Genomic DNA, 57,367 nt, shown 5'->3' with positions numbered 1-57,367 from the left:
AATTCGAATACCAAGGCCGCACCTATGAAAACGTGCCTCGCGCGAATTTGCTGGGCGCTGCCCAGCTCTGGGGTTACACCGTGTTCGGCAAAGTCGTTGAAGGTATGGATGTGGTGGACAAAATCAAAGCCACGCCCACTGGCCCTGGTGGCCCTTTCCCGACAGACGCACCCAAAACCATCGTGACGATCAACAGCGCCACCTTGCTCAAATAATTTACTTCAATTCACTTCAAGGAATACACCATGGCTAACCCCCAAGTCGAACTGCAGATCGCCGGTCACGGCAACATCACCATCGAGCTTGATGCCGATAAAGCCCCCAAGAGCGCAGAAAACTTCCTCGCTTACGTGAAAAAAGGCCATTACGATGGCACGATTTTCCATCGCATCATCGATGGTTTCATGATCCAAGGCGGTGGCTTTGAAGTTGGCATGACACAAAAGCCGACGGATGCACCGATCAACAACGAAGCCAACAACGGTCTCAAAAACAACAAGTACACCCTGGCGATGGCACGCACCCAAGATCCGCACTCGGCCAGCGCGCAGTTTTTCATCAACACCGCAGACAACGGCTTTTTAAACCACACTGCGCCCAGCATTCAAGGCTGGGGTTATGCCGTTTTTGGCAAGGTGGTCTCTGGTACAGACGTGGTGGATAAGCTGGGCAAAGTGGCCACCACACGCAAGGGCTACCACGATGACGTGCCAGCTCAAGATGTTGTGATCACAAAGGCTGTGATCCTTTAAGCAGCCAGCCATGAGCTTTGATGAAATCAACGCACCCACAGCCTGGCGTTGCGTGGATTTCATCTCGGATATCCATTTACAAGAATCCGAGCCCGCCAATTTTTTGGCTTGGCGCAGCTATTTGGAGCATTCGCCTGCCGATGCCATCTTCATCCTCGGTGATTTGTTTGAAGTGTGGGTGGGCGATGACTGCCTAGGCTCAGCGCGTGATTCAAGCTTGATCGCCCGCCACGAAGGCCTGCATTTTGAAGACCGCTGCAGCCGCGTGTTGCATTTCAGTGCGCAGCAACACAATCTGTATTTCATGCATGGCAACCGCGATTTCCTCGTGGGGCAGGGCTTGGCCAAAGCCTGCGGCATGCAAATCCTCTCTGATCCCAGTGTGCTGGTGTTTGGTGGCATGCGTTATTTGCTCAGTCATGGCGACGCTCTGTGTCTCTCCGATGAAAAATACCAAGAATTTCGCCGCATGGTCAGAAGCTCAGACTGGCAAACACAGTTTCTAGCGACGCCCCTGCAAGAGCGCATGCAGCAAGCGCGCGTGATGCGTGCAGCGAGCGAGGCGCGCAAGAAAGACATGCAGACTGCAGGCGAGCCATGGATCGATATTGATCAAGCTTTCGCCAAGCAATGGATGGATGCCGCGCAAGCACAGCATTTCATCCACGGTCACACCCATGAAGGTCGAGATCACGCCATCAGCTCTAGCCAAGGGCGTGGTACGCGCTTTGTGCTCCCGGATTGGCAGGCCGTCAACTCGCGCACCGAACCCGCTCGCGGCTATGCCTTACGTCTGAGTCTGGATGACGATGGCCTGGTGAACACACACCACATTCCTGTGGTGTAGCGCGTTAGCTTCACAGGCCTATGATCATCGCTTGGTGGCAAAGCTGGCAGGAGCGCCGGCGCAAAGCGCGAACAGCCGCCACCATTCAACGCCATGCCATCGATGATCAGCTCTGGCGCAACTGTCTTACCGCCTTGCCCTTTCTTGAGCAACGCTCTGCGCTAGAGCTTGCCCGCCTGCGCGAGCTGTGCAGCTTCTTTTTGGGTTCCAAAGAATTCACAGGTGCGCAAGGCTTGGAGATCACGGATGCACACGCCACCATGGTGGCTGTGCAGGCCTGTGTGCCCATCTTGCATATCGCGCCAGTGGATCGCCCCGATCTTGCGCTCACCTGGTACGACAGCTTCGTTGGCATCGTGCTTCATCCAGGCGAGGTGAGGGCACGGCGCGAGTGGGTGGATGAAGATGGCATTGTCCACAGCGGTAGTGAACGACTCACCGGCGAAGTGATGGAGGGCGGCCCACTTATGCTCGCATGGAGCGATGTGCAGGCCGCAGGAGAACTCGCCAGTCAAGCCTACAACGTCGTGATTCATGAATTCATCCATGTGATGGATATGCGCGACGGTCAGGCCGATGGCTGCCCACCCATGCCCCGCGATAAGCGCCGTCTTTGGCTCACTGCTTTACAAGCCGAATACTTGCGCTTTAAAGAAGCCAGCGATGCTTGGCAGCGATTTGGTCGCATCACGGGGCAAGCCGAGCCCTTGCTCGACCCTTATGGCACAGAATCGCTCGATGAATTCTTCGCCGTTGCCGCAGAAGCTTATTTCGTGCAGCGCACTCGTTTTGCGCAGCTACATCCAGAATTACTCTCTTTATTTGATGGTTTTTTTTCTAAATCAGCAGAGAAATTGAACCAATCCAGCTCAGCTGATCAAAGCTAAAGCTCTATTTTCAGAGCGCCCCATTGCTCACGACATGATGAATTTTCTACTCCGTTTGGTTTTGATTCTGGCAGGCCTGATCTTCGCTGCCAGCTTGTTGGTCGTGATGAGCATTTTGTTGCTGGTATGGGCCGTGCGCGCAGTGTGGTTCAAACTCACAGGGCGTTCTGTCTTGCCTTTTGCGATGCGTATGAATCCGCGTGCGGGCTTTGAGCAAGTGTTTCGTCAGGCGCAGAAAAGCGGCCCGGCTGCAGCCAGAGCGCCGCGCCACAAACTCGATGACGTGACGGATGTAGAGCCCAAGCTGTAAGTCGCATCGCGTTACTTCTTGCCATATGGCTACGCCTTGCATCTGTCTTGGCCTAGGCATAAGATGCTTGCTGGTACTTCCTAGGAGCAGGTATGCCGCAATTGATCACGACAGTCGATGGGGTGGAAATTCACCGCACTTACCTCACACGCGTGCGCACCACGTTGGGTCGCCGGCCAGACAACCATATCGTGCTCACCGATTTAGCCGTGAGTGGTGAGCATTGCGTTTTTGAGCTCTCAGGTTTGAGCGATGTGGTGGTCATCGATTCGGGCAGCACCAATGGCACATATATCAGCGGCGCGATGGTGAAAATGCATTTGCTGAGCGATGAAGATGTGATTTCCATCGGGCGATTCAAAATCCAATACTTCAGCGCGAATGAGCTCACTGATGAAGGTAAAACCGTATCCATGACGCTCAGCGGTGGGCTCGCTCCTGCAGCCACCAGCGGTGCCATGCATGCGAGCTTGAAGATGCTCACGGGCTCTTCGGCTGGGCTAGAGATCCCGGTTTCCAAAGCCGTTTCTACCTTTGGCCAACCCGGTATCGCCTTGATCGCGATTGCGCATCGCAGGCAAGGCTATTTCATCTCTTGCCTAGAAGCCCAGCAAATTCCTAAGCTCAATGGCAAAGCTATCAGCGACGAGCCTGTGCAGCTGGTGGATCGCGATGTGATTGAGCTTGCGGGCAGTGCTTTGGAGTTTTTACTCAAAGCTTAGCCTTGAGCTAGCTGCCATCGTCCCTGCTTACGCTTTGCCAGCGCTGGATGAAGGCCGAGTAGCAGGCAATCATTGATTTGCTATTAATTAAGTAGCATGTCGCGCAGATTCTATGCCGGCGAGAGGGCGATTCGGCGTTATTTTCAGGCTGCTACACCAAACCATGCACCTACGCCAGCGGTGATGCCCATAGCAAGCAGGCCCCAGAAGGCGACGCGCATGACGGCTTTGAGCACGGGAGCGCCGCCCAGATGGGCTGATACCCAGCCGAGCAAGATCAGAAAAATCAGGGATGCGCCACCTATTGTTGGCACGAGCCAAGCGCTGGGGGCAAACAAGGCTGTGATCATGGGCAGCGCAGCGCCTGTGGCGAAGCTGGCTGCAGAGGCCAACGCAGCTTGCACGGGGCGCGAGCTGTTGCTTGAGGAGATGCCTAGCTCGTCTCGGGCATGCGCGCCTAAAGCATCGTGTTTCATGAGCTGCTGGGCGACTTGCGAGGCCAATTCAGGGCTCAGGCCGCGTGCTTGATAGATGCCGGCGAGCTCCCGCAGCTCATGCTCGGGCTGCTCAGCGAGCTCGGTGCGTTCGCGGGCGATATCAGCCGCTTCGGTGTCAGCTTGCGAGCTGACGGATACATATTCACCCGCTGCCATCGACATGGCGCCTGCAACCAAGGCGGCGATGCCCGTGAGGAGCAGGGTTTGCGTGGTCGCATTGGCGGCGGCGATGCCGACCATCAGGCTGGCCGTTGACACAATGCCGTCGTTTGCGCCCAGCACCGCGGCGCGCAGCCAGCCGATGCGATCTTGGCGATGCGATTCCGGGTGGGTGTTGCGGGGCATGCGCAGATGATAGCCGCTGCGCTGCTGTCTCCGTTAATATCGAGGCATGACAACTGCAAGTATGGATTCTGCTCCCGTGGTTCCCTTGGCCAAAGATGCCAAGGTGATGAGTTTGGTGGGGCTTGCGCATGCGAGCTCGCATTTTGGGCACATGCTTTTGCCGCCATTGTTTCCTGTCTTTATGCAGGAGTTTGGTTTGAGCTTTGCGCAGGTGGGACTGCTGATGAGCGTGTTTTTTGTGATCTCCGGCGTGGGGCAAGCACTCGCTGGCTTTGTGGTGGATAAGCTGGGGGCGCGGCCAGTGTTGTTTGCCGCGCTGGGCACATTTTTCTTGGCTTGCATCACGGCCAGCCATGCTCAGGGCTATACGTGGTTGATTGTGGCGGCAGCGCTGGCCGGCTTGGCCAACAGCCCATTCCACCCGATTGATTTTTCGATCTTGAATCAGCGTGTCTCGACGCCACGCTTGGGCTACGCCTTCAGCATGCACGGGCTCTCGGGCAGTTTGGGTTGGGCTTTGACGCCGATTCTTTTGGTCGGCCTGATGGGGAGCATCGGCTGGAGGAATGCCTATCTCGTCACTGCGGGTGTGTATGCCTTGGTGTTTGTCGTGCTGTTGATCAACCGCGATCAATTGGTAACGACGGTGGTGCGCAAGGCTGAGGCGCATGAGGCATCGTCTATCGCATTTCTCAAGCTGCCTGTGGTGTGGTGGTGCTTTGCTTTCTTTTTGCTCTCCACGATCACGCTGGCTGTGGTGCAGAGCTACAGCGCTTCAATTTTGAAGGCCATGCACGGCGTGACGCTGCAAGCTGCGACTGCAACTTTGACAGCTTATATGCTCAGCAGTGCTGTGGGTATCTTGGTTGGAGGCTTCGTGTCGGCTCGCTTGGGCGCTCAGCGCAGCGACAAGGTGGTGGCTGTGTGTATGAGTGTGGGCGCGGTGTGCATGATGCTGGCGGGCACGGGCTGGCTGGGCGCATTGGGCTCAATGGCTTTGCTTGCAGCCACTGGTTTTGCAGTCGGCATCGGTGGGCCAAGCCGTGACATGATGATCAAGCGCGCTACGCCGAAGGGCGCGACAGGGCGTGTTTATGGCACGGTGTATTCCGGCCTCGATGTGGGCTTTGCGATTGCGCCGCTGATCTTCGGTTTGTTGATGGATCGCGCGCTTTATTCGCTCACAATGATCACGAGCGCGTTTGCTTTGATTCTGGCCGTGTTTGCTGCTCTGGCTGTGGGGCGACGGACGCAGGCTTGACCAGCTCTTCGTATTTTGGGCGCGACATTTTTTCGCCATCCCACTTTTGGCCACACCAGCAGATTCCTTGCGCGTCAATGATGCACATGCCTGAGCCGCAGCATCGGTGATCTTCTTCCATGGGTTGATTCCTTCTTGCTACTAAAAATGTAGCGATGTATGTATATTTTACGCCGGGCAACAGCGTGTTTCGTTACGCATCTTGCAGCTGTTGCAGTGTTTGTAAGCGGTTTCTTTTATACCATCAAGGCTTCATTCTTTTACTCTGGAAATACATACCATGACACTACAAAGCCGCTTCTTTAACAGCCCCTCCCGCGATCTGGATCAAGCACTGAACGCGACCACGGCCAGTAATGCTGCACGTGCTACGAGTACCGTCAAACCTGTCGCCGTGAGCGCTTCACAACCATCCGCAGCCGATGCTGCGCCTACTTCTCCAACCGGCAAACCCGCCAGTACCAGCCGCCTCACCGTGGGCCCACATATCAAGCTCAAGGGCGTGGAGATCACGGATTGCGATACTTTGGTGGTGGAAGGCTCGGTGCAGGCCAGCATGGATTCGCGCGTGATGCAAATCGCAGAGGGCGGCGCATTTACCGGCTCGGCGCAGATTGATGAGGCCGAGATCCGCGGCGATTTCGATGGCCAGCTCACAGCGCGACATAAGCTGATGCTGTATGCGACGGCCAAGGTCAAAGGCCAAATTCGTTACGGCAAACTCGTGATGGAAGAGGGCGCTCAGCTCTCGGGCGATGTGGCTTACGGTACGGCAGCTACTTTGTCTCAGCCTGCGCCTATGCTCAAAGCTGCTTGATGGTTTAAGACCAATACCGAAATGCCGGACGCAAAGGACGCAAAAGTTGCGCAAAAGACGCAAAAAATACCTTTAAAAACAGAATGAATGGTTGATTCAATCATTGTTGTCAACAAAGCATCTTTTTTGTATTTTTCTTTTTTGCCTCTTTTGCGCAACTTTTGTGCCCTCTGCGACCGGATGTTTGTCTTCAATCGTCGAGCGCCAACCTATTCCCATAGCAAAATAGCTGAATGACCACCCCTCATTCAGCCCCTGCATCCTCCAAACTCGCCGGCCACTTGCTCGTTGAATGCTTGATCGAACAAGGCATCACGCATGCTTTTGGCGTGCCTGGTGAGAGCTATCTCGCTGTGCTGGACGGCTTTGCCGAGCACTCAGAAAAAATCCAATTCATCACTTGCCGCCACGAAGGTGGAGCGGCTTTCATGGCTGAGGCTGCGGGCAAGCTCACTGGTAGGCCGGGTGTGTGCCTCGTCACGCGCGGGCCGGGTGCGACGAATGCTGCGATTGGGCTGCACACGGCTTTCCAAGACTCCACACCAATGGTCTTGCTTGTTGGCGATGTGGGCAGCGATATGCGGGATCGCGAGGCCTTTCAAGAAATGGATTTTTTTGGGTTTTTCTCTTCCGTGGCCAAGCGCGTGGAGCGGATTGATGAAGCCAGCCGCATTCCTGAATACATCGCGCGTGCATTTGCCACAGCGATGAATGGGCGGCCGGGGCCTGTGGTGCTGGTGTTGCCGGAAGATATGCTTGTCGAGAAGGTGAGCGCGCAGCCATCGACTCAAGTTTTGCCAAGAGTCGAGCCCGTGCAAGCTTGGAGTGATCCGGGTGCTTTGCGCAGTTTGCGCTCTATGCTGTTGGAGAGCCAACGCCCCATCGTGATAGCGGGCGGTGGAGGCTGGACGGTGCAGGCAGCGCAAGCTCTGCAACGCTTTGCGGAAAACTGGCAATTGCCTGTAGCGAATGCGTTTCGCTTTCAAGACACGTTTGACAACCATCATCCGCTCTATGCGGGCGATGTGGGTATCGGCATCAATCCGGCTCTGGCCAAACGCGTGCAAGAGAGCGATCTCGTGATCGCCGTTGGCCCACGTTTAGGCGAGATGACGACAGGCGGCTATACCTTGCTGCAAGCGCCGCGATCTAAGCAAAAACTCGTTCATATCCACTCAAGTGCAGAGGAATTGAATCGCGTCTATCAAGCCGATCTCGCCATTTGCGCCACGATGAATGCTGCTGCGCGAAGCTTAGAAGTGCTCACCGCTCCTATTTCAGTCGCTTGGGAGGCCGATTCTAAGACGGCGAATGAGCAATATCGCCAATGGATCACGCCGCAGAGCTTGCCCGCTTTACCCTTTGATGATGAGAGCGGAAAGCCAGGCAGCATCAACATGCCGCGCATCGTGAAGCTCTTGCAAAAGCATTTGCCACAAGACGCTGTGCTCACCAACGGCGCTGGCAATTTCGCGAGCTGGATGCACCGCTATTTCCAATACCACGGCTTGACCAAAGGCTTCAAAACCCAAGTCGCCCCCACCAGTGGCAGCATGGGCGTGGGCGTGCCTGCAGGCGTGGCAGCCAACATACTCACAGGCCGAGTAGCCTTCACGATTGCCGGCGACGGCGATTTCCTGATGACCGGGCAAGAGCTCTCAACAGCCACAGCGCATGGCGCAGCGAGCATCGTGCTCGTGCTCAACAACGGCACCTACGGCACGATCCGCATGCACCAAGAGCGCGAGTATCCAGAGCGTGTGAGCGGCTCTTCAATAGCCGGCGCAGATTTCGCGAAGTTAGCAGTTGGCTATGGCTACCACGGCGTGCGTATCACGCACAGCGATCAGTTCGAAGCTGAATTGCTCGCTGCACTCAAGCGATTGGATACCAAACAAGGCACATTGATCGAGCTCATCATCAGCCCAGAAGTGATTACCACGCGTGGAACTTTGTCTGCAATTACTAAGCAATCGCTATCAAAGTAATAGCTGGCCGCGCAGATTCTATGCTGCTGATTGGCTGTTTTTCATTAGAATCTAGGTAATAGAATTTCTTTTAATAATGCAAATGAAGCTACATAATCTTAACCCCGTCTCTGTTTTCAATGCGGGTTTACGGGCTACGCTGTTGGTATGTACTTTCTAAGCGACTAGCGCGCATGCTTTCTTCGAGAACAAATTCACTGGAGAAGATGATTTTTCATATAGTTCAGTGCTGTCTGGTGTAAAAGCCACCAAGGCTGATTGCATCAAAGGAAAGACTGATGCTGTTTGGACAGACCCAAGTGATACGGGGAAAAATGCAGGCTGCCTGAAGTACTGGCACAGTGGTTTAAAAGAAGTGAATGATCGAGTGATCGTGTATTTGGAAGGCGATATACGAAACACCAACTTGAGTTACCAAAAACTATCGACTGAAGTATTGAATGAATTGGTCAATCAACGCTCACAGGCTTATAAAGCGCCCTATATTTTTTTGGGTCGTCCAGGGACACATGGTTCTTCAGGAAATCATGCTGTGAGACGTACTCTAGACGAGGTAGGGCTTGTGAATGCAGCAATTGATCAACTCAAGCAACGCTATGACATCAGAGAATTTGTTATTGCAGGATTAAGCGGCGGGGGGTTTCTTACCGCATCGTTGCTTAACTTTAGATCTGATATTTATTGTGCTGTACCGGCTTCCGCACCTTCGTCGCCAAAAATCAGATACACCCGATTGGGTTTGAGTAAGGATACGACCGGTCGTATCGATTCATATGAGCCTACTCATGACAAGATGAGTGTGAGGCCGCATGAAAAATTACGTGTCATCATTTTGGGTGATGAGAACGATAGCAACGTATTTTGGGAAGCACAGATTATTTTAAGTAATTACTTGGCTAAAAATGCAATTGACCATACTGTTATTAAAGGCGAAGCGGTTGGTAGCGATCGCCACGTTCTAACGCGTAGCGCCAATCTAGCAGCAAGCTGGTGCTTCAATGGACGCTCTTTGGAGCAGATCAATGAGCTGTTTTTGACAAGAAAGCCTAAGGGCTGAATTAAAGTTTGTTAGCCGCAAACAAGCCAGCATCCATCTCGCGATGGCGACGCAGTGTCGTATGGGTTTTGGCGAAATGCGTTGCCAGCTCTTCCGCAAGAAAAACGGAGCGATGCTGGCCACCCGTGCAGCCGATGGCTACCGTCACATAGCTGCGATGATCTTGCGTGAGGCTGGGCAGCCAATGCTCTAGAAACACCTGGATATGGCTGCGCATGGCGATCACATCAGGCTGCACCTTGAGGAAATCGGCGACAGGTGCATCACGCCCGGTGAGTGGGCGAAGCAGCGGCTCGTAATGCGGATTGGGCAACATGCGCACATCAAACACGTAATCAGCATCCAGCGGAATGCCGCGCTTGAAGCCGAAGGATTCAAATACCAGTGTGAGCTGCGTGGCTGGTGCAGTGATCAGCTGTTTGATATAGCCCTGCAATTGCGTGCTGCGGATCAGGCTCGAATCGATCACATGCGAATCTTCGCGCAGTTCGGCGAGCAGATCACGCTCCATTTCAATCGCATCGGTCAAGGCACGGCGCTGATCGTCAACTTGATTGGAGGAAAGCGGGTGCTTGCGCCGAGTCTCGGAAAAGCGGTGTACGAGCGTCTCCGTATTCGCATCAAGGAACACAGTTTTGACCGAGATGCCTTGATCGCGCAGCGCCTTGAGTTGCTTGGGCACGATGGGCAAAGAAGTGGCGCTGCGCACATCCATGGCAATCGCAATGCGGCTAACATTGTGCTGCCGCTCCACTTCAATAAATGAGGACAGTAGCTCAGGCGGCAGATTATCAACGCAGTAATAGCCTGCATCTTCCAATGCTCTGAGAGCAACTGACTTACCCGAGCCAGACATGCCGGTGATCAGTATGATTTGCAGCGCATCGGCCTTCACTGCGCTGCTCCTTGCAGCATTTCTTTGGCATGTGCGAGTGTGGTGCTCGATAGCTTTTCGCCGCCGAGCATGCGCGCAACTTCTGTGACGCGCTGCTCGCCTGTGATTGGCTTGACCGAGCTTTCGGTCAGTTTGCTCACAAGTTGCTTGGCAACGAGCAAATGCTGATCAGCGCATGCGGCGACTTGCGGAAGATGTGTGACGGCGAGCACTTGGCGATCTTTGCCCAGCTGCTTCATGAGGCGGCCAACGGTCTCTGCCACTGCACCGCCGATTCCGGAATCCACCTCGTCAAAAATCAAGGTGCCTGCATTGCCTAGCTCACTGGTGGTCACAGCAATGGCCAATGCAATACGCGAGAGTTCGCCGCCCGAGGCTACTTTGCCCACAGGGCGAGGCGTGCTGCCAGCGTGACCCGCGACCAAGAAATCCACCACCTCAGCGCCATCCGCAGTGGGCTCACCCGTTGTGAGCTGAACTTCAAAGCGACCGCCTTGCATACCGAGGCCCTGCATCGCGGAGGAGATGGCTTGGGAGAGCAGGGGGGCCGCTTTTTTGCGCTGTTTGCTCACAGTTTTGCATTCGTTGAGCAAATCCGCATGTGCTTTGTCAGCTCGGGACTGCAGCGAGGCTAAATCGCTCGCAGCTTCCAAATTCTTGAGATCAGCTTGCCATTGCGAGAGCAGGGCAGGCAGCTCCTCGGGTGGGCGGCGATGACGGCGAGCGAGTTGCAGCCATTGGCTCACCCGCTCATCGAGCTCGGCCAGGCGCGCGGGATCGGGCGCGGTGCGACGCGTGAAGGCTTGCAAGCTATGCGCAACGTCATCTATTTGGGCTAAATTTGAAGCCAAATCAGTGCCTAGCCGGCTAAATTCCTGCGCAAGATGCTCATTTTTTTGTAGCAACTCCAAAGCTTGTGAGATGCGCTGGCTTGCGCCATCGTCGCCACTCAAAAGCTCGGTGGCAGCATGCGCAGCAGCAAGCAAATCCTGCGCATGAGATTGCAAGCTGTGCTCAGCATTGAGCGCTTCCCATTCATCAGGCTGGGGAGAGAGCTTCGCCAGCTCGCCCAATTGCCAAGTGAGGCGCTCGCGCTCGCTCTCCAGGGTGGCTTGGCGCGCTTGGGCATCTTCCAAGGCTTTGGCTGCTTCACGCCAAGCAGCATGAGCTTGGCGCACAGCAGCGGTATTGACCTGACCATAAGCATCGAGCAAGCGGCGTACTTCAGAGGATTTGGTGAGCTGTGCCCAAGCATGCTGGCCATGAATGTCCACCAAGTGCTCTGCTGCTTCGCGCAATTGCGTGAGCGTGGCGGCGCTACCATTGATCCAAGCTCTGCTCTTGCCTTGCGCATCCATGCTTCGGCGTAAAAGTAGGCTACCTTCGCTCTCGAAACCAGCATCTTGCAGCCAAGCTTGTAAGCTCTGCGGCACATCAAATTCAGCTGAAATCTCGGCGCGAGTTGCACCCTCTCGCACCACGCCTGTTTCCGCGCGTGAGCCTAAAGCAAGCTGTAGCGCGTCGACAAGGATAGATTTACCTGCGCCCGTCTCACCAGTGAGCACAGAAAAGCCTGTATTCAGATCGAGCTGCAACTCGCGCACAATGACGAAATCTCGAAGATGGATGCTGCGCAGCATTACACAGAGCCCTCATTTAGCATCAGACAGTCCCTTCGTTCCAGTGCAACTTGCGGCGCAGTGTGTCGTAATAGCTCCAGCCCTTGGGGTGCAAAAACGTGGCGGCATACTCTGAGCGGCTGACTAAGATGCGGTCACCGATCAAGAGAGAAGCGAGATTTTGCATATCAAAATTCGCACTCGCTTCGCGCCCTGCTACCAACTCAATAGCTATTTGCGCAGTATCCGAAAGGGCTAGAGGCCGATTTGATAAGGTATGCGGTGCAATCGGCACCATCACCCAGCCTTTCAAATCAGGATGCATGATGGGGCCGCCTGCAGAAAGTGCATAGGCTGTTGAGCCAGTGGGCGAGGCGATGATCAGCCCATCGGCGCGCTGATTGGCCACAAAGCGGCCATCAATCTCCACACGAAGCTCCACCATGCCCGAACCTGCGCCGCGGTTGATCACCACATCGTTCAAAGCCAGCGCATCAAACACGCTCACGCCATCGCGCATCACCTGCGCTTGCATGAGCGCGCGTTGCTCCTGCTCATGCTCGCCGCGCAGTATGGGCGCGAGAGCGGTTTTGTAGGCATCCAATGCAATATCAGTGATAAAGCCCAGCCGCCCGTGATTGATTCCCACAAGAGGAATGCCATAGGGCGCGAGTTGGCGGCCAATACCCAGCATCGTGCCATCGCCGCCCACCACCAAGGCTAGATCGCATTGCTGGCCGATTTGCGTGAGTGAGAGTGTGGTGTGGCCTGTCAAATCCTTGGCGCCCAGATTACCTGCGCTCTCAGCATCCAGCGCCACATCTGCGCCAAGCCCGCTCAGATAATGCGAGAGATCCAGCAGCGTCTCGCGCATGCTGGCGCTGGCCACATGGTATTTACCGATCAGGGCGATATGCTTGTATTTGAGCGCTGAAGCTGCCATGCTTGAATTGCAACATTAAAATGTTTCGGTAGTATCTCATTTAATAGACCTTATGGACGACCGTGCCAAGCTGCTTCTGAAAGCGCTGATTGAGCGTTATATTGCCGATGGCCAGCCCGTGGGCTCGCGCACGCTATCCAAAGCCAGTGGTTTGGAGCTGTCTGCTGCCACCATTCGGAATGTGATGAGCGATTTGGAAGAGCTGGGACTGATTGCCTCGCCACACACCAGTGCTGGACGGATTCCTACTTCGCGTGGGTATCGGCTTTTTGTGGACACGATGCTCACTGTGGAGCAGGGGGGCTTTACTGCCCCGAGCCTGGCCGCCGATCAGCCGCAGCGTGTGATCAGCAATGCAGCGCAACTTTTATCCAATCTGTCTCAATTCGTCGGCGTGGTAATTGCGCCACGCAAGACTTCGGTTTTTCGACACATTGAATTCTTGCGGCTCTCGGAAAAACGCATCCTCGTGATCATCGTCGCGCCCGATGGCGATGTGCAAAATCGCGTGATCTTCACCGAGAGCGATTTCACGCAAAGCCAGCTCATTGAGGCTGCCAATTTCTTGAATGCGAATTACGCAGGGCTTGCGATGGAGCAAGTGCGCGAGCGTTTGAAGAATGAAATGCAAGCTCTACAGGGCGAAATCGCTCAGTTGATGCAGTCTGCGGTGCAGGTGAGCACGGAGGCGCTTAGCTCTGGCGATGGCGAAGTGGTGATTGCTGGAGAAAAGAATCTTCTTGAGGTGAGCGATTTTTCGCAAGATCTCGGGCACCTGCGTCGAGCCTTCAATTTGTTTGAGCAAAAGGCACAGCTGCTCCGCTTACTCGATGTGTCGAGCCAAGCGGAAGGCGTGCGGATTTATATCGGTGGCGAGAGTCAAGTGGTGCCCGTTGAAGAGCTCTCTGTCGTGAGTGCGCCTTACACAGTAGATGGGCAAGTGGTGGGCAAGCTCGCCGTGATTGGCCCCACGCGCATGCCCTATGAGCGCATGATTCAAATAGTGGACATCACATCGAAACTTGTAGGAAATGCATTGAGCCAAGGCAACATGCCAAGGATCACGTAATTCGCGTGCTATAATTTTGGTCTTGGGCGGCTGTAGCTCAGCTGGATAGAGTACTTGGCTACGAACCAAGGGGTCGTGGGTTCGATTCCTGCCAGCCGCACCATTTTTTTACTTGAGTTTGGTCTTTCATCGGCGTGTAGCGCAGCCTGGTAGCGCACTTGCATGGGGTGCAAGGGGTCGCGAGTTCGAATCCCGCCACGCCGACCAAAATCTTTTGACAAGCCTGAGTCTGTTGATACACACTCAGGCTTTTTCAATTTTGTCCTTGAATTGTTTTGCTGCCGTGAAGGCATGCCACAACCATGAACACTGCTATTGCCTCGATCCGCGTCACAGAAATCAAGCTGCCTCTGGATCACCAGCCAGAAGCGCTGCGAAAAGCTGTTTGCCACAAGCTGAATATCAAAGACGAAGAGCTGCTTGATCTGCACATCTTTCGCAGGGGCTACGATGCCCGCAAGAAAAGCGATATTCATTTCATCTACACGCTGGATGTGCGCACTTCAGACAATGCGGCGGTGCTCGCACGCGCGAAGAAAAATGCGAAGACCGCCACGCACGTTAACACCACGCCTGATACTGAATACAAGCAGGTTGCTCATGCACCTCAGCGCGATTTCCTTCGCCCTATCGTCGTTGGCACAGGGCCTTGCGGATTGTTTGCTGCGCTCAATCTCGCACAAATGGGCTTCAAGCCTTTGATCTTGGAGCGCGGCCGCATCGTGCGCGAGCGCACGAAGGATACATGGGGCTTTTGGCGCAAACGTGATCTCAAAGTCGAAAGCAATGTGCAATTCGGCGAAGGTGGCGCGGGCACATTTTCTGATGGCAAGCTCTGGAGCCAGGTGAAAGATCCGCTCTTTCATGGCCGCAAGGTGATGCAAGAGATGGTGCGCGGCGGAGCGCCCGATGAGATCATGTATGTGAGTAAGCCTCATGTGGGGACGTTTCGCTTGGTGAAGGTGGTTGAATTTCTGCGCGAAGAGATTGAGCGTTTGGGTGGCGAGTTTCGGTTTTCGACGAAGCTGGTGGATTTGAAAATTGAAGGCGGCTCGATTCGCGGGATCACAACGGAGCATCCTGAGCGCGGTATTGAGCAGATCGATGCAGAGCATGTGATCTTGGCACTCGGCCATAGCGCACGCGATACTTTTGAGATGTTGCTGGAGCGTGGTGTGTACGCAGAGGCCAAGCCTTTCAGCGTGGGCTTTCGTATTGAGCATCCACAAAGCTTGATTGACCGCGCGCGCCTTGGGCCGAATGCGGGCAATGAGCTGTTGGGCGCAGCAGATTACAAGCTCGTGCATCACGCGAGCAATGGCCGCAGCGTGTATAGCTTTTGCATGTGCCCTGGTGGAACTGTGGTTGCTGCCACGAGTGAAGAAAAGCGCGTCGTGACCAATGGCATGAGCCAGTATTCGCGCAACGAACGTAATGCGAATGCGGGGATTGTGGTGGGGATCGAGCCCAAGGATTACGATTTTGATGCGCAAGGCAAACCGTTAGTCGCTGAAGCTCAGCGTGGCCAGATTCTTGCAGGGATGCGATTCCAGCGCGCACTCGAGAGCGGCGCTTACCTGCTGGGTGGTGAAAACTACAACGCCCCCAGTCAGCGCGTGGGTGATTTTCTACGCAACATCGCAAGCAAAGAATTGGGCGATGTGATCCCCAGCTACAAGCCCGGCGTCCATCTGATGAATTTGGGTGATACCAAAGCGCCCGCGCTGCCGATGTATGCCATCGAAGCCATCCGCGAGGCCATTCCCGCTTTCGCTCAGCAGATCGCAGATTTTGATTTACACGATGCGATGCTCACCGGCGTAGAAACGCGTACGAGTAGCCCCATCCGCATCAAGCGCCACGAACCTCGTCTGGAAGGTGGCCGCAGACCAGACGGCCAGCGGCATGACGAGCACCCGCTGCGCTACCAATCCATCAACACACGCGGCCTGTATCCCGCAGGCGAGGGAGCCGGCTATGCAGGCGGCATCATGAGCGCGGCGATTGATGGGCTGAAAGTAGCCGAGGCTGTGGCTTTGAATATTTGCAAGCCGAGCTAAACCACGAGATTATTTGGTCTTGCGGGGTGGCAAGCCAGTGTGCTGAGTCAGCAATGCGCCTTTGCGTGGTTGCGCAGATGAGCTGGGAGCTGCGCCGCCGGTGCGCCCTTTGGTTTTCAGGCCGGGTGCAAACGAATTTTTCTTTCTCGCGCTTGTGTACGCGCCATCGGTCACTGGCTGATAAGTGGGGATCAAATGATGCTTGCCGTTGCCGATGAGATCTGCACGCCCCATCGCCTTCAAAGCCTCGCGCAGCAGGGGCCAGTTGTTGGCGTCGTGGTAGCGGAGGAAGGCTTTGTGGAGGCGGCGGCGTTTGTCGCCTTTGACGATATCTACGGCCTCTGAATCGCGGCTGATTTTGCGCAGAGGGTTTTTCTGGCTGTGGTACATGGCCGTGGCAGTGGCCATGGGCGATGGATAGAAGGTTTGCACTTGGTCGGCGCGGAAGCCGTTTTTCTTGAGCCAGACGGCGAGATTCATCATGTCTTCATCGCGTGTGCCGGGGTGGGCGGCGATGAAGTAGGGGATGAGGTATTGTTTTTTGCCGGCCTCTGCTGAGTACTTTTCAAACATCTGTTTGAATTTGTCGTAGCTGCCGATGCCGGGCTTCATCATTTTGGAGAGCGGGCCGCCTTCGGTGTGCTCAGGGGCGATTTTGAGATAGCCGCCGACGTGGTGCGTGACGAGTTCTTTCACGTATTCTGGGCTTTGCACGGCAAGGTCGTACCGTAGGCCGGAGCCGATGAGGATTTTCTTGATGCCTTTGAGATCGCGGCCTTTACGATAGAGCTGGATGAGGGCGCTGTGATCGGTGTTGAGGTTGGAGCAAATGCCGGGATAGACGCAGCTGGGTTTGCGGCAAGCGGCTTCAATCTCAGGGCTCTTGCAGCCGATGCGATACATGTTGGCCGTGGGGCCACCCAGATCGCTCACCACGCCGGTGAAGCCGGGGATGGTTTTCATCGTCTCGACTTCTTTGAGGATGCTTTCCTCGCTGCGGCTTTGGATGATGCGGCCTTCGTGCTCGGTGATGGAGCAGAAGGTGCAGCCGCCGAAGCAGCCGCGCATGATGTTGACGCTGAAGCGGATCATTTCCCAAGCGGGGATTTTGGTTTCGCCGTCGTGTTTGCCGTTGGCGTCTGCGTAGCTTGGGTGAGGCGAGCGCGCATAGGGCAGGTCGAAGACCAAATCCATCTCGGCTGTGGTGAGAGGAATCGGTGGCGGCGTGATCCACACGTCTTGCGCTGTGGTACCTGTGCCGTGTTGTTGAACCAAAGCTCGCGCATTGCCAGGATTGGTCTCTAGGTGGAGCACGCGGTTGGCGTGGGCATACAAAACAGGATCGTCTTTTACCGCTTCGTAGCTGGGCAGGCGCACGACGGTTTTGTCGCGCGGCGTGTGTGCGATGCCGTTCTTGCGTTGCACGGCGGGGTTGGGCACGAACTTGAGAGGCTGAATCTCGTTTCCTAAGCCGTTTTTAGAGCCTTTTTGGCCAATCGCCGGCATAGAATCTGCGCGAGGTGCTATCAAATTAATAGTGCCAGAATTCTCTTCTTGAACACAAGAACCGCCTTGCTCACGAGCGAGATCCGCGCTCATCATGTAGGGGTTCACATGCTGATCGACGCGGCCAGGCTCATCCACGCTCGTGGAATCCACCTCGAACCAGCCTTCAACCGAAGTGCGGCGCACAAAGGCCGTGCCGCGCACATCGGTGATGTCTGCAATCTTTTCTTTGCGGCCTAAGCGATGCGCAATCTCGACGATAGCGCGCTCGGCATTGCCGTAAAGCAAGATGTCAGCTTTTGAATCCAGCAAGATGGAGCGGCGCACTTTATCTTGCCAATAATCGTAATGCGCAATGCGGCGCAAGCTGCCTTCAATGCCGCCGAGCACGATGGGCACATCTGGATAAGCCTCTTGGCAGCGCTGTGAATACACGAGCGATGAACGATCCGGCCGCTTGCCGCCCATGCCGCCGGGCGTGTAGGCATCGTCACTGCGAATTTTGCGATCAGCTGTGTAGCGGTTGATCATGGAATCCATGTTGCCTGCTGTCACGCCGAAGAAGAGGTTCGGTTTGCCCAAAGCTTTGAAAGGCGCGGCAGATTGCCACTCCGGCTGCGCGATGATACCCACGCGAAAGCCTTGGTTTTCCAGCATGCGGCCAATCACGGCCATACCGAAGCTGGGGTGATCGACGTATGCATCGCCTGTGACCAAAATGATGTCGCAGCTGTCCCAGCCGAGTTGGTTCATTTCCTCCCTGGAAGTGGGGAGAAATTTGGCCACACCAAAACGATGCGCCCAATACTTGCGGTAACTCGCCAGAGGCTTGGCATCGCGAGGGAAGAGCGATACGTCGCTAAAGATGGCTGGGCGGGCGGTCATAGCCCCTATTGTAAGTTTTTAAGCTTGAAAACTCTTTGGGGCTGCTATTTGGCTCTTGCCAGATAGCCTAAAAATACGCACCTCAATCGTGCATTCATTTTGTATGGTTTTCAAATCCGAATTAAAATGAGCTTACAGCATGCAACTGCTAGTAATTTCGTGTGCGCCAACAAAAAAGCGCCTCTGCACAAAAACTAAATATTTCTATGTCGAGCAGCTCATTTTTTGGTCAATCATCGCATCTAGCGTTTGATCATCCAGATTATTTGCCGTTAGAGGGGCAATCCGCGAAGCGCGCCTGCGAGCTGATATTGCGCAAGGGTCGTTTGCTAAAGCCTGCGTTAACTCTAACCGATGCTCAGACGATTGTGGCTTTCATGAGTCTAGAGCATTTCCGCCCAGGAAGCTTGATCACTTTCAGCGCGAAGGACGATGATGTGGCGCGGCTCATGCTAATCATTGCTGGTGAGGCCAATATCCGTATGCGCTCACAAGAAACTGACTCAGGCACTTCTGAATATTCGCCACTGGGGCGTACTCAAAAGAAATGGTTCAACGTAGGCGAGGGCTCATCGCTAGGCTTGGTCCATCTTTTCTCTGGTCTGTCGAGCCGGTTTGTGGCTCAAGCCGCATCGGAGTTGTTTGTGGCATCTTTGTCTCGAATCGCATTTCAGCAAATGAAAAAACAAGAGCCTCAGCTTGCCATGCAATTCATGGAAATTACAGCGATGGAATTGGCATTGGTGGCTCTCGATCATGAAAAAAGCATGGTAGCCCTCAGCAGCGTAGCCAGAAGCATGCAAAACCATATTGAAGACGAAGCTGGATCCACGAGACCATCGCCTTTGCCTTAACGGAAGACTTTCTGGCTCGCTGATAATCAGGATATGCCAGAACCCCAAGAATCTACTCAGGCAATGCGCCCTCGCTCTAAAACAGAGCTATTTTTCACATTTGCAAGTATCGCATTACAAGGCTTTGGCGGCGTACTCACCATCATCCAGCGTGAAATGGTCGACAAACGCCGCTGGCTCAGCACCAAAGAGTTCACCGAAGATTGGGCGGTTTCGCAAATCTTGCCTGGTGGCAATGTGGTGAACCTATGTATCATTTTGGGTAATCGCTATTTCGGCTGGCGCGGAGCGATGGCTGCTCTTGCAGGTATCTTGCTTCCACCTCTCGTGATTGTTTTGCTGCTAGCCACAGCGTATAACCATTATGTTCATTTGCCAGAAGTGGCCGGTGCTGTGCGAGGCATGGGCGCTGCAGCGGCTGGTTTGATTGGTGCAGTCTCCCTCAAAATGATTTCAGGTTTAAAGAAGAATGAGATGGGCGCCGGCATATGCATTGCGCTGATAGCTATGACTTTCATAGCAGTTGGCTTGTTACGCTGGCCTTTGGTTTATGTCGTGCTCGGGCTAGGCGCACCTGCATTCGCCTATGCGGTATGGATCATCCGAGCGCGTGATCGTACAAAAGAGAGCGCATCATGACTTGGGAGATTTGGTTCTCGCTCTTCACGCATTTCATCTTGCTATCTCTGCTTGCCGTTGGCGGCGCCATCACCACCGCTGCCGATATGCAGCGCTATGTGGTAGAGAAAGAGGGGTGGCTGACGGATATGCAATTTACCAGTTGCATCGCCATCGCCCAAGCCGCGCCTGGGCCAAACGTACTTTTCATCCCGCTGATCGGCTGGCAAATCGGCCTGCAAATGGGCGGCTCGTATTGGGATGCCGCCGCAGGCCTGCTCGCTACCTTTATCGGCATCATGGTACCCAGCAGCACGCTCACCTTTGCCGCTACTCGCTGGCTGCAAAACAATGCGCAGCATGTGGTCGCGCGTGCGAGCAAAGCTTCGCTCGCACCCATCTCGATTGCACTCTTGCTCGCCACCGCTTGGCTGCTTGCCAGCTCGCATGACAGTGCTGCAAAAGACTGGCCGCTCTGGCTTTTTACCATCAGTGCTTTGCTGCTGGCTTGGAAAACCAAAATCCACCTGCTACTGATCTTGGGGACTGGTGCTGTGCTTGGAATGATCGGAGTGATTTGAAATGCCATCAGAGATTGTTTTGCGCGACCCACAGCCTGGCGATATGGGCTGGGTGATTGAGCAGCATGGAAAAATTTATGCACAGGAATACGGCTGGAATTGGGAGTTTGAAGCACTGGTCGCAGGCATTTGCGCAGACTTCGTGAAGAATTTCCAACCCGAGTGGGAGCGCTGCTGGATCGCAGAAAAAAATGGACAACGTGTTGGTAGCGTCTTCGTCGTGCGGGTAGACGAGAAATCGGCCAAGCTGCGCATGTTGATACTCACCCCCGAGGCACGCGGCACAGGCTTGGGAGGCCGCCTGACAGATGAGGCTATCGCCTTCGCCAGAAGTAAAGGCTACTCAAAAATGGTTCTGTGGACGAACGCCTGTTTGCTTGCAGCGCGCGCCATCTATGAAAAGCGTGGCTTCAGGCTCGTTGAAAGCGAGCCCTATCATGGCTTCGGGCAAAGCCAAATCAGTGAGACTTGGGAAGTACTGCTTTAGCGCGGATTTTCAAAAAACACGTAATTCGAAGCGTAATCGCTGATCTCGAAATACACACGCTTCTCGCCGGGGTCAGCAATCATATTCAGATTCTCATCGAGCACGCCGTAACCAAAGCGATAAGGGCGAGGGCGATTGTCATCCGTGCCCAAGGCGGTGGAGAGCTTATCAATCTTCACAAAGCGCCGCACAATCTTGTCCCCCGCATAAATCTCCAGCACGCCGTTCGTACCCGTCCAGTTCTGGATATCGCGCTGGATTTTGTTTTGCTGCTCCTGAGTGCAGGCTGAAAGCAAAAATGTTAGAAATATTGATAAATAGAATTTCAGCCAAAGGCTACAAGGGCGAATTGTTTTCATAAGGCTCTTATGGTAAACGAAGTCATTGTTGAGAAAAATACATGCTGTCAAGTCAGGATGTTTGGGGGGATTACCCCTGCAATTGGCGACAGAAATACACTGGCCTGGGGCTTTGAAGTTATTAAGCTAAAACGGATCAAATGCGCTTATGAGCTGATTTTTTGATATACAGCCACAGTTTCGTCTACGCACCTTTCCCATGTATAGCTTAATGCCACCGCGAGCCCGCGCTCTTTTGCCTCAAGTCGCCAAGCTTCATCCGTTAAGGCCTTTTCGAGCGATACGCAAAATGCATTCGCGTCATCTGGATTCGTCATAGCCGCAGCGCCTTTGGTGATTTCAGGCAAACAAGACTGATCAGACACGAGGACTGGCACACCGCATGCCATAGCCTCAATAGGCGGCAAGCCAAATCCCTCATAGGTTGAAGGATAGACAAATAGAGAAGCTCCAGATATCAGATGAGGTAAATCTTGCTCGGGGACATATCCTAGGCGTTTGAGCCAGCCTTGGCTCTGAGCGTGATCAATTTGTGATCGTAATGCTTCGCTTAACCAACCATCACCACCGATCAAAACAAGCATGAAGTTGTTGCGCAAATCTTGCGGTAGCTTAGCCCAAGCGGTTAAGAGCTGGGGCAGTTTCTTACGCGGCTCTAACGTCGATACACAAAGAGCGTACGGGCGTTCGTGCAAACCATAGCGTTGCAACACCGGCACCAGCTCCACCGAGGAAACAGGTGTGAACTGAGTTGAAACGCCAAGAGGTACCGCGCTTACTTTTTCTGGAGCCAAGCCGGCGTAGGCAATCAACTCAAGCCGTGTAGTCTGTGAATCTGTGATGATGTGCAGCGCTTGTTTAACTGAACGCGAAAAGTCACGCTCAAACTGCTGAATTCTTTCAACAGGATGAGTATCAGGAAATTTAAAAACCGACAGATCGTGCACTGTTATCACGCCATTTTCCGCCCAAGCAGGCAAAAAAAAGTTTGGCCCATGAAAGACATGACCGCGGCTGGCATGCTTCAAGCTCCAGTTGCGTATGGAGCGAGGGATTTTTAATTTGGGCAGGCGTTTCTTGGAGCTTCTAGCCGGCGAAGCTTGCAGTAAATCTTGCAGTTCCGATACCCATTGCCCGTTGCGATAAAAGCGAACGCCACTGAGTTGTGAGCACAAGGGCATGCGGCTTGCAAGCTCCCATGTATAGCGTCCAATACCCGTTAAATGAGGAGAAAGCGCCTCCACAGAAAGCGCCAGTTTCAAGCGGTAGACTCCAGCATCCAGCGTAGCGTATCTTCTAAAGCAATTTCAGGCATCACGCCAATTGCAGCATCTAATTTAGCGCGACTACCTTGCAAGGTTTTCACCTCGTTCGCTCGCACAAAAGCCGGATTCACTCGCACTTCAAAATCATGGCTCGATATGGATCTCACCATAGTCAACACTTCATTCAAAGTCCATGCCTTGCCAGAGCACACATTGAATGTCTGACCAATCGCTGAAGGCGTATTCAGCAAGCGCTGATAAATCTGCGCCACCTTGCGCACATCGGAAAAATCTCGCGCCACTTCCAAATTGCCCAGCTCAATCAGCGGCGCGCGCCTGCGCACGTGGCTGATGATTTTAGGAATTAAGAAGTTTTCAGCTTGACCAATGCCTGTGTAGTTAAACGGGCGTGTTATTACCAACGGTATACGATCGGCATACAAGCGCGCTACATACTCCATAGCTAGCTTACTAACGGCATAGTCATTGGCGGGCGCCGGCAATGTACTTTCTTCCAGAACTCCGCCAACTGAATTGCCATAGACATTCGCGCTGCTCGCAAGCAACACACAATCTAGCGGCGCATTGCTATGCGCTAGTGATTCCAGCAAATTACGCGTACCGACCACATTGGTCGCATAGATCGAGGCCACATCACCATGCGCTACAAAAGATATAGCCGCCAAATGTGCCACCTGATGCGGTTGTACCTGCTGCATGATGGCTTTTAAGGTGACCGTATCAGCCAGGTCAGTCACATGCAGGCGATGCACACCTGCAATACCACTAGGAATCGGCTTGCGCACTAAACCATGTATTTCATAACCTGATTGATTTAATGCATCAATCAAGTATCTGCCAGTGAAGCTGTCAGCCCCTGAAATTAAAATTTTGCGCATTGAAAGCCAATGTATTTGCTAGTCAGAGTGTGACTCAAGCAGAGCTTTAAAACGAAAAACCAGCTTGATTGCGTCGAATATCTGCATCCACCATCATCTGGCATAGCTGCTCAAGCGTAGTTGTTGGCTCCCATCCTAGAATAGCCCTGGCTCTTTCAGGATTGCCAATCAAAAGCTCCACCTCAGCGGGGCGATAAAACCTTGGATTTACGCGCATCACAGTTTTTCCAGTTGCGTCGTCGATCGCAGTTTCATGCTCTGCGACGCCCTTAAAAATTACATTGATCCCTGCCCCTTTGAAAGCCATGCGCACAAAGTCTCGAACAGTCTCAGTGCGATTAGTGGCTAGCACAAAGGTGTCAGGCTCATCAGCCTGAAGCATACGCCACATGCCTTCAACATACTCTTTGGCATAACCCCAATCACGCTTAGCATCTATATTACCCAACTCTAAGCAATCAAGCAGCCCGAGCTTGATTTTCGCCACGCTGTCAGTGATCTTCCGAGTCACAAACTCGCGGCCACGCAGCGGACTCTCGTGGTTAAACAAGATACCGCTGCTGCCGAAAATGCCATAGCTCTCGCGATAGTTGATCGTCATCCAATGCGCATACAGCTTGGCCACACCATACGGGCTGCGCGGATAAAACGGCGTACTTTCAATTTGTGGCACAGCCTGCACCTTGCCAAACATCTCGGAGGTACTCGCTTGGTAAAAGCGAATTTTAGGATTGACGATGCGAATAGCTTCGAGCAAGTTGACCGGACCAATACCTGTTATCTCTGCGGTTGTGACGGGTTGATCGAACGACACGCCTACAAAACTCTGAGCCGCAAGGTTGTATACCTCTGTTGCTCCGGTAGTTTGAAGCAAGCGAATGCTCGCAGATAGATCCGTTAGATCGTACTCAACCAAATGCAGGTGAGGGTGCTTAGCAATGCCTTGTTCCTCAATCCGCCAAAAGTTGACTGAGCTGGTTCTGCGATAGGTGCCAAAAACTTCATAGCCTTTATTTAGCAGAAGCTCTGCCAGATAGGCACCGTCTTGACCAGTGATGCCGGTAATAATTGCTGTTTTAGATGATGTTGTCATGTTTTCTTATTAAGTAGGTGAGTAATGATGTTAGCGTTTTTTCTTACGAGCTGATTTTGCTTTATTGCGGGATGTATTCGAGTGTTTTGGGGAATTTGGCAGGAAAGCATTCAATGAAACACTTGGTTCAGCCGCATTCCTTTCTGCTGTAAGTGATGATTTCTCAGTCCTAAAACTGTTAGAGAGCGTCTCCTCAAGATTATTACTTATTCTAGTTCCAGTTGCGATCTGTATCGGCTTAGACCCCTTGCTCCCACTGAGCGGCGCTACCTGTTTTGATTGCAAGATATTATGAGTCGATGTGGTGCCTAGCTCTTTTGAGTCTGCTACTGCATCCTTGCGCGCAACAGCAATTGAATTGTGCTTACCTTTGTCCTCAGCATCCGGCTGCAATCCAGATTTTGGGTTGACAGAGCCAACATCGCTGTAATTCACCGATTCGACACTTATTGACTTTTTCGGAAGCGATGGGGCCTCTTGAATGACAGGTTCAATCTCGATAAGTGAGATCTTAAGATCACATTTTTCACTGACCCATACCCGGATTTCTAAATCATCGCATGCCGTTTCAAGTGTAATTGGCAAGGTTAAAAGTTGACCATTTGCATCAGGCGAATTCAATTTTTTTTGCGCAAATACGCGGCTGCCTTTTTCGGCTGCAGCATCAAAATGAGCGCCGCTGAGGCCTGTTTTATTCAAACTACCTTTGATAGTTATTCGATAAGCGCCAGCATCTAGATAAATGTAAGGACCAAAGAGGAGATAACCCGCTTGGTTGGTTGTGCAGATACTTTGACCGCTAACAATGCCAACTTGCGTCAACATGCGATTGTCGCTACCCCAGTACCGCTTAATGCCATCAGGCTTCCAATGTTGATACCAATTCCCGCCTAAAAAAACGCCAAGCAAATCGTGAGTACTCTGTGTCCATGTCAGCCATGGCATGTGCGTTGATTGAGGTGTGCCGCCCTCTCTGTCTTTGGCGAGCCAGTTCATCACCGTATCCGCTAGCGCCTCGGGCTCCAGGCCAGAGAAATAAGCAGCATGGCTACCAGCGACTTCGCGAAAGACGGGAATGTCGCGCGCAATGATGGGTAATCTATTTTGAGCGGCTTCAATGAGTGGCAAACCAAAACCTTCCCCTTCTGAAGCCGCAATTAAGCAACTCGAGTTGGCATACACCTTTTCAAGAAACTCATCGCTGACTCCTTCAAGCCAGAACAGACGTTTGTTGCGCTCAGGATGAATACGCAGCATCTCCGACAGCAGATCCACATTCCAGCCGGATTTCCCGACCATCACAAGATTGACCTTTTCTCCACTTTTCCAAAGGAGGTCAAAAGCTTTGAGGGTCTGCATCTGACCTTTCCGCGGTTCAATCGTGCCTACCATTAAAAATGTCGGGCGTGCGGAAAAAGCAGCCAGTGTTGTATAGGCATCTGGCGGTAAACCTTTGCTTGGCACCGAGCCCGCAACATCTGCACCCAGGTGAAACCAGCCAAGCTTCAAAGGGCGGGCTCGCTTGGGGCCAAAAACAGCTAACCACTTAGCCATCTCGTCGGCCACTGCTTTTGATATGCAAATAAGACCATCAACCTTGGCCAAGGCGCTGAGCCATTGGGCATGAAGTGCAGGCATAAAGTCCGGAAAAACGCGAGGAAGCAGCACTGGCAATAAGTCGTACAGCACAAAATGCACGGCCACTCCAGTGTGCCTCATTTCAGCATACAGAGACTCTTGACGCAAGACGACATGGTGTTGAAGATCCAGTCCAAGGAATATATCGCCATTTCTAAAATTTATCGTAGAGTCAGAGAGGTGTTTATCGTCAGAGCCCAAGAACTTCGCCATAAACTGCCGCGCATACCTGTAGCCTAGCTCATGCGGAGTCGCATAAACAGGCTCTACCTTGTAGCCGATAGGCGGCTTGATGATGAGCTCATTGAGGATACTGCGTACTACACGCTGAATACCGGTTTTGGAATCGACTGTGACCAGCTGGGATATATCAACAAATAATTGCTTGTATGAATTTTTGGGATGGTTCTTATCTATCGCTTCGGCAATTTTTGAAAGTTGATCGTCGTCCGGCGCTACGTCGGTTGCATCTGCAATTTTTTGGACAACCATAGAAACATAATCATTTGTATTGTCGTCGTATATAGCTTCCTGCGCTGGCGCTTTTCTTCTCGAGTGCAGCTCCTCAAAAGCTTTCAAGGCGCGTTTCGCAGACTCATCCCATGAGAATTTCTTGGATCTCTCAAGCCCATGCTTGGCAATATCTTTCCTCAAAGACTCATTTGTCAATACTTCGGTGATCTTCCCGGCCATGGAATCGGTGTCAAATGGATCGAACAATCCATCGTCTCTACCTAATACTTCGGGAAGGCTGGTGGTATTCGAAGCGATGACAGGCGCGCCGCAAAGCATGGCCTCTAGCGCAGGCAAGCCGAAGCCCTCATGCCAAGACGGGAATACAAAAAGATGGCAAAGATTATATAAATTCACCATTTGCAAATCAGTGATTTGCCCAGTGATGATGAGAGATGATGGATCTAGCCCACAGATTTTTGCGTATTCTTGGAATTTTTTTCGATGCTCGTTGGGTAGCTTTCCGGCAAAGAGTAGCTGATGTTGATCTCTTATTTCTCGGTCGAGCCTAGCAAACGCTTGAATCAACCGAAGGTGATTTTTACGGTCATCTGTAGCGCCTGAATACATTAAGAAAGGGCGCTTTATGCCGAAAGCTCGTTGAATTTGCTCTTTTTCGCTTTTGGAGAAATGTTTTACCTCAAAGTGTGAGTCACCAGCGGCTGAAATGTTGACCACTTGTCCGGGAGAAACGTCAAGATAGTCAATTGCTTCTTTTTTTGAAGATTCAGAAATAGCAAGCAGTAAGTTTGTTTTTCGGAGATAGTCAAGTTTCTCTCTGTATAGAGCTTCGAATGTTGGATGCGGTGTCAGATAAACTTCACTTTGTATCAGTGGAATCAAGTCGTAAAACGTGGCAGCCGTGCATACAGAGCTAGAAAACTTGCCAATACTGTGAACCGCATTATCGCCAAATCCCTCAAACATACTGCTGATATGAACGATGTCAGGCTTTAGGCTATCGATAAAGGCCTCGCGCAAGCACTCAGCAGTGTGTCTGCGCCACGTGTTCGCAGGATCTGCACTATTGACAGGGCCGAGTGCAGACCACACTTTAATATTTTCTTGCGGGATTAGCCCATCAAATGCTGCTCGAATAGGTTCAATAGAATCTGGAAACAGGCCATTTAGTACAATCAGAATTTCATGGTCACTTGAATTACGAGCTATGGCAAGTGCTAGAGACATGCTATAGCGTCCTATGCCGCGGTGTCTACTATCGCATTGAGCGCCCTGGAGGTCGATAACAATTCGCACTATGCATTCCTATTGCCATGTTCTGCAATGGCGGTTTTGAGCTGAAAAAAGATGTTTTGTGCTCTAGGCGTCAGCTTTCTCATTTGATCCGATAAGTCAAATTGTGAAGTCCAGGTGCTTTGAGGTTGGAGTCCGCTGCTGAGATATTTTGCTTCGATTGAGTCAAGGCGCCTCGCATTCTCATCGTTGAGCAAACTTAGTTTATTTTCAATAGCCCGCAATCTACGTTCAAGCGGGTGATTTGTTTCCGATCCATGAAGTTTCTGAAAAAACCAGCCGATAAATGGAGTTCTCTCGAGACGGTATTTTCTAACTGCTTGCTCCAGACCGGGAAGTTTGACTGAATATACATCTCCCTCTTGTGAAATGCGTAGCTGCATTAAGAGTTGAGTTTTAGAAATTCCTCGACGTAAGCGACTTAGCAAATAATTCATGCCTTCTGGATCCGGCATGCGGCCTAGGATAGTCAGGTATGCACTGCTGACGAAGTGCTGATCGTCGCAAGCGAGAAGCTCGTCAAACGAATTAGCCTTGATGGGCTGAGTGGTACGGGTTGAAGGGACGGAGGTCATGGCATCGATAGAGGCAACTAATGAGGATGCTGTAAATGGGTTTTTTAAACGGCGTTATTTACTAATTTGCTGAATAGCCTATCGATTGGGGATTGATAGGCAAATACCAATTATCAAACTTTGAATCAAAATCCTCTAGATTAGTTGATCATTAGTTTTAATTTGAGGAAACGGATTATTGTGAGCTTTAATTTCGAGCATTTGCTGCTGCACTCTAGCCAACTGCTCGTTTAGGGAGTGCTCTCTGTGTGCGGCTTCTGTCGTCAATTGGAGTATTTCGGCGCGAATCGCTTGCACTTCGCGCTCATGTTTCTCGTTGATGAGTCTACAAAATGGTGCTGAAGCTGTTCCATGAAGCATAAAGTCATCAAAGACGTTGGGGCCAGATTTGAATGCTTTAGCAAGCTCAGAATGTGTTGAAACGAGGTAATAACGATTCAAACCGTCGAAATATACTGGTGAGTATCCACGGTCAATTAGGCAGTGTTCCCAGAGATGATGGTTTTCAATTTGGGTCAGCGGTAAAGTACTTTCCACCACAACAATCCATGGCCGAGTCTTGTGCTTAAGCCAGCTGCGCAGCACATGTAACTCCATACCTTCAACATCGATTTTGAGCCAATGGATATCTCGAATCTTGCGTTTTGCGACCTGGGTAAAGATCGAGCTTAAGGTAACGCAAGGTACTTCAATTTCATGGGACTCATATCCACGCTCTTTGTGGCCACGTGCAATATCAACGCTTCCTGTGGAAATTCCTGTTTCAGGTATTTCGTAGAAAGTCATGCTCCCCCTTTTTTCACTCACTGCAGCCTGCAAAACAGTTTCGTCGGGGCGTGCTTCTTGGAGCAATGCGACGTATGTGGGGGTCGGTTCGATGTGCAGGCCGCGCCAGCCTTTGTCGTAAAAAGCTTTGCTGACTGAGTCGATAACTGGGTGTTGGGCACCAATGTCAATGTAAAAGCCAGCTTCTACTTTCGCCAGGGCGCGAGACAAAATCACATCCTCAAAGTTTTGTGAATAGGAAATCATGCTCACGATCCACCTCGCGTATCAGCATGTCTTAAGATTCTTACGTGTTCTCCAGGTACATCGTGATACAAACCAATTGCTTGAGTTACTGCAATAGCTGAGTCTTGCCATGTCGGGAGAGATCTGATTTCTGATCCGTTTGCGGTTATTGTGGGCTGATCCAACCAGTTTTGAATAGAATTTGCTAAATCATATGAAGTGCCGCTAGTGAAGTAGCTCACTCCGGTGGCAAAAGTTTGGCGGAACACGGGAATGTCACGAGCCAATATCCTTTTGTTGTGCAAGCTGGCTTCAACCAACGGAAGGCCAAAGCCCTCAGCATGAGATGCAACAAGTACGCCTTTGCAGGCACCATACAGCAGAGACAAAAGTTCATCGCTGGCATTCTCTAGCCATATCAGTCGCTTTCCTGCTTGCGGATGTAAGCGTAAGGTTTTCTGTAGTTCATTAGTTTTCCAGCCAGGGCGACCAACAATGACCAATAAAAGTGCTTTGTCAGACTTTTGCCATTGATGCTCAAATGCGGCTAATACTTGGTCGTAGGCTTTGCGCGGTTCTATTGTGCCGACCATGAGTACTGTAGGGTTGTTGCGAAGGCGAGCTAATAAAAAGTCAACGTCCGGGGGAAGTCCCTTGCTGGGAGAGCTGGCTTCTATATCGGAGCCAAGTACGACAGTGCTTGTAGGTAAAACGGTGGCCTGAATACCGAAACGCGCGCATAGCCAAGAAGTAAGTTCTGCTTTCACTGACTCAGAGATACATATAGCGCTGTCTGCATAGATGGTTATCCATCGAATCCAACGTCTGAAATTGATTGAAGTCTTCGGATTGAACCATGCTGGATTTTGTAATGGCAGAAGGTCATACACCATGATATGGAGTTGCACGCCGTTACGTTTCCAATTCAGTAACTGAGCTTGATGGGAGGGGAGCAAATGTGCAGCTAGATCTAGGCCTAAGAAAACATCACCTTTATGAACTTTGATCGGATCAATTTTCTGAGACTTTAGATGCGACGGAGTATCCAAGGGGGCAGGTGCTACATAGCTGTAAGCTTGCTTACGAGTAGCAAAAACAGGGCGGACTACAAATCCACTTGGCGGTGTAGCAATCAATTGCTGCAGAAGTGATCTCACAACACGCTGGATGCCAGTTCGTGCGTCGTCTTGATAAATCACAGAGATATCTACTAATAATTGCCGAGTAGCTGTCCCAGAATACGTTGAAGTGATGCCGTGGGCGACCATTTGCCGCGCCATTCGGGCAGGAAAGCAATTAATGAACCATGCTGGTAAATAAAACGCAAGTGATATCATTGTGCAGCACACGCTTGATAGTATTCAAACGCATCGGTTACTTCTTTGAATGCAGTCAGTCTTCCGCGCACTAAAACAGCAGCATGATCGCAATGTTCTCTAACATAGCCAGTATCGTGCGACACAATGATCATAGCGCGATCTTTACGCTTTTCAAACAGCTCGACATTGCATTTTTCATGAAAACGGCTGTCGCCAACTGCTACGATTTCATCAATGAGGAAGCAGTCAAACTCAATCACCATGCTGATAGCAAACGCAAGCCTTGCGCGCATGCCCGCTGAGTAAGTTTTAACGGGTTCGCGCAGGTAGCGCCCCAGCTCTGAGAACTCTTGAACGAAATCTACTTTGTCGTCTGCGCTCGTGCCATAGACGCGGCAGATAAACCGTAAATTGTCTAAGCCGGTTAATGTGCCTTGAAAAGCGCCGCCAAATGCAAGGGGCCAAGAGACGCTCATATCTCGGCGAATGCGCCCGGCGCTTGGCCTCTCTGCTCCGCTGATAAGGCGAATGACGGTGGACTTGCCAGCGCCATTACGGCCAAGAATGCCCACCTTTTCTCCGGGCTGAATCGTCAGGTTGACATCATCCAACACGGTGACTAAGCCATGGCGTGTGGCATAGCTTTTTGAGACGTTTTGTATGCTGATCATTCAGGCATCACCAAGCGGCTGATCTGGCGAGTTTTGGCTAAACCAAGCAATGTTAACGCGGTGCATATCAGCGCCATGTAGGCGATGTTGTAATGCGCTTTGAAGGTGGAGCCAAAGTAGCCTTCACGCAATAGCTCAACCCCATGCACCATAGGCAGTATCAGAACGGCCTCTTGTGCGACTGGGGGCAATGCGTCAACCATGAAGGCTGCGCCAGAAAGAGGGAACAGCAGATATGAAGCAGGACCCCATATTTTTTCTATAATTTCGGATTGCTCGCTTAGTGCGCCTAAAAACATCGCAAGCGAAACGCCAAACCATGCCAACATCAACCAAGCAAACAAGACTTTGCTCACATCCTCTGGTGGCTTGATCCAGCCGATGGCTGAGAAGAATAAGCTCAAGACAACAAAAGAAATCGTAGCGCCGCCGCCTTCCAAAATTAATCGGGATGCAAAAATATCTATCACCTTGACATGACGGTGATACATCAGTGAGAGATTGGGGCCTATAGAGCCGATACAGCGGTTGGGCATGTTACGCCACAGCAAAACGCTTGAATAGCCGGTAACCGCAAAAGCAACTATAGGTAAAGCTGAACCGTGCGAAGCACCAGCCAAAGTCCATAGCGCGGTAACCCCAAGAGTAAACATCATCGGCTCAACGAAGAGCCAAAGAAAGCCAATGTTGTGCCGACCAAACCGCGTGAGCACCTCACGCATGAGCAGCGCGCCTATAACTCGGCGCTGAATAGCCCAAGATGCAGAGAGTGATGAACGGTTATGCATTGCGAATTACGCTAGTCTTGATGCTCTTTGACGCCTGCGAGCAGCATGCTGAGAATCCCCCACGCAACCAAACCTAAAGCGAAGGTCGCCAATATGCTGCGGATACGTCTTGGTTCCATAGCAATGTCTGGCTTGTTGGGTTGCACTATGCGCTCAAGGTAAAGCACTTTGCGCCGTGCTTCATTTCTAGCGTTCTCTAAAGATGCCATCGCTGAGGCGAGTTGGCGATCTGCAAAGGCGCGTTCTAGACTAAGTCGCTCAAATTCTGCAGCTTTATTGGTGAGAGAGTTTCCACTCACACCTGCGATTTTGCTCATCTCGGCACTCATTTCTTTTTGCAGAGTTGAGCTTCGTTTTTGTAAAACGGTTACCTGTGGATTGTCTGGGGCTAGTGCGGTGATTTGGGCGAGTTGCATTTTTGTTGCAATCAGCTCGTCTTGCAGCTTGCTGATCTGCTGGAGTTGGATGGCTGATTGTCTGTCCGGGTCAAATACCGCACGCTGATTTCGAAAAGAAGCAAGCGAGAGGGAGGCTTCCTTGGCCTTTTTCTCAGCTTCTAACACTTCCGCTTGAGCATATTTCACCAAATCTTGCCTGCCACGCTCATTGATCTGGTTGACCAAGCGCTCGCTCAAACTAAGAAGTAATTCATTCATAGCGAAGGCTTGCTCAGCACTGAAGGCATGCACACTGAGCCGACTGATATTAGAGGCACTATCGTGATTAATGGAGACTTGCTTGCCGTAATATTTGTGAAGCTCTTCAAAGCTGTCGCCATTGAAAATGGCGGGAAAACGCGATAAAAAATCAACGTTTTTGCTGCTATATTCTTTGCTGATCTGGAGCTTGTCTTCCAGCTCACGCAAAGCATCTCTCGACAAGACAAAATCGTGTACCGAGAAAGCATCGTCTTGCGATCGCGCAAAACCAGAGCCAGACAAGATGTTACTCAACACACTGCCGCTTTGCTGGCGCTGAGGGCTGCGAACCACGAATCTGGATTCAGAGGTGTAAACATCCGAGGCCAAAAACCCGAAATAAATAACAGACAGCAATGTAGGTAATACAACCGTTGCGATAAACAAGCGATACTTCAAAAGCCTAGAAAATATTTTCATGCGAGAAATCAAAAAAATTGCCAGCTAAGAATTGCTTGTTTAAGAGCGCCCATACACATCATCAAAGCGCTTGATATCGTCTTCCCCCAGATAGCTACCAATCTGCACTTCAATGATGGCAACTGGCTCTTGCGTATGATTTTCCAAGCGATGCTTTTCTTGCTTTTCAATATAGACGTGTTGACCTGTGGAGTAAGTTGCGCAGGTCTCGCCAACAGTGATGGTGGCTTGCCCAGCAACTACGACCCAATGCTCTGCACGGTGCTCATGAGATTGCAGAGAAAGACGCTCGCCTGGCTCGACAACAATATATTTCACTTGGTGTGCAGCGCTTTGGTGCATCGATTCATAGGTGCCCCAAGGGCGGCGGACCTTAGCGTGTGTTTCTACCAAGTGCGGTTGTTTTTGATTGAGTAGATCAACAACTTTTTTGACGCTTTGAGATTGATCTTTGTGGGTGATCAATAAAGCATCAGGCGTGTCAACGACGACAATGTCACTAATTCCAACGATCGCGACTGTTTTATTAGCATGTACGTAATTATTTTGCGAATCAATATTGATAACGGGTGACTTGCTGGCGTTTACCTGTTGCCCAAGCGTCAAATCTGACACTGCTCCCCAAGAGCCTAGATCACTCCAACTTGCTGCCATGGTAGCGACTGCAATTTTTTTACTTCGTTCAAAAACTGCGTAATCGATACTTTTTGATGGGCATGCTTCAATAGCTTTTAAATCGAGTATGAAGAACTTTTTTTGCTTTTTACCATTTAATACTGCTGTCAAACATTGCTCATAAATTTGCGGCTCAAATTGGTGAGTTTCTTCCAGCAGAACTTCAACTTGGAACACGAAGATTCCACTGTTCCAAGCAAAATCTGAGTTAGATAGCATCTCAATGGCTTTTACCAAATCAGGTTTTTCAACGAAACGTACCACCTCGTTGCATGCTGTGCCAACAAGGGGGGCGCCTTTTTGAATGTAACCGTAGCCGGTTTCAGGGCTGCTTGGTGTGACACCGAAAGTCAAGAGTCTGCCAGTTAGCGCGCCTACAAGCGCATGTTCTATCGATAACTGAAATGCACCCGCATCGGTGATGTGATGATCTGAGGGCATCACGATCAAGCAGCTTTTATCATCTGCTGCCATATGGTGTTTCGCATAGTGTGTAGCTGCTGTGATAGCGCCAGCAGTATTGCGGGCAACAGGTTCTAATAAGTAATGGATTGGCTTATCTGAGTAAGGCTCAACATGTGATGGTAGTAAATGCTGATGCAAAGCACTTGAAACGATCAGAATCTCATCAATGCAGGCCAAAGCGTCTGCTCGCTTGACGGTTTCTGCTAGAAGCGATTGACTATCGTCAAATGCGTGAAATTGTTTTGGTTCGGATTGACGCGATAGGGGCCATAAGCGAGAGCCTGAGCCGCCACAGAGAATAATCGCAATAGTTTTCATTTTAATTTTTACCCTGAAATGTCTTATCTCACTGCATTGACCGTGCTGATAGCCGGTAGAGCTATTGTGTAGATCAAATTAGCGAATTTCTGGAGCTCTGCTGCGGATGCATTAGAAACGTAGAGTACATCTTTGTTTTCAACAGAAAAGCTCTGAGCTAAGAAAAATCCTGCAGCGGATTTCAGATCTAAACGATAGATAGTAGGTGTTTTGCCATCTGGCGTAATCAGTTCAGCCTTGGTTTGATGATTGGCGGAAGCTAACCGAAAAATGAATACGCCTTGTGCATCCGCGCGAGAATCCTGCAGGCCGCCAACCCGGGCTATCGCTTGCGCTAAGCTGATACCTTGCGCTTCAAAGTTGATTTCGTCGTTTTTTCCGGTAGCACCCAACGCACTGAAGCTTTGCGGTTGGTAGATAAGTGTAAGAATATCGGCAGCTTTGAGAGTAATGTTCTGATTCGGCTCGCGAATGATGCTGTCCAGAGGCATGGCAAAAGTGCTGGTGCCTCGCGTAAGCTGCACGGTAGTCTTGTGTGTTGGTTGCTTGGATCCGCCAGCAGCTGCAATGGCATCAAGCAGGCGCTCCCCGCGTGCAGTCAGCGGTAATCGAGTACTGGTCGCAACTTCGCCAACAACAGTCACTAAAGAGGCGTTATTACGAATTAAGCGGACTAGTACCTGAGGTTGATTAGCCTTTCCACGTAGTTTTTGCACGATATCCTGCTCAACTTGCGAGGGTGTACGCCCTAGTGCTAAAACGGGGCCCGCAAACGGAATATTGATTTGGCCGTCTGCTCCGACGACTTGTTCCGGGAACGTTATGCTTCTCCCACCCGAAGATTGGAGATTACGGCTAAGAGCATCGCTAGAAAATAAAGTTGCCGGTGGTGCTTCCCAGAGGCTCACTTCCAGCACATCACCGATACCAAAATTATTCGATATCGCTGAGCTCATTCCAAAGCTGGTTGAGAATGAGCTGGAATGCTTTTCGGCATTCAGCTTACGTATGACTTCTGGTGTGATGTCCACCACATTGATAGAGCTCGGTAAAGCGAGAGCGCTTTTCGTGATTTCATCAGATGATGGGCCAGAACGCGGTAAACCAGAACAAGCGATCAAAATTGAGCTTGCAAAAATTAGCCAAAACAGACGAGAGGTGCGCATTTACGCCTAATTGAGTTAGTAACAGTGGAAGTGTATGCTCTAGCTGAGCATCAAGTCAGCAAGAAGTAGGTAGTTTTTTGTATAAGCTGACGTAAGTTTGTGGAATAGTTCACAGTAATAGCGCCCATCTAAAATTTAATAACATAATACTATTCAGAGGTATGATATTAACAATGCTTAACATTTTGGTACGCGCAGAAATAACCCGCATAAGCATATCAGATTTACAAACTTAGGTTGTCGATGCAGCAGTCAGCGATAGGTGGTTGGAAAAAATTCAGGGGCAATCGTGTTTTGCTGCTGCAAGGACCTCACGGCACTTTTTTTAGGCGTATTGAGCAAGTCTTGATCAGTGCAGGCGTGCTTAGCCTTCATAAAATCAATTTCAACGGCGGAGATCGGCTGTTTTCAACACTTAATGCGCACGACTATCGCGGATCGATGCAGGATTGGCCTGAATACCTCGCGAAATTCATCAAATCACATCAAATTGACTGTGTTATGGTGTTTGGAGACTGCCGTCCTATTCATCAAGCCGCTCGAGAAGTGGCTATCGGTCAAGGCATACAGTTTTGGACGTTTGAGGAGGGTTACATACGGCCAAACTTCATAACCTTGGAGCAGCATGGTGTTAACGGCAACTCAAAATTACCCACTGATCGCAACAGTTATGAGAGATGGCAACTAAGAGAGTTGCCCCTAGAGAGGTCTGTGCCGCCCAGTTTCTGGCGAGTTACGGGCTTCTCAATTGCTTATTTCGCCGCGACGATTTTGATGCGTTGGCGTTATCCTCATTATCAGCACCATAGACCTGTGAGGGTGATGGATGGTTTGTACTGGTTGCGCGCCCTGGGGCGTAAATGGTATTACTCTTGGAAAGAGCGCTCAGCCTTGGCTGATCTTAATGGACATGGTGGTACACGACCATTTTTCCTATCAATTTTGCAAGTCGCGCTTGATGCGCAGGTACGAGAGCATTCCAAATTTGCAAGCATTCCGCAGTACATCGATGAAACAGTTCGTTCTTTTGCCAGGTGTGCGCCTGAAGAGACTGTTTTGCTTATCAAACATCACCCCCTTGATCGTGGGTACTCGGATTATTCCAGGCTGATAGCGCAATTAACAATAGAGCTTGGCCTGCAAGGTCGATTGAGATATATACATGATCAACATTTACCGACCGTGATGGCACATGCAAAAGGCTTGGTGACAATCAACAGCACGGTTGGTCTTTCTGCGATGGATCATGATTTACCTGTAAAAACCTTGGGGCAGGCTGTGTACGATATTCCAGGTTTGACCAGCCAGCGCGAGTTGGATGATTTTTGGCAACTGGCCGACATGGATAAGCCTGATACGGTGTTGCATGAGAAATTTGTAAATTATGTGATCGCACATACTCAGCTCAATGGCAACTTCTATCGGGAGCTGCCTGATGCAGGTATTGCAGGTTTACACTATAACGACGACCCAGAAGCGCGCGACTCGCCATTGTTCTCCTGCCTGAATCAGTTAGGAGAAAATTCCTCCCATCGATTAGATGCTGGCACAAGCTCACGTACATCTCCTGATTCAGAGTCAGCATGTAAAGCGGATCACTAGGTATCGCATAAACTGCTCACATGCATATCACTCTAGACGTGAGCCGCTTGGTGCTGCGGTTTTTGGAAAAAATCGATCCGACGGGGGTTGATCGAGTCACTTTGGCTTATGTGCGGCACCTATCAGAATGCGCACCAGATAAAACGCGCGCATTGATTCGTTGGCGTGGACTCTCAGGAATGCTGTCGGTGTCTAGCTCACGAGAGTTATTTGCTTTGTTGCTGCGAGGCTATCGCGATGCTGGAGCGCTGATGACTGCGTGTTTGCTACGTGGAATCGTATCAACCTGGTTCAATGGGGACGGTAGTAAGAGCTTGCTGATTCAGACAGCGCATCAGGACGTCGAGAATCCTGTATTTTGGCGAAATTTGCGTTGGCATAAGCTACGCCCCGTCTTTTTTGTACATGATCTGATTCCCATCACCCATCCCATCTTTTGTCGTGAGGGGGAGGATGTTTTGCATCGCGAGCGATTGCTTCGTATGCATCAAGGCTTAGGTTTGATCACAAATTCACAAGCATCGAAAAGCGGCCTAGAGGATTTTTACAGGCACGCAGGTCGAAAGCAACCTTTGATCGTTGTAGGTGCGCTGGGTTGCGATTTAATTGCTCCTGAATTGGTAGCATCTAGCGCAAATTCCTCGCCGGCCTCAGATCTTTTTTCGTCTGAAAATGCGATGCGCAACGACAGCATGAAGTCCGTCTACTTCGTATGCCTGGGCACGATCGAGCCCCGAAAAAATCATCGCTTACTGTTAGATTTATGGAAGCAGCTGCTTCTGAATTTTCCAGCGGAATCCGTGCCAGTATTGCGGGTCATCGGGAGATCTGGTTGGGGTTGCGAAGCATTGGAGCAAGAGTTACTAGATGCCGAATGGCACAAAGGGCGCGTGCAGTGGCTGCAAGACTGCGACGATACACAGCTGCAACAGCATATGCAAGGTGCTCGTGCGCTCCTTTTTCCCACACATACGGAAGGTTTCGGTTTGCCTTTGGCTGAAGCTATGGCGACGGGCTTGCCAGTGCTGGCAAGTGATTTGGCCGTGTTCCGCGAATTTGCAGAAGATGTTCCTGAGTATTTACCCCTTAACGATATGCAGGCTTGGATGCAAGCAGTTATCGACTATGCACATGATTCCCAGCGACGTTTGTCCCAGCTAGAGCGCATTCGTACATGGCGGCCACCGAGCTGGGAAGCGCATTTTGCAGCAGTGATGCCTTGGCTCGAGGAGCAATGGCAGCAACACATCGGGATGCCCAATGCAAGAGCATGAGCCGCTTCAGAGATTGCTTTCTGCTGGATGGCAGCCTGGGCAGCGTATCCTGACCATCGGATTTTCTAAGCGCAAGCACCGAATGCTGATGCGATGGCTCAGGCCTTGGGGTGAGCAAGGGCGCAAAGACGCTGCAGTTCGGTTTGTCTGGGGAAATCAAGGGCATGCGGTAAGCAAGTTGGCGCAAGTTCATGTGGAAGACGGCATGATCCGCTCGGTCGGCTTAGGAGCCGATTTGGTCACACCTTTGTCTTGGGTTTTTGATACGAAGGGTATGTATTTCGATGCGACTCGCCCCAGCGATTTGGAGCACATGCTGAAGAATTGCCAGCTTGGTCCTGAGAGGCTTCAGCGAGCTGCCGATCTACGTGAACGTTTGGTTGCTCAGAAGATCACCAAATACAACCTCGCCGGTGAAGTATGGCAGCGGCCTGGCAAGGCCAAGCATGTGATCTTGGTTGCAGGGCAGGTGGAGACCGATGCCTCCATTCGTTTGGGAGCGGCGCATGTACGCAGCAATTCGGATTTGCTCCAAGCTGCTCGCCAGATGCGCCCCGATAGCTACATCGTTTACAAGCCGCACCCTGATGTGCAGGCGGGCTTGAGAGCGGGGGCGCTGTCAGCGCAGTTGCATGGGCTTTATGATGAGTTGGTCACTCAAGCAGATATCAATAGCCTGTATGCGCATATTGATGAACTGCATGTGATCAGCTCGCTAGCCGGCTTTGAAGCGCTACTGCGTGGGATCAAGGTCGTATGCCATGGCATGCCGTTTTATGCGGGTTGGGGGCTGTGCGAAGCGCCAAATATGAGTCAAGAGGTTCTGGCGCGGCGCGGGCGAGCGGCAACTTTGGATGAGCTTGTAGCCTGCGTGCTGCTCAGTTATGCGAGCTACCGTAGCCCCTACGATGGCAGTGAGTGGACGGCCGAGCAGGCTTTGGATGAGTTAGCGGCGCAGTCAGCTCACAGCTCAAGACAAATCACGGTATTCACAAAACTGCGCCGCCGTGTGCTCGCTGCTTGGGCACGCTGGCGGGGTTATTTTTAAGCTTTGACCGAAGGAATGCTCGCAAAGCGCTCAGCGAGAGATTGTGAGCTGCTGGTGATGGCGTAAAAGTCGCAATCACCCAGCTTGGGTGTGGCATACAGATACTGGAAATGAAAGCGAAAGCGATCGCGCTTGAGGGCTAGGTATTGAGCCGCAGTAAACAGTGTATGCCAGCGCGTTGAAACGAGCTTGGGGCGGATCTTCGCTATATGAGCGCGCTGAATGCTTTGTGGCAAGGCCAACAATGGATCCTTGAATGCAAAGCAGCAGCCATCGGCCGCGGCAGAGGCATCCACCCAGGTGATGTGCTCGTGTTGGGACAAATGGGCCAGCTCCAGGTGCTGGGCTTTTGCTTGAGGCAAGCAAGTCAGTAGGGGCCACCAATGCCCGAGCGTGAGCAAGCTGATTTGGCTCGAAGAGGGCGCGCTCAGGGGCAACGCGCGAGCCAGAGTCAAGCTGGCCATGATGCAGCCCGAGCTGTGCCCAATCACCAAGATTTCGTCATACAGGCCGCTTGCCGCTGCCTTGCGAATATGCTGCGCGTGGAGATCCAATCGAGCTTCTAGGTCTGGTGTTTGCCCCAAAGCTTGCAAACGTGTGAAGATGAAGCTGCGCAGTAGCCACAGGCTGTGCCAGCGTTTTTCAAATTGCCAAGCTGCGATGAACCATATGATGCTAATTACTATAAAAATAATAGCGCTTCGCGCAGTTCCTATGCCGGCGAAAGCCACTTTTTGATCTAAATAGAGGCTGCTGATACCACTCCAGACGCCCAAGCTGATTGTTGACAGCATGAGCAGCAGACCGCCCAGCGTGATAAGCAAAGGTAGGATCAAGGCCAGCGCGGGAGGGCGAGCCAAGCGCAGCATGCGCAGCATTGCGCCACTGCGCCAATACAGCCAATGTGTGGCGAAAAACGCCTGCAAAAAAGCCCAGACTTGCTGAACGTTACGCAAAGGCAGCCAGTTCTGTCGCACCAGATCATCCCAGCGGGCAAAGACGAAATCCGTTTCGACAGCAGCAGCCTGAGAGTTGACAGGCACGTGCCGTACGGGCCACTGTGCGAGCTTGTCTGCGGCGCGATTGCTGCGTTCTCCCACTTCAATCTGAGCTTGCAAAAGCGATGCTGCCAATGCGCTTTGCTCTTTGTAGAGCTGATGGTATTTGGCCGGGCCGGCAGGATCAAAGCCACTGACATACAGCACCCAACGGCGCTTGACTGAGGCTCCACTCATTTGATCGTCTGCTTTTCCAAGCCACGAGCCAATACGAAATCCACCACAGGCTGTTCACGCTTATTGGCGCGACGACAATGATCTTTTTGGAAAAGATCTGTGATGCGAATCACCCAGCGTGCCCACCAGCGGTGTTGCTCGCGCCAAGCATGGGAAGACACGGATTCCCATGCGTAGCCATTGAACACACTGGCGTTGACGAAATGATCCAGTGCACGAACGCCAGCTCGGGCGCGTTCGTTGCGCCCGAAAAAGCCTACGACGCACAAAATCAAATATCCCAGCAAAGCCATGGGCACAATCGCAGTCATCAGTACAAAACCTGCCAAACGCTCCTTCATAGCGAGATCTCCGAGCTTTTGGCGCGAGAGCGCAGTCTAACAAAAATCCCGTTATCAGAGCGAATGGTGAGCCGCCCCACAGGCTGTGGCACGTGGCCTGTGCAGGGCAGGATATCAAAGTCTTTCACCAGTTGACTCAAGACCAATGCGGCCTCCTGCATAGCAAAATTCGCTCCAATACAAACCCGTGGCCCCGCGCCAAAGGGCAGGTAAGCATCACGAGATGCGTTGCGCGATTGGCCGGTGTCACTGTCCATGAAACGATCTGGCTTGAATACATCAGGCTCGTCCCAAAGCTCGCGATGACGATGAATCAGCCAAGGTGCGATCACCACTGAGTCGCCGGGTTTGATGTGCTTGCCACGCATTTCGTCCGTTTGCGTCACACTGCGCGCAATGAAACCTACGGGCGGAAACAAGCGCAGTGCTTCGCGGAATACGCTCCAAGTCAATGCCAGTTCGCGTAACTGATCCGCTTGCAGGGGCTGCCCAGCCGTGGCGAGCGCCAGCTCGCTGCGCATGCGCTCTTGAATGTCTGGGCTATGCGAGAGCAAATGCAGGCTCCATGCCATGGCACTGGCGGAAGTCTCATGGCCAGCCAGAAACAGCATAGCGACTTGATCGAGCAGCTCTTGCTCATCAAAGCTTTGGCCACTGGTTTCATCGCGTGCATCCATGAGTGAATCAAGAATATCTTGCGGCACATAGCCCGGTGCGGCGACTCGCTGCGCATGCGTGGCCATGCGAGGCCGAATCATATCCAACAATAGCTTACGGATTGTGGCTGCCGCCGCATTGAAGCGCCGCCGATAGCGCCAAGCTGTGAGCCAGCTGATGCCATAAACCGCAGGCAGCATGAGTTTGGGAGCCATTTCTTGATAGTGGGTGAACTCGGCGATCACTTGCCTGGCTGACCCCTCTTCAATGCCCTGAGAGAAGATGGTGCGGAAGATGATGTCTGCGGCCACCAAGGTCATTTCTTCTTGCACATCATGCGCTTGGTTTAAATCCCAGCTTAGCATGCGTGCTTGCATGGCCTGCGCTGCACCTTGCATATGTGTGAAGGCCACATCGATACGAGCTTGGGCGAAGGATGGATTCATCATCTGCCGCTGGCGCTGCCACTGCGCGCCATTGGTGGTGAAAATGCTCTCTCCCAATAGTGGTTTGAGTGCTTCATGCAAGAGGCTGTGTTTGGGGTATTGCGCTACAGCATCTTGCATCACATGGCGCACGCAAGCTGGATCATTGACCATGAAAAGCTTGGAGGTCAGCAACGAAACTTCACCCATTTGCATGGCATAGCTGCGCTCATACAAAGTATCCATCCAAGAGCGGCGTGCACCCCAAAATGCTCGCCAAGCAGGGATTTTGTTGGCATGCGGTGGTGGGTAATGAGGGCAGAAACCTGTCATGTGAGCTTAAGGCGCTGGGCTGGCATAGCGTTGTTGCAAGGAAAGGGATCCACAAATCAGCATCAGGTAATCATAAGCCTGCGGATCATCACCCAGCAGCTCGGTGCAAAGTAAGTATTGCTGGTGAACCCGATATTTATCTTTGCGCAGGGCCTCATAGCTGGTGGGGGTAAAAAGAGTATGAAGGCGCGGTGAAATTTGCTTTCTGAAAGGGCTGGCTGGCATTTGCGCATAACGGCTTGCATCGTCGATGCCATGGATCGAGCCCCAATCAGTGGGCGAAGTGATGTCCACCCAGAAGTGGTTCTGCGCGGCAATGTCTTTCAGATCTTGCCTTGTGGCATGGGCTGCTGGCGAAGCGGCTGTTACTGGAATGCAGTTGCCCAAGGTGAGCAAAGCCAGTTTACTGCGCTGCTCAGAGGGCAAGGTGCGGCTTAATTCGGGCAGCAGGCCTGTAGCGATGATCGAGCCAGCGCTGTAGCCGACAATCAAGATTTCATCGGCATGAGAAGTGGCTAAATTGGATACCAACTCTTGTGTCCAAGCGCGGATGCGCTCGCGATAAAAAAGCTCTTGAGGTTGCTGATCTGTTTCATGTGCGTAGTGCCGTGCGAAAGCCACCACCCGTAAAAACCAAGTGACGGGAACTTTACGCAACTCGCGATAGGCTAGAGCAGCGCTGAGAGAAGCCACGACAGCTCCAATTGCCCAAGCAAGGGTGCTTTGAGCACCGAGCATGCGCAGCACAAGCGCTGACAGCCCGCCAGCCAGCATCGGCAAAGCCATGGCAAGCAATGCAAGTGTGTAAGGTAGCAATGCGGCGTAGACCAAAGGGCGCGAGAGCCTCCACATCTGCACAATTTGCCCAGTAGACACAAACTCCCATAAGGATGCGAGCGCTTCACGCACGACTTGCGCATCCGTGCGCGCCCAGCGCTGGCGCACCAAATCATCCCATTGCAGCAAATCAAATTGCGTCGTTACATCGTCTTGCGGGTTGTGCAGAGACCATGTCAATCGCAAATTTTGGCTTTTGTCGACATCACTGATATTGATCTTCTTGCCAAAGCGCTCGGCATAGAGCGAAGCTTGTTTTTTCTGCTCTACGTAAACGCGTTTGCCCCCTTTGGGGTCGTAGCCGCCGATAAATATGACATGCCGCAAGAAAGCCATGCTCAACTCGCGATCAAATGGCCAAGCCGTGCCAAGCCATTGGCAGGCATCTTGGCTTGTGCCGCCTTCGCCGCAGTTTGGCACTCTGGCCTCAGCGCAGCAAGAAGGATGTGATGCATCTGCTGTGCAGAGGCATCTCGCCCCAATCTCAGGGCAGCTCCTAAAGCCTGTGCACAGCGTGCATTTTCAAATTGATCATGGCTGTGTGGTTGGACGATTTGCGGGATGCCAGCAGAAAGCGCTTGGATGCAGCTGCCAATGCCGCCATGATGTATCAGTACGCTGGCTTGAGGAAGCAGGGTTTCAAACGGCGCAAAGGCGATGGTCAGCACATCTGTATGCTTTGTGCTGGGCAGCTGAGAGGCATCGGCGCTGATCAGGATAGCGCGCTGGCCAGCAGAGAGTGCAGCCTCCAGCCAACGCGCGTAGAGATGCGCGGCGTGCTGCATCGCGCTGCCTAGCATCACCACGATCGGAGGGCGTCCGCTTTGCAGAAAAGCTTGCAATTCATAGCTCAGGACACCGCTGGCATTTGAGTGTGCTGGCAGGGGGAAATCACCTGAAACAATGTGATCAGGTTGATCTTTAGGCACTGGGCTGAACCAAGCCGGATACAAGGTGATGCCGCGCTCTGTCGAGTGCACCCATTGGCCAAAGAGGCTGATATGTTGTGGCGGCGGCTTGATAGCTAGCTCGGTGCAAATGCGCGTCAGTGTGCTGCGTGCCATCGGATCTAGCTTGTAGCGATCCACAGCGGCCCACATGGCAGACACCAGCCAGCGAGGCGTGTATTTTGGCCAGTATGTATGGGCTACGGTGGTGGGGGCAATGCAGGTGCGCAGCATATTGGGCGCGGTGTACACGCTGATCAAACGCGCACCTAGGTGCTCCTGTGCGAGCCGTGCCCCAAGCATTTGCGGGCCAGCAATCACATGCCAATTTTTACAGCCGCCCGGTAAATCTCTGATGGTTTGGTACAAAGGGACGATGCAAGGTGCAAGCAGGCCACGCCAGAGAACACCCATACCTTTGACCGGATGCCATAAGTTTGGATTTTGCAGAGTGGACTCGTAAGCCAAATCAAGCCCAGCAGACACGAATTCGATACCTGCTCGCTCAATGCGCGCACGATGCTCCTCATTGCAAAACAGGCGCACTTCATGCCCTATGCCTTGTAATTGCTGCGCCAGATGCAAATAAGGCAAAGCGTCGCCCAAACTCCCAACACTTGCAATCAAAAAACGCTGCTTCATCCGTTGGTGATCAAGAGCTTGATGGGTTGGCACAAGCGCGCTGCCTCACCGCCTCATACAAGCACACTGCACTGGCCACCGATACATTCAAGCTCTCTACCGCACCGAGCATGGGAATGCGCACCAGCTCATCGCAGGTCTTGCGTGTGAGTTGGCGCATACCGGGGCCTTCAGCGCCCAGCACGAGAGCGACTGGGCCTTTGAGGTCGATGTCGTGAATGGTTTTTTCAGCGTCTTCACTGGTGCCGATGACCCAGATGTTGCGCTCTTTGAGCTCATTCAAAGTGCGTGCGAGATTCGTCACCATCAGATAGGGCACAGTTTCTGCTGCGCCACTAGCGACTTTGGCGACAGTGGCGTTGATGCCAACGGCATGATCTTTCGGTGCGATCACGGCATGCACGCCCGCGCCGTCGGCCACCCGCAGGCAAGCGCCGAGATTGTGGGGATCTGTCACGCCATCAAGTACCAAGATGAGTGGTGCTTGACTAGTTTGAGCGGCTTCCAATTGCTCCAGCACATCATCCACAGAGCGAGCTTGCACCAAAGGATTGACAACAGCCACGACGCCTTGGTGCATCATGCCCCCACACATACGCGTGAGGCGAGCGCCATCAGATTCGATGAGTTTGAGGCCTGGCGTGCTGGCCGCTGCTTCCTTGGCGCGCTCTTGAAACTGCTTCATGCGTGCATCACGTCGCGTCACGTCGATGTGCAGTTCAAGAATGGATGGAGCGGCTGTTTTGAGGCGCACGCCTACGGCATGAAAGCCATAGAGAATTTTGTTAGAAGAAGCCATGCCACGATTATCACTTGCCCAAGCACGCTGGATACAAAATGCTGAAACTTTTCGCACTTTGTATTACACTGTTTTGGCAGTGGCTTAGGAGACAGAAATGAGCACTTTTGATACAGACAAAACCGGCGCCTTCGTGCGCAGCCCTTGTGGCGATTGTCATGGCACCGGAGAACTTCGTATTGAGAGTGAAAACATCAATGAAAATTTCGAAGTCCAAAAGCAAACTTTGATTACCAGCTGCCTGCGCTGCGGCGGTAGCGGCTATATCGCTCCAAACGATGAGTCCACCATCGTGGGCACATTGTGAGTTGTGCATCAGCTAAAATCTTGTTTTTAACGCACAAGGCTCGGGAAAGGCAATGCAGGTTATGACACCGCGAACTACGACCGCTTTTTTATGCCAAATATGGCAGAAGCCGGCGTGGAATCTGCGCTGAGTGCTACTAATTTTATAGTAAGCGGCTTCTTCCAAGCCGCTTTTTTTATGCCCGTTTGACTTGTTTTGAGGATGTTTGAGATGGTTCAGATCACTTTGCCCGATGGTTCGCAGCGCAGCTTTGAGCAAGCTGTGACGGTGTTTGACGTGGCCGCTTCAATTGGCGCTGGCTTGGCGAAGGCCGCGCTCGGCGGCAAGGTTGACGGCAACTTGGTCGATACCAGTTTCACTATTCAAAAAGATGCCAAGCTGTCCATCATCACCGCCAAAGATGCCGATGGCTTGGAGATGATTCGCCACTCGACGGCTCACCTGCTAGCCTATGCGGTGAAAGAGCTGTTCCCCGAGGCGCAAGTCACGATTGGCCCCGTGATTGAGCACGGCTTTTATTACGACTTTTCCTACAAACGCCCGTTCACGCCAGAGGATTTGGCTGCGATTGAAAAGAAGATGGGCGAGCTCGCCGCGAAGGATGAGAAAGTCACGCGCCGCGTTCTCCCGCGCGATGAGGCTGTGGAATATTTCAAAAGCCTAGGCGAGCATTACAAAGCCGAGATCATCGGCAGCATCCCCGCAGGCCAAGAGGTGAGCTTGTATCGCGAAGGCGCGTTTGAAGATCTGTGCCGTGGCCCTCACGTGCCCAGCACAGGCAAGCTCAAATTCTTCAAGCTCATGAAAGTGGCCGGCGCGTATTGGCGCGGCGATCATCGCAACGAGATGCTGCAGCGCGTGTATGGCGTGGCGTTTGCGAGCAAAGAAGATTTGGCGCAGCACCTCACCATGCTCGAAGAGGCCGAAAAGCGCGATCACCGCAAGCTCGGCAAAGAGCTGGATATGTTCCACATTGATGAGCACAGCCCTGGCACCGTGTTTTGGCATCCCAAGGGCTGGACGCTGTGGCAGCAGGTTGAGCAATACATGCGCAAGGTGTATACCGACAACGGCTACCAAGAGGTCAAAGGCCCCCAGATTCTCGATCAGAGCCTGTGGGAGAAGACTGGCCATTGGGATAAATACCGCGAAAACATGTTCGTCACTGAGAGCGAAAAGCGTGATTACGCTTTGAAGCCGATGAACTGCCCCGGCCACATCTTGATCTTCAAGCAAGGCATCAAGAGCTACCGCGATCTGCCCCTGCGCTACGGCGAATTCGGCAACTGCCATCGCAATGAGCCCACCGGCGGGCTGCACGGCATCATGCGCGTGCGCGCGTTCACGCAAGACGATGGCCACATCTTCTGTACCGAAGATCAAATCCAATCCGAGGTGATTGCCTTCACCACGCTGCTGAAAAAAGTCTATGCCGATTTCGGCTTCAACAACATCATCTACAAGCTCTCCACCCGCCCCGAAAAACGCATCGGCACCGAAGAGAGCTGGGACAAAGCCGAAGCCGCGCTCGCCGAAGGTTTGAAGGCCAGCGGCTGCGATTTCGAATACCTGCCAGGCGAGGGCGCTTTCTATGGCCCGAAGATCGAATACACGCTGAAAGACGCGCTAGGCCGCCCATGGCAATGCGGCACGATTCAGGTCGATCCGAATTTGCCCGAACGCTTAGATGCAGATTTCGTCGATAGCGATGGCGTCCGCAAACGCCCCATCGTCCTCCACCGCGCCATCGTTGGCAGCTTGGAGCGTTTCATCGGTATCTTGATCGAGCAACACGCAGGCGCGCTCCCAGCATGGCTCGCGCCTGTGCAAGCTGTGGTCTGCAACATCACCGATGCGCAAGCCGACCATGTGCCAAAAGTGGCCGCGCAGCTTCGCACCGCTGGCCTGCGTGTAGAGACCGATACGCGCGGCGAGAAAATCACCCGCAAGATCGCCGAAGCCGCCTCCAAGAAAATCCCGTACATATTGGTCATGGGCGACCGCGAAGTAGAAACCGGCACGATCGCCGTTCGCGCGCGTGGTGCGACGCAAGGGACGGTGATGCCCTTGGCTGATGCTGTGGCTTTGATTCAGAAGGCGATTGCTGAGAAGGTTTGACTATCCATTCAGCCCATTTATCGACTTGATAGCTTGGTCACAATTGCATCCCGCAACGGAAATAGATGATCGTTGCCATGGAATTCTGCATTGGGGCTGTTGCCTGTGTGGACAATAACGACTTGTGCAATGGGATCGACGAAAATATTTTGTCCGTTGGTGCCCCAGAAAAACGATCTTCCACCAGCAGCCTGTGGTATCCAGACATGTAAGCCATAGTAGGGCGGCCCGGAGGATTGAGGCAGATCTCGTCTGAGGGTGGTCATATGTGCAATCCAAGACGCAGGAATCAGCTGCTTCCCGTTTATGGCTCCTTGGTTCATCACCAGATAGCCGAGCTTGGCATAGTCGCTTAACGTAGCGGCAAATTGCCCCTGTACGCCTTCTTCACCGTTATTGTTTTTAATCCAGTAACCGTTGCTCTTTGCCCCCATAGGCTGCCATATCTTCTCCGCCAGATAGTCCGTATTGCTTTTGCCGGTACGAGCACTAAGCGTGAGCCCAAGTAATGCTGACACCGCTCCGTTGTAGTCGAACCGCTTTCCTGCTGCTGCAAGCCCCTTCTTTTGACTCAGGTACGAGCGCATATTTTGGCGAGGCGAAATCATGGGGTTCGTCGCCTGATTGTCCGAGGTCTCGCCCCGCACGTAAGAATTCTTCAGCTCAACCCCTGTAGTCATGCATAGAAGTTCTTCGATCGTGTTATCTGCGAACGCACTATCTTTGAAGTCTGGCAGGATATCTTGAACGCGATCATTCAATGCCAGTTTGCCTTCCGCAATGGCCACCCCCATGATCAGAGAAAGGATGGTCTTGGACATCGACGCTGATAGCAGCATGTCGTCTGGCCGCACACCTTGCTGATACTTCTCGAAAACAACCTGTCCCTTGTGCAGCACCAGAAATCCTGTCGTGCAGAATTTGCCCAGATAGTCGTCCAAGCTGCTCAATTGAGAGTCTTTGCGCGCCTTGTACATGACAGTGCCCAGAGGCTCGCCAGCAGCCAGAGACAGTGGCGTAACCGAGGCCTTTGCTTCGTTGTGCAAATAAAGTCGATGCGGATTAATAAATCCTTGAGAGCATCCAGATTGAGCGGCAGCCATTTGTATCATCGTAAGAAGTGGAATGGCAATCAATGCCTGAATACTTTTCATGAAGACGCTGTCTGACATAGATAAGTGCTGAAAATACCAAATTAAATCAAAGGCTTACACTGATCTTTAATACTTTAAACGCTAATGTAAAGAAATGACGAACGTACATTGCTGTTGACACGCAGTCTATGCCAATAGATTTCGATGATTGTAATATGTATTTATATACAGTATTATAGGCCGTGGCCAAGCATTCCATCCCTGTCCCCGAAACCCTCATCCCTCTGAGCGCGCTCAAAGGGCGAGGGGCGGTGAGCAAGATCACGCATCGGTTTAACCAAGACGAGAGAGCCCAGTTTGACGATGGGTGGGACACGTTGGATTTAGGGGCGATGGAAGCTGCGAGCCTCTTGCCACCTGCCACTCAGGTGCGGATTGAGGAGGCGCGCACGGCGATCAACAAGAATGATTCGCCGGATATTTATTTTGACTATTCGGTGAACCCGTATCGCGGCTGTGAGCATGGTTGCATTTATTGCTATGCGCGGCCCACGCATAGCTATCTCAATCTTTCGCCAGGTTTGGATTTTGAGACGCAGATCATTGCCAAGAGCAATATCGCGCAGGTGTTACGCGCGGAGCTTTCGCGCAAGCACTACATTCCCCAACTCATCAATATCGGCTCAGCCACTGATTGCTATCAGCCTGCCGAGCGCGAGCTCAAGCTCACGCGCTCAGTGATTGAGCTGATGGCTGAGGTTGGCCATCCGATGAGCTTGGTGACGAAATCTAGCGGAGTGGAGCGCGATTTGGATTTGCTCGTGCCGATGGCGCAACGCAAGCTCGTGGCTGTATATGTGACGATCACCACGATGGATGCAAAGCTTGCGCGCATTTTGGAGCCGCGCGCTGCCGCACCGCATCGGCGCTTGCAGGTGATTCGCAAGCTCGCCAGCGTGGGCGTGCCTGTAGGTGTGAGCGTTGCGCCGCAGATTCCATTCATCAACGAAGACATGGAACAAGTCTTAGAAGCTGCTTGGGATGCTGGTGCTCGCACGGCTTTCTACACCGTGATTCGCCTGCCTTGGGAAATCTCGCCACTCTTTCGCCAATGGCTTAGCTCACATTACCCGCAACGTGCTGAGCGCGTGATGGCGCGGGTGCAAGAGATGCGTGGTGGGATGGATTACGACGCGAATTTCGCGACGCGCATGAAGGGGCAGGGCATTTGGGCAGAACTGATCAAAAAACGCTTTGAAACTGCTTGCCGCAAGCATGGTTTTAACCGTGAGGGTGTGCAGCTTGATCTCTCGCAGTTCGTGCCACCATCGCCAGATGCGAGGCAGACAGCATTATTTTGAGATGGGATCACGATGCTTGCACTTAAAAACATCTGTGCTATATTCCAACTCATGAATCGAATTTCGCTCGCCCTTATTCTTCTACTGCCCCCCGGGCGGAGTTGGTAACGCGCGAGCACATAACCCAAACTCTTAAGGCCCGTTGAATCAACCCAACGGGCCTTTTTGTTTTTTCTCTTTCATTTTTTACCTTCATCTTTTCGGAGCCACTTATGAACGCAACAGCAGCTACCCCAGAAAAATTGATTATTTTCGACACCACGCTGCGCGATGGCGAGCAGTCGCCCGGTGCTTCGATGACCAAAGATGAGAAGCTGCGTATCGCCCGCCAGTTGGAGCGCCTGAAAGTTGATGTGATCGAAGCGGGCTTTGCGGCCAGCTCCAATGGTGATTTTGAATGCGTGCAAGCGATTGCCAATGTGATCAAAGATTCCACCGTCTGCTCCCTAGCTCGTGCGAACGACCGCGATATCGGCCAAGCCGCAGCAGCCTTAAAAGGCGCAGAGCGCGCCCGCATTCACACCTTCATCGCCACCAGCCCCTTGCACATGGAAAAGAAGCTGCGCATGACACCGGATCAGGTGTTTGAGCAGGCCAAGCAATCGGTTCGCTTTGCGCGCAACCTGTGTGCCGATATTGAGTTCAGCCCGGAAGATGGCTACCGCAGCGATGTGGATTTCTTGTGCCGCGTGTTGGAAGCTGTGATCAATGAAGGCGCGACCACGCTGAACATTCCCGATACCGTGGGCTATGCGATTCCTGAGCTCTATGGCAACTTCATCAAAACTTTGCGCGAACGTATTCCCAATTCAGACAAAGCCATCTGGAGCGTGCATTGCCACAACGACTTGGGCATGGCCGTGGCCAACAGCTTGGCGGGCGTAAAAATCGGCGGCGCGCGCCAAGTGGAGTGCACGATCAACGGCTTGGGCGAGCGCGCTGGCAATTGCAGCTTGGAAGAAATCGTCATGGCCGTGAAAACGCGCAAAGACTATTTCAACCTGAGCATGGGCATCGACACCGTGCAAATCCTCTCCGCGAGCAAAATGGTGAGCCAAACCACAGGCTTCGTGGTGCAGCCGAATAAAGCGGTGGTCGGTGCAAACGCATTCGCGCACGCCAGCGGCATCCACCAAGACGGCGTGCTCAAAGCGCGCGATACCTACGAAATCATGCGCGCGGAAGATGTGGGCTGGAGCGCCAACAAGATCGTTTTGGGCAAACTCTCAGGCCGCAATGCCTTCAAGCAGCGCTTGCAAGATTTGGGCGTGGTGCTCGGCTCAGAAGCTGAGATCAACACCGCCTTCATGGCCTTCAAAGAGCTGGCCGATAAGAAGGCTGAGATTTTTGACGAAGACATCCTCGCGCTCGTGAGCGATGAGGCCGTCACAGCAGAGAAAGAACACTTCGGCTTCATCTCCCTCTCGCAACGCAGCGAGACGGGCGAGAAGCCGCAGGCCTCCATCGTGATCACGGTGGGCGGCAAAGAAATTCGCGGAGAGTCGAGCGGCAATGGGCCGGTCGATGCCTCGCTCAAGGCTATCGAAGCGCACGTCAAAAGCGGCGCGGAGATGGTGCTGTACTCGGTCAACGCCATCAGCGGATCGACCGAGTCACAGGGCGAAGTGACGGTGCGGCTGCAAAACAGCGGCCGCACCGTCAACGGCGTCGGCGCAGATCCCGACATCGTTGTTGCTTCGGCGAAGGCTTATCTTTCTGCGCTTAATAAGTTGCATAGCAAGGCGGAGAAGATTGCTGCGCAGGGGTGAGCGATTTGTTGCTCACCTACTTTCAAGCATGGGTTTTGTTCTTTGGCATTGTTCTTTGCCCATGCATCGTCTATGCAGCGAAAGCTCTGAAACTGCTCTCGGATAGAAAAGCCGAAATTGTTATCGGAGTCTATGTAGTTGCTATTTCATCAGCGTTTTTGGCGCTTTTGGTATACCTTTTCTACAGCTCTGGAGTAATCCCATCGCTGCCAAAATCCTCGTCGGGAAAACCCAACATGGATCCGTCAGATGATCTTGTATTTCGACTGGCTGTTGCTGGTGTCTGGATCTGGCTATGTGGGGGAGTCTTCCTTGCAGGCATAGAGCTAATTATTGGCAAGCGTTTGTTTGGTAAGAGCAAAAATGAAGAGGTTGAACCAGTTTCTTGGGTACGCGCATTGAAAGGCGATATCAAGAAAACTCCGAACCCCAATGATCAATCGGTTCCTTGGTGGTTGGTTGCAGGCGTCCTTGCTTTGACGATGTACGCTTTTGTTCAAGGCTTCATAAAAGCAGGTGCTTGACTTATACAAATTGGCTGTTGAATCTGAGCAGCCTACGACGAAGGCAGATTCATTGCTGCTGGATTGGGGCGGAACAGCGGCCAGCGGCAGGGCTTAGCGCAAGCCCGCCCCGACCCGCTTCGCGGGGAGCATGTGCAGTGCTCGCTTTCAAAGGCCGCAAAAACAACTCGCTGACGCTCAAACACGTTTTTGCTAAAGCGCTGTGCGCTTTACCTGTGAAAGCTGCGCGCTTCCAGCTCGGGGCTCACTGCTTGCGCCAAGCCCTGCCGCTGGCCGCTTTTCAGTGTTCTTGAGGTTTTTGAGCACTTTGCCGGCATATTTATTGCGCAGAGTGCTATGGAATATGTAGTAAGTAATGACGCGCCAGATAACTTTACCCGCCGCGTGATGGGTCTGAAAAAGACGAGGCTTTTCTCAGTCGAGCGCGGCCAACCATGATCAGAGCGCTACAAAAGACCAGCAGCTTAGAGCTTGCGGGCAAGAGCGCCCAACAAGAAAGGTCTCGGCTTTTGCGGGCACGTCACGTGGCAGGCGAGCGGGTGGCGTCAAACCCGCAGCCTGTCAAAAATTTAAAACTAAGTAATCAGAGCTTCTTCCCAGCAGTCGTATAAAGCTCAGACAGCGGCACGATACGCGCATGCAGGGGCAAGATGCGATCCACTTTCATGCCGAGTTTTTCGATGTTGTCGATCAAGTTGAGGTGATTCGCGTTTGGCTTGGCTGGAGGCGCTGCATTCGGAGCGCTGGGGGTGTAGGCATCGGCTTGGATGAGTAGGCGCTCTTGCGGCAGGTAGGCCATGACGAAGCCGTCGGCGTGGATGCTGTCTGTGATGAGGTGCAGCTCGACTTGGCGGCTACCATCGGTGAGCACACGTTTGCCGCTCACGCCTTCGACGCTCGCACGTTTGCCAGATTTGGAAAGCATGTCGGGGCGAATGGTGTTGGCATTATTCAGCGCTTGCTGGAAGAAGGGCACACCGGCTGCGCTGGAGATGATGGTGGCGCCCTCTGATGCTGCTGCACGTACGCCGCCTGAATGGTCAAAATGGTGATGCGAATTCACCAAGAAGCGGATCGGCTTGCCGGGCGCGATGCGCTTGACTTCAGCCATCACAGCGGCTGCGCGGCCATCATAGAGCGGGCTCTCGACCAACACCACATGGTCTTTCATCTCGATGGCGACGCTATTGTGTGAGCCGCCTGCGATGAACCAAACGCCGGGTGCGGCTTGTTCACTGGTGGCGCGCTCTGCGAAGCCGCGCACGAGATCGGTGGCGGCAATAGTCACGGGCGCATTCACCTGCACTTCGCTCACCTGCATGTCCAGCACGTTCACGCCTTCTTGCGTTTGGCGGATACGCATGGGGAATTGTGCTGAGCCTTGCTGGCGATAGTCGCTATACATCGTGACCACGGCGCTTTCGCCCATCACGGGGTGCGGCAAGCGTGATTCCACTTTCTCTACCAAGCCTTGCGCATTGATGAAGGCTTTGGCATTGAAGCGACCAGGCTCGGAGAAAGAGAGCACAGAATATTTTTGACCGTTGTCTGTTGCTTCAAAAGCGCTGGCTTTATTTTTAGCAGCAGCTTTGAGCACGCCATGCGGCGAAGTCCACAAGTCATGGATGCGAGCATCGGTGGCAACAGGAGCGGCCACTTGCGCCGGGCCCACCATATTCCATGCCAAGTCGCCTTGCACCACGAAGATGGCGCGCTGCTCGCCTTCGCCCATCAAAGGAATGCCGCCGCCACCCGTGGGCTCAGCGCGTCCGCGTGCGAACTCTTCGCGCATGGCACTGTTTGCAAAATCATAGTGGCGCGAGAAGCTGCTGTAGCTCAGGCGCGGCCATTGCGTATCAGGCTTGAAAGCTTGGCCATAGGTGGTACCCGTGCCTGTGGCGGCAAAGCGCAGGCTCTGCACACCGCCCGCGCCCATCGCCGCGCTGGCTTTGCTCATGACAGCATTGGCATCAAGTGGGGGCGGGGTGCTTGCGCATGAGGCGAGTATGAAGGCGGACGCGGTAGCGAAGGCCAGCAGAGTATGGCGGCTTACTTTCATGGTTGTCTCCTTTTATTGAAAGTCAAATCACGATTCAATTCTTCTAGGGGAAGTTCCGCATGCTATGGAAAACCCTGCTGGTTTAGCTGAGCTAAAAGAGACTCGGTCAGGGTTTGTGAGAGGCGGGTTTTGCGGTGAATCTTGTAAGGTGCAAACATCCTAGTTTTAGCAGGCCACACATGACTCAGCTCCCTCTTTTCCAGCGTCGCAAGGTACTCGCCGCAGGCGGTTTAGCAGCGGCATCGCTCGCCTTGCCAAGCGCCATTGCCCAGCAGCCCAAATGGCCAGCCAAGCCCATCCGTATCATCGTCGCCTTTCCACCCGGTGGCCTCACGGATGCTTATGCGCGCCTGTATGCGGAACAGCTCACCGCGAAGTTTGGTATTCAAGCGATTGTGGAAAACAAGCCCGGCGCGGGTGCTATTCTGGCAATTGATGCGGTGGCCAAATCGCCTGCAGACGGCTACACCTTGCTCATGACGACATCCGGCACTGTCTGGCAAAACCGCGTGCTCTACAACAAGCTGCCCTACAACTTGGACAAAGACCTCACCCCCGTGGCCTTCTATCCATCGGGCCCGCTGATAGTGGGCGTGCCAGAGAAAATCGGCGTGCGCACTTTCCGCGAGTTGATTGCGTATGCCAAGCAAAACCCGACCAACATGGGCAGCTATGCGCCCGGAGCGTATCCGCAGATGGTGGCCGATCAAACCAATCGCAATGAAGGCACGAAGATTCAAACGATCAACTACCGAGGCGAAGCGCCTATGTGGGTGGATCTGGCAGGCGGCCAAGTGCAAGTGGCCATTGGCAGCTACCAATCCTTTGCCACCGTGCAGCAGCGCGGCGTGCGCGCCATCGGCGTGACGGGCTCTTACCGCTCCCCCAAGCTCCCCGATGTGCCCACGCTCACAGAGCAGGGCATTGAAGGTCGCTTGGTTACTCTTGAGGGCGGCCTGCCAGTGATGGCGCCTGCGGGCACGCCCGAGGCTGTGTTGCAAGCTTTGTCTCAGGTTGTCGTGGAAGGTGCGAACACTCCCCGCGCTGCGCAACTGCGCGAGACTTTTGCGATTCCGAACAAGCCGAAGAATTTGAAAGAGACACGAGCGGATTGGGAGCGGGATGTGCCGGTGTGGATCAAGTTGGCAGTTGATCTGGAGATCAAGCTGGATTGAGTTGGGGCTTCTTATTTATCTCAAAGAACAGCGCTGGTGAAAATGCCCAGCGCTTCAGAGCAATAAAAAGGGATCTGTATCTTCGATCGGCTGCGTAATACCGCGCCGTTTGTTCAGTTCATCCTGTGCCAGATCAACATTCGCCAGATCGCTCATGACGCTGATGTTGACGGTATGCAGGCTGGCAAGTGCAGCATTGCCCAGCCGTGCTTGCACAAGCTGGAGCATTTCACGTGCTGCGGTGTGACCTTTGGCTGCAGATTGGCTATACCATTTGAGAGCTTGTACATAGTCAGGCGAAACACCGTCGCCCTGATGCAGACGGCGTGCAAGTTGGTACTGTGCTTGCGCCTCGCCGCTTTGCGCGCGTTGTTGGAGCGAGGTCATCGTGGGTTTTTCACTGGATTGCGAGAAGAAACGTGCGAGGCGAGCAAGATTGAGGCGGGCTGTCGCGTTGCCCACATTGGCTGCGCGTAGATATAGTTTTCGTGCTTCGTTTCTTTGTTGATCGATCTCGTTTTGTACTGCGAGTGCATTGAGCGCATGCCCATCATTGCGATCAGCTCCTTGAGCTAGGTCGGAACGAGCGCGCTCGCGTGCGCTAGGGTTGGGTGCAGCTTCATCCGCCAGCCAACTCCAGTAGTAGGCTCTTGTGCAACCTGCTTGGATGGAGCGCTCAATCAACTCGCGTGC

51 protein-coding genes, 2 tRNA genes and 1 pseudogene (2 of these 54 only partly in view) are annotated in these 57,367 nt (G+C 52.5%); 27 read left to right on the top strand and 27 right to left on the bottom strand.

Annotation, left to right across the window (positions count from 1 at the left end; translation table 11 throughout):
• The 6 genes from KIH26_RS08805 to KIH26_RS08780 all read left to right on the top strand — a co-directional run.
• On the top strand, positions 1–215 hold the 3' portion of the coding sequence (locus KIH26_RS08805) for a peptidylprolyl isomerase (protein WP_213444105.1). Its footprint begins 490 nt before the window's first position; the window shows 215 of its 705 coding nt (coding positions 491–705); the start codon falls outside the window, past its left edge; it ends in the stop codon at positions 213–215.
• A 30-nt stretch (positions 216–245) separates the two neighbouring features.
• On the top strand, positions 246–752 hold the full coding sequence (locus KIH26_RS08800; protein ID WP_213444104.1) for a peptidylprolyl isomerase: 507 nt from the start codon (positions 246–248) through the stop codon (positions 750–752).
• A 10-nt stretch (positions 753–762) separates the two neighbouring features.
• Complete coding sequence (locus KIH26_RS08795) at positions 763–1,599, top strand: UDP-2,3-diacylglucosamine diphosphatase (RefSeq protein WP_213444102.1); 837 nt, start codon at positions 763–765, stop codon at positions 1,597–1,599.
• A gap of 20 nt (positions 1,600–1,619) precedes the next feature.
• Positions 1,620–2,486, top strand: a complete 867-nt coding sequence (locus tag KIH26_RS08790) for a M90 family metallopeptidase (RefSeq protein WP_213444101.1) — start codon at positions 1,620–1,622, stop codon at positions 2,484–2,486.
• A gap of 37 nt (positions 2,487–2,523) precedes the next feature.
• Positions 2,524–2,796, top strand: coding sequence for a hypothetical protein (locus KIH26_RS08785; protein WP_249661012.1), 273 nt, complete (start codon positions 2,524–2,526; stop codon positions 2,794–2,796).
• Between the two features lie 92 nt (positions 2,797–2,888).
• Positions 2,889–3,518, top strand: coding sequence for an FHA domain-containing protein (locus KIH26_RS08780; RefSeq protein WP_213444099.1), 630 nt, complete (start codon positions 2,889–2,891; stop codon positions 3,516–3,518).
• A 143-nt stretch (positions 3,519–3,661) separates the two neighbouring features.
• Here KIH26_RS08780 and KIH26_RS08775 read toward each other — a convergent pair whose 3' ends face one another.
• Positions 3,662–4,360 (bottom strand): VIT1/CCC1 transporter family protein, encoded by a 699-nt coding sequence (locus KIH26_RS08775; RefSeq protein WP_213444097.1) that lies wholly within the window; start codon positions 4,358–4,360, stop codon positions 3,662–3,664.
• Between the two features lie 46 nt (positions 4,361–4,406).
• On the opposite strand from KIH26_RS08775, the gene KIH26_RS08770 reads away from it, so the two are divergent.
• The 4 genes from KIH26_RS08770 (at position 4,407) to KIH26_RS08755 (ending at position 9,483) form a co-directional block, all read left to right on the top strand.
• Positions 4,407–5,621: an MFS transporter gene (locus KIH26_RS08770; RefSeq protein ID WP_249661011.1), complete on the top strand. Its 1,215-nt coding sequence runs from the start codon at positions 4,407–4,409 to the stop codon at positions 5,619–5,621.
• A gap of 280 nt (positions 5,622–5,901) precedes the next feature.
• A complete protein-coding gene (locus KIH26_RS08765) occupies positions 5,902–6,438 on the top strand; it encodes a bactofilin family protein (protein WP_213444096.1) in 537 nt (178 codons plus the stop codon).
• Positions 6,439–6,671: 233 nt separating this feature from the next.
• Entirely contained in the window at positions 6,672–8,426 is a 1,755-nt protein-coding gene (locus KIH26_RS08760) for a thiamine pyrophosphate-binding protein (RefSeq protein ID WP_213444095.1), read from the top strand.
• 226 nt (positions 8,427–8,652) lie between these two features.
• Positions 8,653–9,483 carry an alpha/beta hydrolase family protein gene (locus KIH26_RS08755; RefSeq protein ID WP_213444094.1) on the top strand — a complete coding sequence of 277 codons (831 nt, stop codon included), beginning with the start codon at positions 8,653–8,655 and terminating at the stop codon, positions 9,481–9,483.
• Position 9,484: 1 nt separating this feature from the next.
• On the opposite strand, the gene rapZ is transcribed toward KIH26_RS08755, so the two are convergent.
• Genes rapZ through KIH26_RS08740 form a run of 3 tightly spaced genes read right to left on the bottom strand, consistent with a single transcriptional unit; the run spans position 9,485 to position 12,940 of the window.
• Positions 9,485–10,378, bottom strand: a complete 894-nt coding sequence (rapZ, locus tag KIH26_RS08750) for an RNase adapter RapZ (RefSeq protein WP_213444093.1) — start codon at positions 10,376–10,378, stop codon at positions 9,485–9,487.
• Positions 10,375–12,018, bottom strand: a complete 1,644-nt coding sequence (gene recN, locus KIH26_RS08745; protein ID WP_213444091.1) for a DNA repair protein RecN — start codon at positions 12,016–12,018, stop codon at positions 10,375–10,377. Before recN ends, rapZ begins: the two co-directional genes overlap by 4 nt.
• Before the next feature lie 22 nt (positions 12,019–12,040).
• Complete coding sequence (locus KIH26_RS08740) at positions 12,041–12,940, bottom strand: NAD kinase (RefSeq protein ID WP_213444090.1); 900 nt, start codon at positions 12,938–12,940, stop codon at positions 12,041–12,043.
• Positions 12,941–12,992: 52 nt separating this feature from the next.
• On the opposite strand from KIH26_RS08740, the gene hrcA reads away from it, so the two are divergent.
• From hrcA to KIH26_RS08720, 4 genes are all read left to right on the top strand, one after another.
• A complete protein-coding gene (gene hrcA, locus KIH26_RS08735) occupies positions 12,993–14,009 on the top strand; it encodes a heat-inducible transcriptional repressor HrcA (RefSeq protein ID WP_213444089.1) in 1,017 nt (338 codons plus the stop codon).
• Positions 14,010–14,035: 26 nt separating this feature from the next.
• Positions 14,036–14,112 (top strand) — tRNA-Arg (locus KIH26_RS08730).
• 27 nt (positions 14,113–14,139) lie between these two features.
• A tRNA-Pro gene (locus KIH26_RS08725) sits at positions 14,140–14,216 on the top strand.
• 95 nt (positions 14,217–14,311) lie between these two features.
• Positions 14,312–16,069, top strand: a complete 1,758-nt coding sequence (locus tag KIH26_RS08720; RefSeq protein WP_213444088.1) for an NAD(P)/FAD-dependent oxidoreductase — start codon at positions 14,312–14,314, stop codon at positions 16,067–16,069.
• A gap of 9 nt (positions 16,070–16,078) precedes the next feature.
• Here KIH26_RS08720 and KIH26_RS08715 read toward each other — a convergent pair whose 3' ends face one another.
• Positions 16,079–18,460, bottom strand: a complete 2,382-nt coding sequence (locus tag KIH26_RS08715; RefSeq protein ID WP_213444086.1) for a YgiQ family radical SAM protein — start codon at positions 18,458–18,460, stop codon at positions 16,079–16,081.
• 206 nt (positions 18,461–18,666) lie between these two features.
• Here KIH26_RS08715 and KIH26_RS08710 point away from each other — a divergent pair, with 206 nt between their 5' ends.
• The 4 genes and pseudogenes from KIH26_RS08710 to KIH26_RS08695 form a co-directional block, all read left to right on the top strand.
• Positions 18,667–19,314 carry a cyclic nucleotide-binding domain-containing protein gene (locus KIH26_RS08710; protein WP_213444085.1) on the top strand — a complete coding sequence of 216 codons (648 nt, stop codon included), beginning with the start codon at positions 18,667–18,669 and terminating at the stop codon, positions 19,312–19,314.
• Positions 19,315–19,347: 33 nt separating this feature from the next.
• Positions 19,348–19,953 carry a chromate transporter gene (locus KIH26_RS08705; RefSeq protein ID WP_213444084.1) on the top strand — a complete coding sequence of 202 codons (606 nt, stop codon included), beginning with the start codon at positions 19,348–19,350 and terminating at the stop codon, positions 19,951–19,953.
• The gene (locus KIH26_RS08700; protein WP_213444083.1) at positions 19,950–20,513 is read left to right on the top strand and encodes a chromate transporter; all 564 of its coding nucleotides are present in this window, start codon (positions 19,950–19,952) and stop codon (positions 20,511–20,513) included. Before KIH26_RS08705 ends, KIH26_RS08700 begins: the two co-directional genes overlap by 4 nt.
• 13 nt (positions 20,514–20,526) lie before the next feature.
• Positions 20,527–21,000: pseudogene (locus KIH26_RS08695) on the top strand (GNAT family N-acetyltransferase); the annotation flags it as partial.
• Here KIH26_RS08695 and KIH26_RS08690 read toward each other — a convergent pair.
• The 13 genes from KIH26_RS08690 to KIH26_RS08630 all read right to left on the bottom strand — a co-directional run bounded on the left by KIH26_RS08690 (position 20,997) and on the right by KIH26_RS08630 (position 36,127).
• Positions 20,997–21,296, bottom strand: a complete 300-nt coding sequence (locus KIH26_RS08690) for a hypothetical protein (RefSeq protein WP_213444081.1) — start codon at positions 21,294–21,296, stop codon at positions 20,997–20,999. The pseudogene KIH26_RS08695 and the gene KIH26_RS08690 overlap by 4 nt on opposite strands.
• A 209-nt stretch (positions 21,297–21,505) precedes the next feature.
• Complete coding sequence (locus KIH26_RS08685) at positions 21,506–22,621, bottom strand: glycosyltransferase family 4 protein (RefSeq protein WP_249661010.1); 1,116 nt, start codon at positions 22,619–22,621, stop codon at positions 21,506–21,508.
• Positions 22,618–23,523: a GDP-mannose 4,6-dehydratase gene (locus tag KIH26_RS08680; protein ID WP_213444079.1), complete on the bottom strand. Its 906-nt coding sequence runs from the start codon at positions 23,521–23,523 to the stop codon at positions 22,618–22,620. Before KIH26_RS08680 ends, KIH26_RS08685 begins: the two co-directional genes overlap by 4 nt.
• A gap of 46 nt (positions 23,524–23,569) precedes the next feature.
• Complete coding sequence (gmd, locus tag KIH26_RS08675) at positions 23,570–24,616, bottom strand: GDP-mannose 4,6-dehydratase (protein WP_213444078.1); 1,047 nt, start codon at positions 24,614–24,616, stop codon at positions 23,570–23,572.
• 30 nt (positions 24,617–24,646) lie between these two features.
• Complete coding sequence (locus KIH26_RS08670) at positions 24,647–27,955, bottom strand: glycosyltransferase family 4 protein (RefSeq protein ID WP_213444077.1); 3,309 nt, start codon at positions 27,953–27,955, stop codon at positions 24,647–24,649.
• Between the two features lie 68 nt (positions 27,956–28,023).
• Complete coding sequence (locus KIH26_RS08665; RefSeq protein WP_213444076.1) at positions 28,024–28,596, bottom strand: DUF4214 domain-containing protein; 573 nt, start codon at positions 28,594–28,596, stop codon at positions 28,024–28,026.
• A gap of 135 nt (positions 28,597–28,731) precedes the next feature.
• On the bottom strand, positions 28,732–29,628 hold the full coding sequence (locus KIH26_RS08660) for an FkbM family methyltransferase (RefSeq protein WP_213444075.1): 897 nt from the start codon (positions 29,626–29,628) through the stop codon (positions 28,732–28,734).
• Positions 29,629–29,630: 2 nt separating this feature from the next.
• Positions 29,631–30,875, bottom strand: a complete 1,245-nt coding sequence (locus KIH26_RS08655; protein WP_213444074.1) for a glycosyltransferase family 4 protein — start codon at positions 30,873–30,875, stop codon at positions 29,631–29,633.
• 65 nt (positions 30,876–30,940) lie between these two features.
• Positions 30,941–31,597 (bottom strand): ABC transporter ATP-binding protein, encoded by a 657-nt coding sequence (locus KIH26_RS08650; protein WP_213444073.1) that lies wholly within the window; start codon positions 31,595–31,597, stop codon positions 30,941–30,943.
• Positions 31,594–32,385: an ABC transporter permease gene (locus KIH26_RS08645; RefSeq protein WP_213444072.1), complete on the bottom strand. Its 792-nt coding sequence runs from the start codon at positions 32,383–32,385 to the stop codon at positions 31,594–31,596. Before KIH26_RS08645 ends, KIH26_RS08650 begins: the two co-directional genes overlap by 4 nt.
• Before the next feature lie 11 nt (positions 32,386–32,396).
• The gene (locus tag KIH26_RS08640) at positions 32,397–33,503 is read right to left on the bottom strand and encodes a KpsE/RkpR family capsule polysaccharide export protein (RefSeq protein ID WP_213444071.1); all 1,107 of its coding nucleotides are present in this window, start codon (positions 33,501–33,503) and stop codon (positions 32,397–32,399) included.
• A 39-nt stretch (positions 33,504–33,542) separates the two neighbouring features.
• Complete coding sequence (locus KIH26_RS08635) at positions 33,543–34,961, bottom strand: mannose-1-phosphate guanylyltransferase/mannose-6-phosphate isomerase (protein WP_213444070.1); 1,419 nt, start codon at positions 34,959–34,961, stop codon at positions 33,543–33,545.
• 23 nt (positions 34,962–34,984) lie between these two features.
• A complete protein-coding gene (locus tag KIH26_RS08630; protein ID WP_213444069.1) occupies positions 34,985–36,127 on the bottom strand; it encodes a polysaccharide biosynthesis/export family protein in 1,143 nt (380 codons plus the stop codon).
• A gap of 243 nt (positions 36,128–36,370) precedes the next feature.
• Here KIH26_RS08630 and KIH26_RS08625 point away from each other — a divergent pair, with 243 nt between their 5' ends.
• The 3 genes from KIH26_RS08625 to KIH26_RS08615 all read left to right on the top strand — a co-directional run bounded on the left by KIH26_RS08625 (position 36,371) and on the right by KIH26_RS08615 (position 40,051).
• On the top strand, positions 36,371–37,729 hold the full coding sequence (locus KIH26_RS08625; RefSeq protein WP_213444068.1) for a capsule polysaccharide biogenesis protein: 1,359 nt from the start codon (positions 36,371–36,373) through the stop codon (positions 37,727–37,729).
• 38 nt (positions 37,730–37,767) lie between these two features.
• On the top strand, positions 37,768–39,003 hold the full coding sequence (locus tag KIH26_RS08620; protein ID WP_213444067.1) for a glycosyltransferase: 1,236 nt from the start codon (positions 37,768–37,770) through the stop codon (positions 39,001–39,003).
• Between the two features lie 82 nt (positions 39,004–39,085).
• Positions 39,086–40,051, top strand: a complete 966-nt coding sequence (locus KIH26_RS08615; RefSeq protein WP_213444065.1) for a capsular polysaccharide export protein, LipB/KpsS family — start codon at positions 39,086–39,088, stop codon at positions 40,049–40,051.
• On the opposite strand, the gene KIH26_RS08610 is transcribed toward KIH26_RS08615, so the two are convergent.
• From KIH26_RS08610 to rlmB, 6 genes are read right to left on the bottom strand one after another with little or no spacing between them, the layout of a single operon-like run.
• Positions 40,048–41,286: a hypothetical protein gene (locus tag KIH26_RS08610; RefSeq protein WP_213444064.1), complete on the bottom strand. Its 1,239-nt coding sequence runs from the start codon at positions 41,284–41,286 to the stop codon at positions 40,048–40,050. The genes KIH26_RS08615 and KIH26_RS08610 overlap by 4 nt on opposite strands.
• A complete protein-coding gene (locus KIH26_RS08605) occupies positions 41,283–41,627 on the bottom strand; it encodes a hypothetical protein (protein ID WP_213444063.1) in 345 nt (114 codons plus the stop codon). The genes KIH26_RS08610 and KIH26_RS08605 overlap by 4 nt, the downstream gene beginning before the upstream one ends.
• A complete protein-coding gene (locus KIH26_RS08600) occupies positions 41,624–43,042 on the bottom strand; it encodes a cytochrome P450 (RefSeq protein WP_213444062.1) in 1,419 nt (472 codons plus the stop codon). Before KIH26_RS08600 ends, KIH26_RS08605 begins: the two co-directional genes overlap by 4 nt.
• Positions 43,043–43,048: 6 nt before the next feature.
• Positions 43,049–44,299 (bottom strand): hypothetical protein, encoded by a 1,251-nt coding sequence (locus tag KIH26_RS08595; RefSeq protein WP_213444060.1) that lies wholly within the window; start codon positions 44,297–44,299, stop codon positions 43,049–43,051.
• Positions 44,218–45,468 carry a glycosyltransferase gene (locus KIH26_RS08590; protein ID WP_213444059.1) on the bottom strand — a complete coding sequence of 417 codons (1,251 nt, stop codon included), beginning with the start codon at positions 45,466–45,468 and terminating at the stop codon, positions 44,218–44,220. The genes KIH26_RS08595 and KIH26_RS08590 overlap by 82 nt, the downstream gene beginning before the upstream one ends.
• Positions 45,469–45,478: 10 nt before the next feature.
• Positions 45,479–46,267, bottom strand: a complete 789-nt coding sequence (gene rlmB, locus KIH26_RS08585; RefSeq protein WP_213444058.1) for a 23S rRNA (guanosine(2251)-2'-O)-methyltransferase RlmB — start codon at positions 46,265–46,267, stop codon at positions 45,479–45,481.
• Positions 46,268–46,364: 97 nt separating this feature from the next.
• Between rlmB and KIH26_RS08580 the strand changes: the two genes are divergently transcribed.
• Both KIH26_RS08580 and thrS read left to right on the top strand, forming a co-directional pair.
• Positions 46,365–46,574 (top strand): hypothetical protein, encoded by a 210-nt coding sequence (locus tag KIH26_RS08580; protein WP_213444056.1) that lies wholly within the window; start codon positions 46,365–46,367, stop codon positions 46,572–46,574.
• 210 nt (positions 46,575–46,784) lie between these two features.
• Positions 46,785–48,692 carry a threonine--tRNA ligase gene (gene thrS / locus KIH26_RS08575; RefSeq protein WP_213444055.1) on the top strand — a complete coding sequence of 636 codons (1,908 nt, stop codon included), beginning with the start codon at positions 46,785–46,787 and terminating at the stop codon, positions 48,690–48,692.
• A gap of 17 nt (positions 48,693–48,709) precedes the next feature.
• On the opposite strand, the gene KIH26_RS08570 is transcribed toward thrS, so the two are convergent.
• A complete protein-coding gene (locus KIH26_RS08570; protein ID WP_213444054.1) occupies positions 48,710–49,864 on the bottom strand; it encodes a serine hydrolase domain-containing protein in 1,155 nt (384 codons plus the stop codon).
• 164 nt (positions 49,865–50,028) lie between these two features.
• On the opposite strand from KIH26_RS08570, the gene KIH26_RS08565 reads away from it, so the two are divergent.
• From KIH26_RS08565 to KIH26_RS08555, 3 genes are all read left to right on the top strand, one after another.
• The gene (locus KIH26_RS08565) at positions 50,029–51,147 is read left to right on the top strand and encodes a PA0069 family radical SAM protein (RefSeq protein WP_349627854.1); all 1,119 of its coding nucleotides are present in this window, start codon (positions 50,029–50,031) and stop codon (positions 51,145–51,147) included.
• 212 nt (positions 51,148–51,359) lie between these two features.
• The gene (locus KIH26_RS08560; protein WP_213444052.1) at positions 51,360–52,916 is read left to right on the top strand and encodes a 2-isopropylmalate synthase; all 1,557 of its coding nucleotides are present in this window, start codon (positions 51,360–51,362) and stop codon (positions 52,914–52,916) included.
• The gene (locus KIH26_RS08555) at positions 52,913–53,440 is read left to right on the top strand and encodes a hypothetical protein (RefSeq protein ID WP_213444051.1); all 528 of its coding nucleotides are present in this window, start codon (positions 52,913–52,915) and stop codon (positions 53,438–53,440) included. The genes KIH26_RS08560 and KIH26_RS08555 overlap by 4 nt, the downstream gene beginning before the upstream one ends.
• A 583-nt stretch (positions 53,441–54,023) precedes the next feature.
• Here KIH26_RS08555 and KIH26_RS08550 read toward each other — a convergent pair.
• Entirely contained in the window at positions 54,024–55,499 is a 1,476-nt protein-coding gene (locus tag KIH26_RS08550; RefSeq protein WP_213444050.1) for an MBL fold metallo-hydrolase, read from the bottom strand.
• A 179-nt stretch (positions 55,500–55,678) separates the two neighbouring features.
• Between KIH26_RS08550 and KIH26_RS08545 the strand changes: the two genes are divergently transcribed.
• The gene (locus KIH26_RS08545; RefSeq protein ID WP_213444049.1) at positions 55,679–56,674 is read left to right on the top strand and encodes a Bug family tripartite tricarboxylate transporter substrate binding protein; all 996 of its coding nucleotides are present in this window, start codon (positions 55,679–55,681) and stop codon (positions 56,672–56,674) included.
• Positions 56,675–56,728: 54 nt separating this feature from the next.
• Here KIH26_RS08545 and KIH26_RS08540 read toward each other — a convergent pair whose 3' ends face one another.
• Positions 56,729–57,367, bottom strand: the 3' portion of a protein-coding gene (locus tag KIH26_RS08540; RefSeq protein ID WP_213444048.1) for a tetratricopeptide repeat protein. 444 nt of this gene lie beyond the right edge of the window; only the last 639 of its 1,083 coding nucleotides appear in the window; the start codon falls outside the window, past its right edge; it ends in the stop codon at positions 56,729–56,731.

Source organism: Variovorax sp. PCZ-1 (genome assembly GCF_018413605.1).
Classification (GTDB): domain Bacteria; phylum Pseudomonadota; class Gammaproteobacteria; order Burkholderiales; family Burkholderiaceae_C; genus JANMDU01.
The sequence above is the reverse complement of the archived record's forward strand: the minus strand, read 5'-3'. Positions and strand labels throughout refer to the sequence as shown.

What these genes read in the sequence shown, in the direction of transcription:
- KIH26_RS08760 (WP_213444095.1), top strand. Translation starts at nt 6,672, where the DNA reads ATGACCACCCCTCATTCAGCCCCTGCATCCTCCAAACTCGCCGGCCAC.
- KIH26_RS08635 (WP_213444070.1), bottom strand. Translation starts at nt 34,961, where the DNA reads ATGAAAACTATTGCGATTATTCTCTGTGGCGGCTCAGGCTCTCGCTTA.
- rlmB (WP_213444058.1), bottom strand. Translation starts at nt 46,267, where the DNA reads ATGGCTTCTTCTAACAAAATTCTCTATGGCTTTCATGCCGTAGGCGTG.
- KIH26_RS08720 (WP_213444088.1), top strand. Translation starts at nt 14,312, where the DNA reads ATGAACACTGCTATTGCCTCGATCCGCGTCACAGAAATCAAGCTGCCT.
- KIH26_RS08580 (WP_213444056.1), top strand. Translation starts at nt 46,365, where the DNA reads ATGAGCACTTTTGATACAGACAAAACCGGCGCCTTCGTGCGCAGCCCT.
- KIH26_RS08610 (WP_213444064.1), bottom strand. Translation starts at nt 41,286, where the DNA reads ATGAGTGGAGCCTCAGTCAAGCGCCGTTGGGTGCTGTATGTCAGTGGC.
- KIH26_RS08550 (WP_213444050.1), bottom strand. Translation starts at nt 55,499, where the DNA reads ATGAAAGTAAGCCGCCATACTCTGCTGGCCTTCGCTACCGCGTCCGCC.
- thrS (WP_213444055.1), top strand. Translation starts at nt 46,785, where the DNA reads ATGGTTCAGATCACTTTGCCCGATGGTTCGCAGCGCAGCTTTGAGCAA.
- KIH26_RS08795 (WP_213444102.1), top strand. Translation starts at nt 763, where the DNA reads ATGAGCTTTGATGAAATCAACGCACCCACAGCCTGGCGTTGCGTGGAT.
- KIH26_RS08600 (WP_213444062.1), bottom strand. Translation starts at nt 43,042, where the DNA reads ATGACAGGTTTCTGCCCTCATTACCCACCACCGCATGCCAACAAAATC.
- KIH26_RS08800 (WP_213444104.1), top strand. Translation starts at nt 246, where the DNA reads ATGGCTAACCCCCAAGTCGAACTGCAGATCGCCGGTCACGGCAACATC.
- KIH26_RS08670 (WP_213444077.1), bottom strand. Translation starts at nt 27,955, where the DNA reads ATGTCTCTAGCACTTGCCATAGCTCGTAATTCAAGTGACCATGAAATT.
- KIH26_RS08705 (WP_213444084.1), top strand. Translation starts at nt 19,348, where the DNA reads ATGCCAGAACCCCAAGAATCTACTCAGGCAATGCGCCCTCGCTCTAAA.
- KIH26_RS08650 (WP_213444073.1), bottom strand. Translation starts at nt 31,597, where the DNA reads ATGATCAGCATACAAAACGTCTCAAAAAGCTATGCCACACGCCATGGC.
- KIH26_RS08590 (WP_213444059.1), bottom strand. Translation starts at nt 45,468, where the DNA reads ATGAAGCAGCGTTTTTTGATTGCAAGTGTTGGGAGTTTGGGCGACGCT.
- KIH26_RS08560 (WP_213444052.1), top strand. Translation starts at nt 51,360, where the DNA reads ATGAACGCAACAGCAGCTACCCCAGAAAAATTGATTATTTTCGACACC.
- KIH26_RS08665 (WP_213444076.1), bottom strand. Translation starts at nt 28,596, where the DNA reads ATGACCTCCGTCCCTTCAACCCGTACCACTCAGCCCATCAAGGCTAAT.
- KIH26_RS08775 (WP_213444097.1), bottom strand. Translation starts at nt 4,360, where the DNA reads ATGCCCCGCAACACCCACCCGGAATCGCATCGCCAAGATCGCATCGGC.
- KIH26_RS08780 (WP_213444099.1), top strand. Translation starts at nt 2,889, where the DNA reads ATGCCGCAATTGATCACGACAGTCGATGGGGTGGAAATTCACCGCACT.
- KIH26_RS08655 (WP_213444074.1), bottom strand. Translation starts at nt 30,875, where the DNA reads ATGGTCGCCCACGGCATCACTTCAACGTATTCTGGGACAGCTACTCGG.
- KIH26_RS08625 (WP_213444068.1), top strand. Translation starts at nt 36,371, where the DNA reads ATGCAGCAGTCAGCGATAGGTGGTTGGAAAAAATTCAGGGGCAATCGT.
- KIH26_RS08770 (WP_249661011.1), top strand. Translation starts at nt 4,407, where the DNA reads ATGACAACTGCAAGTATGGATTCTGCTCCCGTGGTTCCCTTGGCCAAA.
- KIH26_RS08785 (WP_249661012.1), top strand. Translation starts at nt 2,524, where the DNA reads ATGAATTTTCTACTCCGTTTGGTTTTGATTCTGGCAGGCCTGATCTTC.
- KIH26_RS08545 (WP_213444049.1), top strand. Translation starts at nt 55,679, where the DNA reads ATGACTCAGCTCCCTCTTTTCCAGCGTCGCAAGGTACTCGCCGCAGGC.
- gmd (WP_213444078.1), bottom strand. Translation starts at nt 24,616, where the DNA reads ATGACAACATCATCTAAAACAGCAATTATTACCGGCATCACTGGTCAA.
- KIH26_RS08615 (WP_213444065.1), top strand. Translation starts at nt 39,086, where the DNA reads ATGCTGATGCGATGGCTCAGGCCTTGGGGTGAGCAAGGGCGCAAAGAC.
- hrcA (WP_213444089.1), top strand. Translation starts at nt 12,993, where the DNA reads ATGGACGACCGTGCCAAGCTGCTTCTGAAAGCGCTGATTGAGCGTTAT.
- KIH26_RS08710 (WP_213444085.1), top strand. Translation starts at nt 18,667, where the DNA reads ATGTCGAGCAGCTCATTTTTTGGTCAATCATCGCATCTAGCGTTTGAT.
- KIH26_RS08680 (WP_213444079.1), bottom strand. Translation starts at nt 23,523, where the DNA reads ATGCGCAAAATTTTAATTTCAGGGGCTGACAGCTTCACTGGCAGATAC.
- KIH26_RS08570 (WP_213444054.1), bottom strand. Translation starts at nt 49,864, where the DNA reads ATGTCAGACAGCGTCTTCATGAAAAGTATTCAGGCATTGATTGCCATT.
- KIH26_RS08740 (WP_213444090.1), bottom strand. Translation starts at nt 12,940, where the DNA reads ATGGCAGCTTCAGCGCTCAAATACAAGCATATCGCCCTGATCGGTAAA.
- KIH26_RS08765 (WP_213444096.1), top strand. Translation starts at nt 5,902, where the DNA reads ATGACACTACAAAGCCGCTTCTTTAACAGCCCCTCCCGCGATCTGGAT.
- KIH26_RS08605 (WP_213444063.1), bottom strand. Translation starts at nt 41,627, where the DNA reads ATGAAGGAGCGTTTGGCAGGTTTTGTACTGATGACTGCGATTGTGCCC.
- KIH26_RS08640 (WP_213444071.1), bottom strand. Translation starts at nt 33,503, where the DNA reads ATGAAAATATTTTCTAGGCTTTTGAAGTATCGCTTGTTTATCGCAACG.
- recN (WP_213444091.1), bottom strand. Translation starts at nt 12,018, where the DNA reads ATGCTGCGCAGCATCCATCTTCGAGATTTCGTCATTGTGCGCGAGTTG.
- KIH26_RS08715 (WP_213444086.1), bottom strand. Translation starts at nt 18,460, where the DNA reads ATGACCGCCCGCCCAGCCATCTTTAGCGACGTATCGCTCTTCCCTCGC.
- KIH26_RS08630 (WP_213444069.1), bottom strand. Translation starts at nt 36,127, where the DNA reads ATGCGCACCTCTCGTCTGTTTTGGCTAATTTTTGCAAGCTCAATTTTG.
- KIH26_RS08645 (WP_213444072.1), bottom strand. Translation starts at nt 32,385, where the DNA reads ATGCATAACCGTTCATCACTCTCTGCATCTTGGGCTATTCAGCGCCGA.
- KIH26_RS08700 (WP_213444083.1), top strand. Translation starts at nt 19,950, where the DNA reads ATGACTTGGGAGATTTGGTTCTCGCTCTTCACGCATTTCATCTTGCTA.
- KIH26_RS08660 (WP_213444075.1), bottom strand. Translation starts at nt 29,628, where the DNA reads ATGATTTCCTATTCACAAAACTTTGAGGATGTGATTTTGTCTCGCGCC.
- KIH26_RS08790 (WP_213444101.1), top strand. Translation starts at nt 1,620, where the DNA reads ATGATCATCGCTTGGTGGCAAAGCTGGCAGGAGCGCCGGCGCAAAGCG.